This is a genomic window from Stenotrophomonas sp. YJH_SMC_8, assembly GCF_059371315.1.
Window position 1 is genome coordinate 1 of the sequence record NZ_JCAFUL010000011.1, and the last position, 56,891, is coordinate 56,891.

The 56,891-nt window shown below is 66.1% G+C and carries 50 protein-coding genes and 1 tRNA gene (1 of these 51 running past the window's edge); 28 read left to right on the plus strand and 23 right to left on the minus strand.

The features are described 5' to 3' along the window. Window positions 1-142 precede the first annotated feature (142 nt). The 4 genes from AC5P88_RS14525 to AC5P88_RS14540 all read right to left on the minus strand — a co-directional run bounded on the left by AC5P88_RS14525 (window position 143) and on the right by AC5P88_RS14540 (window position 3,321). Window positions 143-1,564, minus strand: coding sequence for a M28 family peptidase (locus tag AC5P88_RS14525; RefSeq protein ID WP_106551216.1), 1,422 nt, complete (start codon window positions 1,562-1,564; stop codon window positions 143-145). Between the two features lie 223 nt (window positions 1,565-1,787). Then, entirely contained in the window at window positions 1,788-2,192 is a 405-nt protein-coding gene (gene mscL, locus AC5P88_RS14530) for a large-conductance mechanosensitive channel protein MscL (RefSeq protein ID WP_014038282.1), read from the minus strand. A gap of 55 nt (window positions 2,193-2,247) precedes the next feature. After that, window positions 2,248-2,964 carry a fumarylacetoacetate hydrolase family protein gene (locus AC5P88_RS14535; protein WP_111110875.1) on the minus strand — a complete coding sequence of 239 codons (717 nt, stop codon included), beginning with the start codon at window positions 2,962-2,964 and terminating at the stop codon, window positions 2,248-2,250. Between the two features lie 75 nt (window positions 2,965-3,039). After that, entirely contained in the window at window positions 3,040-3,321 is a 282-nt protein-coding gene (locus tag AC5P88_RS14540) for a hypothetical protein (RefSeq protein WP_049466016.1), read from the minus strand. A gap of 178 nt (window positions 3,322-3,499) precedes the next feature. Between AC5P88_RS14540 and AC5P88_RS14545 the strand changes: the two genes are divergently transcribed. Next, entirely contained in the window at window positions 3,500-3,835 is a 336-nt protein-coding gene (locus AC5P88_RS14545) for a Rieske (2Fe-2S) protein (RefSeq protein ID WP_099553760.1), read from the plus strand. A gap of 336 nt (window positions 3,836-4,171) precedes the next feature. On the opposite strand, the gene AC5P88_RS14550 is transcribed toward AC5P88_RS14545, so the two are convergent. The 4 genes from AC5P88_RS14550 to thiS form a co-directional block, all read right to left on the minus strand. Further along, window positions 4,172-6,019 carry an SLC13 family permease gene (locus AC5P88_RS14550; protein ID WP_106549557.1) on the minus strand — a complete coding sequence of 616 codons (1,848 nt, stop codon included), beginning with the start codon at window positions 6,017-6,019 and terminating at the stop codon, window positions 4,172-4,174. Between the two features lie 27 nt (window positions 6,020-6,046). After that, window positions 6,047-6,781: a tRNA (guanosine(46)-N7)-methyltransferase TrmB gene (gene trmB / locus AC5P88_RS14555; RefSeq protein WP_049429900.1), complete on the minus strand. Its 735-nt coding sequence runs from the start codon at window positions 6,779-6,781 to the stop codon at window positions 6,047-6,049. Beyond that, a complete protein-coding gene (locus AC5P88_RS14560) occupies window positions 6,781-7,575 on the minus strand; it encodes a thiazole synthase (RefSeq protein WP_495225378.1) in 795 nt (264 codons plus the stop codon). Before AC5P88_RS14560 ends, trmB begins: the two co-directional genes overlap by 1 nt. A 129-nt stretch (window positions 7,576-7,704) precedes the next feature. Next, complete coding sequence (thiS, locus tag AC5P88_RS14565; RefSeq protein WP_106549558.1) at window positions 7,705-7,905, minus strand: sulfur carrier protein ThiS; 201 nt, start codon at window positions 7,903-7,905, stop codon at window positions 7,705-7,707. Window positions 7,906-8,112: 207 nt separating this feature from the next. Here thiS and AC5P88_RS14570 point away from each other — a divergent pair, with 207 nt between their 5' ends. The 7 genes from AC5P88_RS14570 (at window position 8,113) to AC5P88_RS14600 (ending at window position 17,134) form a co-directional block, all read left to right on the plus strand. Beyond that, entirely contained in the window at window positions 8,113-9,948 is a 1,836-nt protein-coding gene (locus tag AC5P88_RS14570) for an autotransporter outer membrane beta-barrel domain-containing protein (protein WP_106549559.1), read from the plus strand. Between the two features lie 114 nt (window positions 9,949-10,062). After that, a tRNA-Gly gene (locus AC5P88_RS14575) sits at window positions 10,063-10,136 on the plus strand. A gap of 1,019 nt (window positions 10,137-11,155) precedes the next feature. Further along, window positions 11,156-11,746, plus strand: a complete 591-nt coding sequence (locus AC5P88_RS14580; protein WP_258393924.1) for a CPBP family intramembrane glutamic endopeptidase — start codon at window positions 11,156-11,158, stop codon at window positions 11,744-11,746. A 182-nt stretch (window positions 11,747-11,928) separates the two neighbouring features. Further along, a complete protein-coding gene (locus AC5P88_RS14585; protein WP_286075943.1) occupies window positions 11,929-14,049 on the plus strand; it encodes a peptidase domain-containing ABC transporter in 2,121 nt (706 codons plus the stop codon). After that, window positions 14,046-15,290, plus strand: a complete 1,245-nt coding sequence (locus AC5P88_RS14590; RefSeq protein ID WP_495225379.1) for an HlyD family secretion protein — start codon at window positions 14,046-14,048, stop codon at window positions 15,288-15,290. The genes AC5P88_RS14585 and AC5P88_RS14590 overlap by 4 nt, the downstream gene beginning before the upstream one ends. 210 nt (window positions 15,291-15,500) lie before the next feature. Next, window positions 15,501-15,905 (plus strand): DUF805 domain-containing protein, encoded by a 405-nt coding sequence (locus AC5P88_RS14595; RefSeq protein ID WP_111110865.1) that lies wholly within the window; start codon window positions 15,501-15,503, stop codon window positions 15,903-15,905. Beyond that, complete coding sequence (locus AC5P88_RS14600; RefSeq protein ID WP_495225380.1) at window positions 15,902-17,134, plus strand: hypothetical protein; 1,233 nt, start codon at window positions 15,902-15,904, stop codon at window positions 17,132-17,134. Before AC5P88_RS14595 ends, AC5P88_RS14600 begins: the two co-directional genes overlap by 4 nt. On the opposite strand, the gene AC5P88_RS14605 is transcribed toward AC5P88_RS14600, so the two are convergent. Continuing rightward, on the minus strand, window positions 17,135-17,572 hold the full coding sequence (locus AC5P88_RS14605; protein WP_106549562.1) for an acyl-CoA thioesterase: 438 nt from the start codon (window positions 17,570-17,572) through the stop codon (window positions 17,135-17,137). It abuts the gene before it with no gap. Window positions 17,573-17,644: 72 nt separating this feature from the next. Then, window positions 17,645-18,010: a hypothetical protein gene (locus AC5P88_RS14610; RefSeq protein WP_258179499.1), complete on the minus strand. Its 366-nt coding sequence runs from the start codon at window positions 18,008-18,010 to the stop codon at window positions 17,645-17,647. A 165-nt stretch (window positions 18,011-18,175) separates the two neighbouring features. Here AC5P88_RS14610 and rimK point away from each other — a divergent pair, with 165 nt between their 5' ends. From rimK to AC5P88_RS14635, 5 genes are all read left to right on the plus strand, one after another. After that, on the plus strand, window positions 18,176-19,054 hold the full coding sequence (rimK, locus tag AC5P88_RS14615) for a 30S ribosomal protein S6--L-glutamate ligase (RefSeq protein ID WP_005410807.1): 879 nt from the start codon (window positions 18,176-18,178) through the stop codon (window positions 19,052-19,054). Between the two features lie 246 nt (window positions 19,055-19,300). After that, entirely contained in the window at window positions 19,301-19,777 is a 477-nt protein-coding gene (locus AC5P88_RS14620; protein WP_106549564.1) for a hypothetical protein, read from the plus strand. An 89-nt stretch (window positions 19,778-19,866) separates the two neighbouring features. Continuing rightward, window positions 19,867-20,337 (plus strand): hypothetical protein, encoded by a 471-nt coding sequence (locus AC5P88_RS14625; RefSeq protein WP_495225381.1) that lies wholly within the window; start codon window positions 19,867-19,869, stop codon window positions 20,335-20,337. A gap of 8 nt (window positions 20,338-20,345) precedes the next feature. Next, a complete protein-coding gene (locus AC5P88_RS14630; RefSeq protein WP_005410804.1) occupies window positions 20,346-21,023 on the plus strand; it encodes a response regulator transcription factor in 678 nt (225 codons plus the stop codon). Further along, window positions 20,986-22,353, plus strand: coding sequence for a sensor histidine kinase (locus AC5P88_RS14635; RefSeq protein WP_099553741.1), 1,368 nt, complete (start codon window positions 20,986-20,988; stop codon window positions 22,351-22,353). The genes AC5P88_RS14630 and AC5P88_RS14635 overlap by 38 nt, the downstream gene beginning before the upstream one ends. 170 nt (window positions 22,354-22,523) lie before the next feature. On the opposite strand, the gene coaE is transcribed toward AC5P88_RS14635, so the two are convergent. Genes coaE through AC5P88_RS14650 form a run of 3 tightly spaced genes read right to left on the minus strand, consistent with a single transcriptional unit; the run spans window position 22,524 to window position 25,277 of the window. After that, the gene (gene coaE / locus AC5P88_RS14640) at window positions 22,524-23,135 is read right to left on the minus strand and encodes a dephospho-CoA kinase (protein ID WP_495225382.1); all 612 of its coding nucleotides are present in this window, start codon (window positions 23,133-23,135) and stop codon (window positions 22,524-22,526) included. A gap of 11 nt (window positions 23,136-23,146) precedes the next feature. Then, window positions 23,147-24,010 carry a prepilin peptidase gene (locus AC5P88_RS14645; protein ID WP_495225383.1) on the minus strand — a complete coding sequence of 288 codons (864 nt, stop codon included), beginning with the start codon at window positions 24,008-24,010 and terminating at the stop codon, window positions 23,147-23,149. 7 nt (window positions 24,011-24,017) lie between these two features. Then, on the minus strand, window positions 24,018-25,277 hold the full coding sequence (locus AC5P88_RS14650) for a type II secretion system F family protein (RefSeq protein ID WP_106549567.1): 1,260 nt from the start codon (window positions 25,275-25,277) through the stop codon (window positions 24,018-24,020). Between the two features lie 353 nt (window positions 25,278-25,630). On the opposite strand from AC5P88_RS14650, the gene AC5P88_RS14655 reads away from it, so the two are divergent. The 3 genes from AC5P88_RS14655 to pilB all read left to right on the plus strand — a co-directional run bounded on the left by AC5P88_RS14655 (window position 25,631) and on the right by pilB (window position 28,587). After that, entirely contained in the window at window positions 25,631-26,074 is a 444-nt protein-coding gene (locus AC5P88_RS14655) for a pilin (RefSeq protein ID WP_111110853.1), read from the plus strand. 149 nt (window positions 26,075-26,223) lie between these two features. Beyond that, a complete protein-coding gene (locus AC5P88_RS14660; protein ID WP_111110851.1) occupies window positions 26,224-26,631 on the plus strand; it encodes a pilin in 408 nt (135 codons plus the stop codon). A 222-nt stretch (window positions 26,632-26,853) separates the two neighbouring features. Further along, window positions 26,854-28,587: a type IV-A pilus assembly ATPase PilB gene (gene pilB / locus AC5P88_RS14665; RefSeq protein ID WP_062605785.1), complete on the plus strand. Its 1,734-nt coding sequence runs from the start codon at window positions 26,854-26,856 to the stop codon at window positions 28,585-28,587. A gap of 145 nt (window positions 28,588-28,732) precedes the next feature. Here pilB and AC5P88_RS14670 read toward each other — a convergent pair whose 3' ends face one another. Further along, a complete protein-coding gene (locus AC5P88_RS14670; RefSeq protein ID WP_414497931.1) occupies window positions 28,733-30,106 on the minus strand; it encodes a sigma-54-dependent transcriptional regulator in 1,374 nt (457 codons plus the stop codon). A 60-nt stretch (window positions 30,107-30,166) separates the two neighbouring features. Continuing rightward, window positions 30,167-31,780 (minus strand): sensor histidine kinase, encoded by a 1,614-nt coding sequence (locus tag AC5P88_RS14675; protein ID WP_049427898.1) that lies wholly within the window; start codon window positions 31,778-31,780, stop codon window positions 30,167-30,169. 357 nt (window positions 31,781-32,137) lie between these two features. Between AC5P88_RS14675 and sucC the strand changes: the two genes are divergently transcribed. The 3 genes from sucC to AC5P88_RS14690 all read left to right on the plus strand — a co-directional run bounded on the left by sucC (window position 32,138) and on the right by AC5P88_RS14690 (window position 36,029). Continuing rightward, window positions 32,138-33,307 carry an ADP-forming succinate--CoA ligase subunit beta gene (gene sucC, locus AC5P88_RS14680; protein ID WP_004154430.1) on the plus strand — a complete coding sequence of 390 codons (1,170 nt, stop codon included), beginning with the start codon at window positions 32,138-32,140 and terminating at the stop codon, window positions 33,305-33,307. Window positions 33,308-33,328: 21 nt separating this feature from the next. Beyond that, on the plus strand, window positions 33,329-34,204 hold the full coding sequence (gene sucD / locus AC5P88_RS14685; protein WP_005410793.1) for a succinate--CoA ligase subunit alpha: 876 nt from the start codon (window positions 33,329-33,331) through the stop codon (window positions 34,202-34,204). A gap of 190 nt (window positions 34,205-34,394) precedes the next feature. Next, window positions 34,395-36,029, plus strand: a complete 1,635-nt coding sequence (locus AC5P88_RS14690; protein ID WP_286074070.1) for an NAD+ synthase — start codon at window positions 34,395-34,397, stop codon at window positions 36,027-36,029. Window positions 36,030-36,150: 121 nt separating this feature from the next. Here AC5P88_RS14690 and AC5P88_RS14695 read toward each other — a convergent pair whose 3' ends face one another. Continuing rightward, window positions 36,151-37,353, minus strand: coding sequence for a lipase family protein (locus tag AC5P88_RS14695; RefSeq protein ID WP_495225384.1), 1,203 nt, complete (start codon window positions 37,351-37,353; stop codon window positions 36,151-36,153). Between the two features lie 200 nt (window positions 37,354-37,553). Beyond that, on the minus strand, window positions 37,554-38,441 hold the full coding sequence (locus AC5P88_RS14700) for an outer membrane protein assembly factor BamD (RefSeq protein WP_024956778.1): 888 nt from the start codon (window positions 38,439-38,441) through the stop codon (window positions 37,554-37,556). 113 nt (window positions 38,442-38,554) lie between these two features. On the opposite strand from AC5P88_RS14700, the gene rluD reads away from it, so the two are divergent. The 4 genes from rluD to AC5P88_RS14720 are packed head-to-tail and all read left to right on the plus strand — an operon-like array spanning window position 38,555 to window position 41,253. Beyond that, the gene (gene rluD, locus AC5P88_RS14705; protein WP_019660164.1) at window positions 38,555-39,544 is read left to right on the plus strand and encodes a 23S rRNA pseudouridine(1911/1915/1917) synthase RluD; all 990 of its coding nucleotides are present in this window, start codon (window positions 38,555-38,557) and stop codon (window positions 39,542-39,544) included. After that, window positions 39,544-40,314 (plus strand): peptidoglycan editing factor PgeF, encoded by a 771-nt coding sequence (pgeF, locus tag AC5P88_RS14710; RefSeq protein WP_111112872.1) that lies wholly within the window; start codon window positions 39,544-39,546, stop codon window positions 40,312-40,314. The genes rluD and pgeF overlap by 1 nt, the downstream gene beginning before the upstream one ends. A 20-nt stretch (window positions 40,315-40,334) precedes the next feature. Further along, entirely contained in the window at window positions 40,335-40,841 is a 507-nt protein-coding gene (locus tag AC5P88_RS14715; RefSeq protein WP_495225385.1) for a DUF4166 domain-containing protein, read from the plus strand. Beyond that, window positions 40,816-41,253, plus strand: coding sequence for a thiol-disulfide oxidoreductase DCC family protein (locus AC5P88_RS14720; RefSeq protein WP_111112871.1), 438 nt, complete (start codon window positions 40,816-40,818; stop codon window positions 41,251-41,253). Before AC5P88_RS14715 ends, AC5P88_RS14720 begins: the two co-directional genes overlap by 26 nt. Window positions 41,254-41,374: 121 nt before the next feature. Here the strand turns inward: AC5P88_RS14720 and AC5P88_RS14725 are convergent, their stop codons facing one another. From AC5P88_RS14725 to AC5P88_RS14745, 5 genes are all read right to left on the minus strand, one after another. Next, on the minus strand, window positions 41,375-42,676 hold the full coding sequence (locus tag AC5P88_RS14725) for an OmpA family protein (RefSeq protein ID WP_495225386.1): 1,302 nt from the start codon (window positions 42,674-42,676) through the stop codon (window positions 41,375-41,377). Between the two features lie 357 nt (window positions 42,677-43,033). Continuing rightward, entirely contained in the window at window positions 43,034-44,398 is a 1,365-nt protein-coding gene (gene otsA, locus AC5P88_RS14730; RefSeq protein WP_111112869.1) for an alpha,alpha-trehalose-phosphate synthase (UDP-forming), read from the minus strand. Further along, window positions 44,395-46,176 (minus strand): glycoside hydrolase family 15 protein, encoded by a 1,782-nt coding sequence (locus tag AC5P88_RS14735; protein ID WP_286074066.1) that lies wholly within the window; start codon window positions 46,174-46,176, stop codon window positions 44,395-44,397. Before AC5P88_RS14735 ends, otsA begins: the two co-directional genes overlap by 4 nt. A 40-nt stretch (window positions 46,177-46,216) precedes the next feature. Further along, on the minus strand, window positions 46,217-46,975 hold the full coding sequence (gene otsB, locus AC5P88_RS14740; protein ID WP_005410783.1) for a trehalose-phosphatase: 759 nt from the start codon (window positions 46,973-46,975) through the stop codon (window positions 46,217-46,219). Window positions 46,976-47,208: 233 nt separating this feature from the next. Further along, entirely contained in the window at window positions 47,209-49,644 is a 2,436-nt protein-coding gene (locus AC5P88_RS14745) for a TonB-dependent receptor plug domain-containing protein (protein WP_495225387.1), read from the minus strand. 215 nt (window positions 49,645-49,859) lie between these two features. Here AC5P88_RS14745 and AC5P88_RS14750 point away from each other — a divergent pair, with 215 nt between their 5' ends. The 4 genes from AC5P88_RS14750 (at window position 49,860) to AC5P88_RS14765 (ending at window position 55,379) form a co-directional block, all read left to right on the plus strand. After that, on the plus strand, window positions 49,860-50,342 hold the full coding sequence (locus tag AC5P88_RS14750) for a DUF3574 domain-containing protein (RefSeq protein ID WP_111204588.1): 483 nt from the start codon (window positions 49,860-49,862) through the stop codon (window positions 50,340-50,342). Between the two features lie 36 nt (window positions 50,343-50,378). Continuing rightward, entirely contained in the window at window positions 50,379-51,236 is an 858-nt protein-coding gene (locus AC5P88_RS14755; protein WP_111204591.1) for an SH3 domain-containing protein, read from the plus strand. Window positions 51,237-51,345: 109 nt separating this feature from the next. Next, on the plus strand, window positions 51,346-53,064 hold the full coding sequence (locus AC5P88_RS14760; protein ID WP_495225388.1) for a thiamine pyrophosphate-dependent enzyme: 1,719 nt from the start codon (window positions 51,346-51,348) through the stop codon (window positions 53,062-53,064). A 710-nt stretch (window positions 53,065-53,774) separates the two neighbouring features. Next, window positions 53,775-55,379, plus strand: a complete 1,605-nt coding sequence (locus AC5P88_RS14765) for a SulP family inorganic anion transporter (protein ID WP_459048205.1) — start codon at window positions 53,775-53,777, stop codon at window positions 55,377-55,379. Between the two features lie 79 nt (window positions 55,380-55,458). Here AC5P88_RS14765 and AC5P88_RS14770 read toward each other — a convergent pair whose 3' ends face one another. Next, window positions 55,459-56,169: a glutathione S-transferase gene (locus AC5P88_RS14770; protein ID WP_459048206.1), complete on the minus strand. Its 711-nt coding sequence runs from the start codon at window positions 56,167-56,169 to the stop codon at window positions 55,459-55,461. A 170-nt stretch (window positions 56,170-56,339) separates the two neighbouring features. Between AC5P88_RS14770 and AC5P88_RS14775 the strand changes: the two genes are divergently transcribed. After that, window positions 56,340-56,891, plus strand: the 5' portion of a protein-coding gene (locus AC5P88_RS14775) for a DUF3014 domain-containing protein (RefSeq protein WP_459048207.1). It continues 270 nt past the right edge of the window; only the first 552 of its 822 coding nucleotides appear in the window; its start codon is at window positions 56,340-56,342; its stop codon lies off the right edge, out of view.

The window sequence follows — 56,891 nt, forward strand, 5'->3', positions numbered from 1 at the left end:
CCTTGGTTCGCACCGCTCCTGCCGCTGCGCTCGCCGGGCATGGCCCGGCGCTACCGATACGGGATCTGCCGTGGTGGGTGCGAACCTTGGTTCGCACCGCTCCTGCCGCTGCGCTCGCCGGGCATGGCCCGGCGCTACCGCATCACTCGTTCGGCGGCGTGGTCGCCTTGGCTTCGCTGCCGAAACTACCATCGGCTTCCGCGGCCAGATACGCGAATACCGCATAGGCAGCCACGTTCTGTGCCAGTGCCTTCGGGTCGATCTTGTCCAGCGTGTCGTCGGCGGTGTGGTGCAGGTGGAAGTAGTCCGAACCATCCTGTGCGAGCCACGCCCATGCGCCGCCCTTGGCGGCCAACGGGCCGACGTCCGGGCCCGGGCCACCCTTGTCGGCCTGGTACTCGATGCCCAGCGGCTTCATCACCTCGGCAATCTGCCGGGTCGCCTCGCGCGAGCCTTCCGGATTCGGCGAACCGGTATTGAAGGCATAGATGCGGCCCGCACCGAAGTCGCTCTCGGCGGCCAGCTGGTGCAGGGCCACGTCCTTGGCGTGTGCTTCGGCGTAGGCCTTGCCGCCGTACAGGCCCTGTTCTTCGTTGGCGAAGGCGATCACGCGGATGGTGCGCTTCGGTGCCTGCTTCAGCAGGCCGATCAGGTGGCCAGCGGCCATGGTGATGCCCACGCCCGCGCCGTCATCGACCGCACCGGTGCCCAGGTCCCACGAATCCAGGTGGCCGCCGATCACCACCACTTCCTTCGGCAGGCTGCGGCCGGTGATCTCGCCGATCACGTTGTACGAGGTGGCAGTGCCATCCCAGCCGCAGTCCAGCGCCACCTTCACCGTGGTGCTGCCACGGGCCAGCAGGCGGGCCAGCTGGTCGGCATCGGGCACCGACAGTGCGGCCGACGGCACCGGGGTCAGGCCATCGTCAAAACGGGTGATGCCGGTGTGTGGCACGCGGTGCGAATCGGTACCGGCCGAGCGCATCAGGAAACCAACCGCGCCCTTGCGGATCGCCTCGGACGGGCCCTTGCTGCGGATCGCGCCGCCACGGCCGTAGTCGCGGCCATCGCGGAACGGCAGCATCTGGTAATCGACGAAGGCGATCTTGCCCTTCAGCGAACCGGCCGGGGCGGCCTGCAGGGCGGCCAGGTCGGCGAAGCGCACCACCTCCGCTTCCACCGTGCCGCCCGGGCTGCCGCCCAGTGCAGTGATCTGCAGCGGCTGCGGGTTCTTGCCGGTCACGGCGGCGTGTTCACTGCGGCGCTCCCACTTCGGGAAGGTCACCGGCTCCTTCCACACCTTGTCGAAGCCCAGTGCCTTGAACTTGGCTTCGGCCCAGGCCACGGCACGGGCGTCGGCTTCGCCGCCGGCAATGCGCGGACCGATCTCGGTGGTCAGCGATTCGACCACCTTCCAGCCGGTGTCGTCGGCCAGTGCCTGGTCGCGCAGCTGCGCAGCGGTGGCCAGCGATGCCGGGGGCAGGGTAGTGGTGTGCGGCGCCGCAAAGGCCGGAGCGGCCAGCAGGGCGAGGGAGGATGCGATGGCAAGGACGCGGCGACGCATGGGCAACTCCGGAAGGGACCAAGCCTTGGAGCTTAACAGTCGTTCAGGCCCGCGCATGAGTGGGAGGTCATGGCTGGCGCGAACGCTGTTTTCCGCCACGTCCGGCAAAGCGAAAGCCCCGCCGGGGCGGGGCTTTCGCAGGCTTCTGCGGTAGCGCCGGGCCATGCCCGGCGAGCGCAGCGGCAAGATGGCGTCCCGCCGGGCATGGCCCGGCGCTACCACCTTATTTCTTCAGGCTGTCGCGGATCTCGCGCAGCAGCACCACTTCCTCGGCCGGTGCGGCCGGTGCGGCTTCCTGCTTGCGCGACAGGCGGTTGATCGCCTTGACCACGATGAAGATGGCGAAGGCCACGATCACGAACTGGATGATGGTGTTGATGAAGTCGCCATAGCCAACGACCACGGCCGGAATCTCCTTGCCATCCGGGCCCAGGTGAGCCGGCGACAACGTCCAGGCCAGGCTGGAGAAGTCCACGCGGCCGATCAGGTAGCCCAGCGGCGGCATGATGATCTTCTCCACCAGCGCCGTCACGATCTTGCCGAAGGCTGCGCCGATCACCACGCCGACGGCGAGGTCGATGACGTTGCCGCGCATCGCGAATTCCTTGAACTCGGTGAGCATTCCCATTGTTGTTTTTCTCCGGTGGGGGAAGTGGACAGCGCGCAGGGTAGCGCAGGTGATGTCAGCCGGCGATCACGCCGTGGCGCTCGGCCACGTTTTCAAGGCGCGCGCTGAAGCGGTCGCCGGGCTTCAGTGCAGCCACCCCGGACGGCGTGCCCATGAACACCAGATCGCCCGCGCGCAGCTGCCACAGCTTGGACAGCTCATGCAGGATCTCCGGCACGTTCCAGATCATCTGGTCGAGCAGCGCCTGCTGGCGCACTTCACCGTTGACCTCCAGCGACAGGTTCAGCGCGGCCAGGTCGCCGACTTCCTCGGCGTGGACGATTTCGCTGATCGGCGCGGAGGCATCGAAGCCCTTGGCGGCATCCCACGGGTGGCCCTTGTCCTTGGCCGCAGCCTGCAGGTCGCGGCGGGTCAGGTCCAGGCCGACGGCGTAGCCGTAGACCAGTGTTTCGGCATCGGCCACGGCCAGCTCACCGGCAGGCGCATCGCGGCCGATCGCCACCACCAGTTCCACTTCGTGGTGCAGGTTGGTGGTTGCCGGTGGATAGGGGATGGCATCGTCGTGGCCGACCACGATCGCATCGGCCGGCTTGCTGAAGAACATCGGGCGGCCACGGTCATCGGCGGCTGGCACTGCTGCGCCCATTTCGCGGGCATGGTCGGCGAAGTTGCGGCCGACGCAGTAGATGCGGTGCACGGGGAAACTGCCGCCGCCCGCCACCGGTACACGCGGCAGGGCTACGGCAGGGATCACATCGGAGACATCGGACATGCGGGCATCCAGGAAGGGCGTGCCCGCAGTCTAGAACGCATGGCGCCCGCCGTCAGCGGGCGCGGAAGATGCAGATCAGCGCGAGGCCGGCAGCACCGGCTTGCGCACTACGCGGTACTCGCCTTCGACCACGGTCGGGTCGACCGGACGCGCAGTGCCCGGCTTGCGCGAGGCCAGCAGCTTCCACGCCAGGCCGACCAGGATCATCGCTGCACCGACGAACACGCCGATGAACACCATCGCGGCCAGGATCGCCAGGCCAAGCAGGCCCACGGCAACGCGCACCAACGGATGGCGCGGCTTGCGCGGCGCGAACAGGGTGCGGAACTGGTTGAAGGCGGATGCGCGATTGAACATGGCGGCTCGATAGGCTGGGATCAGCGAAACCAGAGTATCGGGACGCGCCACTGTCATTGAGTGAAAAACTCGTTAAATATAGCCTGTGCTTATTACGGATCAATGACTTGTGTTCATGTCGCAGCCAGTCACCTGAGCAGGCATGCGACAATTCCGGTTTACCGTCCGAGCCTTCGCCATGACTACCGCCGCTGCCCTGATCGCCCTTGAAGCCATTGCCGATGGCGCGTTTGCCGAGGTCGAAGCGGTGGTCGATGGCGATGCCGAGTCGCTGGTGCTGTACCGCGACGGCGGGCAGGTCCGTGCCTTCCTGAACATCTGTCCGCACGCCGGCCGCCGCCTGGACTGGGCCCCTGGCCAGTTCCTGAAGAGCCGCGAGGGCCACCTGGTATGCGCCGCGCATGGCGCCTCGTTCGCACTGGACAGCGGCGACTGCATTGCCGGCCCGTGCAAGGGCGACCGCCTGCGCGCGGTGCCGGTGGACGTGCGTGACGGGCAGGTTTACCTGGCCTGATGTAACCGGTGTGCGAACCAAGGTTCGCACCCACAGGATCAATGGGTATCCCGAGATTCATCCACGCATGGCGTGGATCCACCGTGTCGACCAAGGTCGACACCCACCAGAGCAGACGCCGTTCCGACAGCACGCGGAAAACTGTCGAAGGCGGGGTGGGTCCGGTTGCGGGGGTGTCCGCGGCATGGATGCCGCGGCCAAGCCCCCATGGACGGGTTCACGGCGTCCCCCGCAACCGGACCCACCCCGCCATCCCACGGAATGCACGCTGTTGCTGTTGCTGTTGCTTCGGCTTCTGCGGGTGCAGGGCGCAGCCCTGCCAACAAACCCCAACCCTCAGAACATCAGGTTGATCATCAACACCACCACGCAGGTGTAGATCAGCGACAGCGGTCCGCCGACCCGCCACATCTCGCGCGGGGTGTAGTTGGCCGGGCCGGTGATCATCGAGATCACCGGATTGGAGGCCGTCATCAGGTTGTTGGACGCCGACAGCGCCACGATCAGCGCGAACGCGGTCGGGTTGCCACCCGCCGCCAGCGCCAGGTTCACCGCAATGGGCACCATCACGATGGTCGCGCCCACATGGCTGATCACCAGCGAAAACGCCGTGGTCAACAGCGCCAGCGCCACCTCCAGCACCCACACTGGAATGCCGGTAGGCAGCTTGTCGATCGTGTGCCCGGCTACCCACGCCGCCGCGCCGCTGGAATCCATCGCCCAGCCGAGCGGAATCAGCCCGGCCATCATGAACACCGTCTTCCAGTTGATCGAGGCATACGCCTCGTCCATGCGCAGCACGCCGGTCAGCAGCATGCCGGCCACGCCGGTCATCAGCGTCAGCGCCACCGGCAGCTTGCTGGTCAGCGCGATCAGGATGGTCAGCGCGAAGATCGCCATCGCGATCTTGAACTTGTGCGGGCGCTGCTCACCGGTGGGATAGTCGGTCACCACCACGAAGTCGCGGCTGCGCGCGGCCTGCGCCAGGTCGGTCCAGATGCTGTGGAAGACCAGCATGTCGCCGGCGCGCAGCTGCACATCGCGCACGTCCTCGCGGATCACCTGCTTGTCGCGGTTGATCGCCAGCAGGCTGATGCCGCGCTCCTTGCGCAGGCGCAGATCGGCCGCGCTCTTGCCGATCACGTTCGAGGTCGGCGGCACCACCGCTTCGGAAATACCGGCGCGGCTGGGGTTGAACAGGTCGCCCAGGTGCTTCAGGCGCGAGGACATGCGCAGGAACTGGTTCTGCGCGAAGTCGTTGATCTGGTCACGCGGCCCCATCGCACCGAGCACGCTGCCAACCCAGATGCGCATCTCCGCCGGCGGCGCCAGGCGAGTGTCGTTGCCGGTCTTCAGGGCGAGCAGCAGCGGCGCATCGTGCAGGTTCTCGGCCTCGCCCAGGGTCATGCCGACCAGCGGGCTTTCGGCACTGACCACCAGCTCGAACACATCGCCTTCAATGCCGTAGGTCTTGGCGAAGTAGCTCTCGGTGCGTGCCGGCGTGACGCCGTCGTTGACCAGGCTTTCTTCTTCAACCAGCTTGCGGTCGCCGTAGTAGCGGAAGTACAGCAGCGAGGCGATCAGCAGGGCCACGCCGATGGGCAGCGGCGCGAACATGCGCAGCGGCTCGATGGTGGCCAGGCCCGAGGGCAGGTTGTTGTTGGCCGAGGCCAGCAGGTCGTTCAGCAGGATCAGCGGCGAGTTGCCGACCATGGTCAGCGCGCCGCCCATCACGATCGCCGCCGAGATCGGCAGCAGCAGGCGCTGAAGGGTCAGGCCCGTGCGCGCTGCCAGTCGCGAGGCGACCGGCAGGTACAGCGCCATCACCGACGGGTTCTGCATGAAAGATGAGTTCAGGCCGGCAATGGCCGTGGTCATCATCAGCAGCCGCTGCTCCACGCCATGGCCGCGCCGCAGCAGCCACGCGGCCAGCCGGTTCAGCGCCCCGGTGCGGTCCAGGCCCGCACCGAGGATGGTGGTGGCGATGATGCTCATCACCGCGTTGCCGGAGAAGCCGCCGAAGATCTCCTCCGGCGCGATCAGGCCGGTGACGCCGAGCACCACCAGCACCACCAGCGCGACCACATCGGCGCGGATGCGCTCGAACAGGAACATCGCCATCGTGAAGCCGACCAGCCCGAGCACGAGCTTCATGTCGTTGGTCAGCGTCAGCGCGGTATCCATGTGGGGCGCGGTGTCCTCAGGCGTTGATCAGGTGCGGTCGTACAACAGGTCCCAGACGCCGTGGCCGAGCTTCTGGCCGCGGGTCTCGAAGTGGGTCTGCGGGCGCCAGTCCGGGCGCGGCACGCTGCCACGCGGGCCGGCACGGTTGACCAGGCCGGCAGTGGCATCGAGCACGTCCCACATCTGCTCAGCGTAGTCTTCCCAGTCGGTCGCGCAGTGCAGGCGGCCACCCGGGCGCAGCTTGCGCACCAGCAGGTCGGCGAACGCCGGCTGCAGCAGGCGGCGCTTGTTGTGGCGCTTCTTGTGCCACGGGTCCGGGAAGTAGATGCGCACTTCATCCAGCGCACCGTCTGCGATCTCGTTCTGCAGCACCTCCACGGCATCGTGGTGGTACAGGCGCACGTGGTCGGCGTTGTCCTCGGCCAGCGCGTTCAGCAGGCGGCCCACGCCCGGGGCGTGCACTTCAATGCCGATGTAGTCGCGCGACGGGTCGTGCTGGGCGGCGAAGCGCAGCGCGGCACCGTTGCCGAAGCCGATTTCCAGCACCTTGTGCGCCGGGCGGCCGAAGGTGGCGTCCAAGTCACGCGGCTGGCCGTTGTAGTCGATGCCGAAGCGCGGCCAGCGTTCGTCGAACGCGCGCTGCTGGGCAGGGGTGAAGCGGCCCTGGCGGAGCACGAAGCTGCGCACCTCGCGGCGGCCTTCGCTAACGGTGAAGGGCTTGGGCGGGGCCTTGGAACCGGCGCTGTCGAAAGGATTGGTCATCAGCCGATCAACCCATCAATCGGCGAGGACGCGCTGGCATAGCGCTTGCGCGGAATGCGCCCGGCCAGGAAGGCCTCGCGGCCGGCCTCGACTGCCTTGCGCATGGCACTGGCCATCAGCACCGGGTGGCGTGCACCGGCAATGGCGGTGTTCATCAGCACGCCATCGCAGCCCAGCTCCATCGCAATCGCCGCGTCGGAGGCGGTGCCCACGCCGGCGTCGACGATGATCGGCACCTTGGCGTCTTCGATGATCTGCAGCAGGTTGTACTTGTTCTGGATGCCCAGGCCCGAACCGATCGGCGCGGCCAGCGGCATCACCGCGGCGCAGCCGATCTCTTCCAGGCGCTTGGCCAGGATCGGGTCATCGGAGGTGTAGACCATCACCTCGAAACCGTCCTTGACCAGCTGTTCTGCGGCCTTGAGGGTCTGCACCACGTCCGGGTACAGCGACTTCTGGTCGCCCAGCACTTCCAGCTTGGTCAGGTTGTGGCCGTCCAGCAGCTCACGGGCCAGGCGGCAGGTGCGCACGGCATCTTCGGCGGTGTAGCAGCCGGCGGTGTTGGGCAGGATGGTGTAGCGCTCCGGCGGCAGCACGTCGAGCAGGTTGGGCTCGCCCGGGTTCTGCCCGATGTTGGTGCGGCGGATCGCCACGGTGACGATCTGGGCGCCTGCAGCCTCGGTGGCCAGGCGGGTTTCTTCCAGATCCTTGAACTTGCCGGTGCCGGTCAGCAGCCGCGAGCCATAGGTCTTGCCGGCGATCACCAGCGAATCGGGGGAGACATGAACGTTCATGGCGCGATTATCGCTTATCCGCCTGAAGATGGGGTCGTTGCTTCGACGCCGCCGGGCATGGCCCGGCGTTACCGGGAGGCCGGTGCAGGGTAGCGCCGGGCCATGCCCGGCGAGCGCGGAGGCTTTACCTCAGCCCCCGCCCAGCGCGTGCACGATCTCCACCACATCACCGTCGGCCAGCACGTGCTCGCCATGGCGGCTGCGGCTGACGATCTCGCCGTTGACCTCCACGGCCACCCGGCGCTGCAGCAACTGCTCGGCCTCGAGCAGGTCGTGGAGGGTCGCCGAAGCGGGCAGGGTGCGGGGTTCGCCATTGAGCTGGATGTTCATCCGCGCATTGTCGCCGATAGCCCGCCGGGATCGGAACGCTTGCAAATTGAACGGGGCGCCAGCTCCGGCACAGCAGGTTTCCCGGCGATCGGGCGACAATCCATGCGGCGGCGCAGCGTGAGCAAAACGCGGCGCAGTGAAACCATTCACCGTGCGCCGGCGTACGTCCGCCGGGTCCCCAACGATTTCCCCACAGGAGTTTCCTACATGCAGCTCAGCAAACACCCGATCCGCTCCCTGATGGCGGCCGCGATCGCGCTGGCCGCGCTTCCGGCCATGGCAGGCGAATCCCCGTATTCCAAGGCCGTGTTCTTCGGTGACAGCCTCACCGATGCCGGCTATTTCCGCCCGTTGCTCGATCCGGGCGTGCAGCCGGTCACCGGCCAGTTCACCACCAACCCGGGCTGGGTGTGGTCGCAGCAGGTCGCCAATTACTACGGCCTCAACGGCGGTGCCAACGGCAACGGCCAGAAGGGTGACAACTATGCTGTCGGTGGCGCCCGCGTATCGGTCGACGAGGCGGGTGGCCTGGGTGCCATTCCGTCGCTGAAGTCGCAGGCTGCCCGTTACCTTGCCGCAAATGGCGGCAAGGCTGACGCAAACGCCCTGTATACCGTCTGGGGCGGTGCCAACGACCTGTTCGCCGCCGCGGGCAATCCGGCGCAGGCGCAGGCCATCATTGGCGCGGCCGTCACCGACCAGATCGCTCTGGTCGGCGCGCTGAAGCAGGCCGGTGCGCAGTACGTGCTGGTGCCGAACCTGCCGAACGTCGGCCTGACCCCGGCCTTCCGTGGCCCGAATGCCGCCACCGCCACCGCGCTGTCGGCCGGTTACAACAAGGCCCTGTACGGTGGCCTGAAGCAGGCCGGCATCGAGTTCATCCCGCTTGATACCTTCACCGTGCTGGGCGAAGTGGCAGCCAACCCGGCGATGTACGGCTTCACCAACGTCACCAGCACCGCCTGCAAGATCGATCCGAACAACTCCACTGCAAGCATCATCGGCTGCAATCCGACCAGCTACGTCAGCCCGGATGCGGCCAACACCTATCTGTTCGCCGATGGCGTGCATCCGACCACGGCGGGCCACCAGCTGCTGGGCCAGTACGCGGTCTCGGTGCTGGAAGCCCCGCGCCTGCAGCAGGTGCTGAGCCACTCGGCGCAGACCATCGGTCGTTCGCGTGCCGATCAGGTCAGCATGCACCTGGGCGGTCGTCCGGCCGACGGCCTGTCCTGGTGGGGTGGCGTGCGCGGTGACCTGCAGCGCTACGACCATGCGGATCTGTACGACGGCCTGGCGCCGGCCGGCCTGTTCGGCATCGACTGGGCGCGCGACGGCATGGTGGTCGGCGGCTTCGCCGGCTTCGGCCGCCTCAACGCCGACTTCGGCAACAGCCGTGGCGACTTCACCCAGAAGGACACCACCGCCGGTCTGTTCGCCGGCTGGTACGGCGATCGCATCTGGGTGAACGGCCAGGTCAGCTACACCTGGCTGTCGTACGACGTGAACCGCAAGGTCCAGCTGGGCCCGGCCACCCGCGAGCACGGTGGTTCGCCGGACGGCAGCAACCTGACCGCCGCCCTGAACGCCGGTTACGAGTTCGGCACCGAAGGCGGCTTCCGCCACGGTCCGATCGCTTCGGTGATCTGGCAGAAGGTGAAGATCGATGGCTACACCGAAAGCGCTGCGGCCGGCACCCTGGCTACCGCGCTGGGTTACGACCGCCAGAACGTTGATTCGACCGTTGGCCGCATCGGCTGGCAGGCCCGCTTCGATGGCGGCACCCTCAAGCCGTACGCGCAGCTGACCTACGACCATGAGTTCGAAGACACCAAGCAGGGCAGCGCGTGGCTGCAGACCCTGCCGGAACTGGGCAGCTACCGTGTGCCGGGCCTGAAGTTCGACAAGGACTACGCGACCGTCGTGCTGGGTGCCCGCACCGAACTGTTCGGGCTGCAGAGCAACTTCGGCCTGAGCGCTTCGGCCGGGCAGAAGCGTGCCCAGGACGCAACGCTGTTCGCCAACTTCAGCGGCAGCTTCTAAGCAGAAACCAGGCGGGGTCGGCCCTCCCGGCAACGGGAGGGCTTTGGCTCCGGGCTGATGCGATGGGCACCATTGCGCAACACGGGGCCCAGCGCATAGACTTTCCACCGCAACGCGGGCGTAGCTCAATGGTAGAGCTGTAGCTTCCCAAGCTACTGACGTGGGTTCGATTCCCATCGCCCGCTCCATGTCGTCACCGGATCTGCGCCTGAGTTGTTGATGGCGCACGGGTGAACCGGCAGAGAAACGAGCACTCAAACGAGCACTCAAACGAGCTGGTCAGGTGTCGTTCGAGGTGTCGTTTTTTCCCATGCCACCGCGTCTTTCTCGTCCCAGCGGACTATAGGGTCGCGTTCTTGCGCCCATCGATTTGCGATGCCGTCATCGGCTCGCGCTTCCTCGTTCGTCTTCTCCATGAGCCTGCCGGCGGGCGGGCATGTACTGGTGGCGCAGGGATCTGATCATCAGAGGCATGAAGCTGCGCAGCGGAACGCACGTTGGGCATTGAGGCAACCGCATCTCATCGCATCCCGGGGCAAGCCCGAAAGAATGCTGTCGACCCGGCCGAAGGAGCGTGCCCCCAGAGCGCAGACAGGCCAGCCCTGCCACTTATGGCGCGATGTGAATGTAATGTGAACGTCACCAGTGGAACGGCTGGGGGAGATACTGCCTTCCCTCGTTTTGCCATGGGAGCCCTGCTTCAGTCCGACCGTCGCAACGAGACGAGTGACTGTCGCTGTGGCATGGCTCCAGCCCGACGCCCAGCGTGGGCTCGGAAAGATGGAAGTCCCGACAACCATGAAATGGAGGCTCTATGCGTGATCTCAGGCATTTTGAACTTGCAGAAGTTTCAGGTGGTACGCGTGGTATCAACTTCCAGGTTGGTTCCAGCGAAGGCACCCATATCAGCGGGACCCTCCACGACCTTGGAGAGGCTGCCTATATGTATGGAAGGGTTGCGCCATTCAGTGGGATCGGCGCTGCTGGCTTGATCTACCATTACCTCATGGCTCGATGATCCGGGCAGTCTGATCGCCCGTCTCCGCGGCGTCAGCTCAAGGCCAAGCCTTCGATGCACGGTTCATGATGATGTAGAGGCGGAAGCATCGACCCAGGCCCGGGTTCGGGCCTGGGTCCTTTGGAGAATATTTTGATTACAAAGGTCGCGCGCTGGAAGCCTCGTCCCATAGCAGAAAACAAAATATTCGTGGCTGCAATTGCAATTGTGGGCGTCGGTGCAGCGCAGGGGGTTCTGAGCCATTTTGACGTTTTCGGATCAAGGGCGATGGTTGAACTGATCGCCTTCATTGTCTGCGTCTGGCTACTTCCCAGTGAACCCCGGAGAGATTGGACGTTCCGGCTCGGAGCTGCCTTGGTGGCTGTTGGAATCGCCGGAGGGATGATCTGGGTTCTAGTCATCGGGGTTCCCGCAATACCCTATACAAAGTTCATCCCATTTGGCGAAATCCCAATCAGGTTCTATATTCTGGGATTGGTGTCGAGCTGCATCATAGGGCCTCTCTTCGAGGAGAAAGTTGTGAGGCACCTGCTCTTTGATGGCGTATCCCACTATTTCGGGCGCGTGTTGGGCGCCATCCTGGTCAGCATCGCTTTTGCTGCAGTCCACGTGGGCGCATTTGTTTCAACTTTCCTGTTTTCGATACTTCTCTGCGTATTGGCTTGTCAATTCAGGCTGAGCACGACCCAGCTGGCAACTGTGCACGGCACCATCAATCTTACGATAACGCAGTGGGTCATATTCTATCCAACGCTCAGGGACTACGGAATCCAGTCGTGAGCGGAGGCCTGGTGGGCCTGCTCCCGAGGCGCCTGGCATGCAGGGAGGTTTCTCCCGTGAGCGATTTCGACTGTTGATCGGGCAGCGGTGGTGGCTGAAGATGGCGGAACCCACCCGTTCTTCCGTTCTTCCGGGATTTTCGCTTCAAACGCAAAGGTACTGCCGCATGGAGGGGTCAGGCTATTGATACGATAATCCAGTCGGAGGCAGCCGAATGCGGGCTTGCCTGCGTGGCCATGGTTGCGTCATATCATGGGAACGGCGTCGGACTCCGGGAACTCCGTCGCCGATACGCCCTTTCACTCAAAGGGGCAACGCTTGCTCAGATCATCGAAATTGGTGGGGCACTCGGTTTTCGTTGCCGCCCCCTGCGCTTGGACCTGGAGCATCTGAACCAACTTCAGTTGCCGTGCATCGCGCATTGGGATCTCAACCATTTCGTCGTAATCAGCAAAGTGGGGCGCAGTGGCGTCACTGTTCTGGATCCAACCTTTGGCAAGCGCAAGCTCTCTCTGGAGGAGGTCTCGCGCCATTTCACCGGAATTGCACTGGAGTTGCATCCAACCACCAATTTCCGGGTCAGCCCTCGCCCGCCAGCCATCTCGCTTGCACAGCTGACCGGGAAGATCCAGGGCTTGTGGCAGGCTTTGGGGCTGCTGCTGCTTCTGTCCATTGCTCTTCAGTTGTTCGTCCTGATAGCGCCGTTCTTCATGCAATGGACCGTGGATCAAGTGCTCGTCGCCTACGACAGAGACCTGCTGACCGTGCTGGGCATTGGATTCGCGCTGGCACTGCTGCTGCAGGTCTGTATCGGGCAGATCCGAGGCCGAGCGGTCATCTATCTGTCAAACAGGCTCAACCTGCAATGGACCGGCAACGTCTTTCAACACCTGCTGCGTTTGCCCTTGGACTTCTTCGAAAAGCGCCATCTGGGCGATGTCACCTCACGGATGGGAAGCGTTCAAGCCATCCAGAAAACGTTGACGACCAGCTTCGTAGAGGCGCTCATTGATGGGCTCATGGCGGCGGTGACGCTGGGAATGATGCTGCTCTACAGCTGGAAGCTTGCGCTGGTCACGCTGCTTGCGGTTGTTCTGTATGCAATCACGCGTGCCTGTGCCTTTGCGTCCCTCCGGCGAGGCACGGAGAAGCAGTTGATCGCCGCGGCTCGGCAGGAGAGCCATCTCCTCGAGTCCATTCGCGGAGTCCAGTCGGTGAAGGTGGCGGGACGGGAATCGGCTCGACAAGCCGGCTACTTCAATCTCATGAACGAGACGGTCAACCATGACATCTGGCTGGCAAAGTTCGGGCTGAATTTCGGTGGTGCCAATCAGTTGCTGTTTGGCATGGAACGTATCGCGGTGGTCTGGCTCGGTGCGCTGCTGGCCATGAGCAACGTGTTCTCCGTGGGCATGCTGATTGCCTACCTCGCCTACAAGGATCAGTTCTCACAGCGGGTGGGGGCGTTGATCGACAAGTGGGTGGAGTTCCGCATGCTGCGCCTGCACGGCGAGCGGCTCTCCGACATTGTTCTCACCGAGCCGGAGGACCACTCTTCCAGCGCGGGCAACATGCTTCCGGATGGACTCCGCATTGAGGTTGAGGGGCTTGGTTTCCGCTACGCCCCCGGTGAGCCCTGGGTGCTGAAGAACTGCAGTTTCGTGGTGGATGCCGGGGAGTCGGTCGCCATCATTGGCCCTTCGGGCTGTGGGAAGTCCACGCTGATCAAGATACTCCTGGGGCTGCTGCAGCCGACCGAGGGCCAGATCCGCATTGGTGGCGTACCGTTGCCAAGGATAAGCGTGAGTGACTACCGTCGCATGATCGGAGCGGTGATGCAGGATGACCAGCTCTTCGCCGGAAGTGTCAGCGACAACATTGCCTTCGAGGACGATCATCATGATGAAGCCAGAGTGCGCGAGGCCGCACAGATGGCGGCTGTGCATGACGACATCGCAGCGATGCCGATGGGCTACAACAGCTTGATCGGCGACATGGGTACGACGCTTTCCGGAGGACAGAAACAGCGGGTGATCCTCGCTCGCGCACTGTATCGCAAGCCACAGTTGCTCTTCCTGGACGAGGCAACCAGCCATCTGGATGTTGAGCGGGAGAGGCTGGTGAATGAAGCCGTCCGACAGCTTGAGCTGACCCGGGTGATCATCGCCCATCGTCCAGAAACCATCGCCAGCGCTGACCGGGTGCTGGTCATGCATGCGGGAGCAGTGGCACAGGTGTTGACGCAGGATGCGCCAGGCTCCGTCAAAGCGGATCGGGATGGCGTCGAGGAGGTCCCTGCATGAGTGGCCTCTTCCGCAAGGAAGCCATCGACGCCCAGCGCCGGAGCTGGCTCGGTGGCGTGTCCCTGGCACAACCGCTCCGTTTCTGGTTTCTTGCGGTATTCGCCGTGATCGCGGCCTCGGCCATCGTCGGCTTTCTTTGCCTGGGCGAGTACTCACGCAGATCAAGGGTTTCGGGTGAGCTTGTGCCCGATCTCGGGCTTTCCACCGTGGTCGCTCCGTCGGCAGGCGTGGTTGCGAAACTGGATGTTGAGGAAGGGGATCACGTCCAGCGCCAGGATGGGCTGCTAACGATCAACGTGCCGCGGGTCACCTCCTCCGGACAGGATGCCGTATCAACGTTGCTTGAGGAGCAACGCTCCCGCATGACCAGCGTGGAGGCGATGAGCGAATTCCAGGACAGGCAGCTCGCAGCACAGCAGGAGGGTGCGAAAGCCCAGCGCGCTGCGATGCTGCGCGAGCTTTCGCAGATCGAGGTGGAGATCAGAACCCGCGGCGAGCAGGTGAGAATTGGTCGAGAGACGCTTGACCGATACCGGAGCGTTGAGGATGAGCACTACGTCAGCGTGGTTCAGATCAATCAGCAAGAGCAGTCGATGCTCGAGGCGGTCAACGCACAACAAGCCCTGCAACGCCAAGCGACCTCGATCCGGCGCAACCTGGCCGAACTGGAGCAGAGGCTGGCAGAAATTCCCCATCAACGGCACTCCGCCAAGGCGGCGTCCGAGCGTGATCTGGCTGAGCTGAGTCAGGAGACCGTCCGGATGGAGGCCGATGGAGAGCTGCTCCTTCGCGCGCCGGTAACCGGATTGGTGGCAAATCGACTCGTTGAGGCTGGCCAGGCAGTGCAGGCGGGACAGCCCATTCTCAGCCTGCTCCCCGAAGGCTCCGAGCTTCGAGCACAGCTGCTGGTGCCCAGTTCGGCCGTTGGTTTCGTCAAGCCGGGGGACCGGGTTCTCCTGCGCTACCAGGCCTATCCTTACCAGAAGTTTGGTGCCCACGAGGGAACGGTCATCCGCATCTCCCGCAGCGCGCTGACGGAATCCCAGAAGGACGGTGATGCAAAGCAGTCCCTGTATCGAGTCCTTGTTTCCCTGGATCGGCAAGGAGTGCTGGCATATGGAACGATGGAGCCGCTTCGTCCAGGCATGCAGCTCGAGGCCGATATCATGGGGGAGCGCCGCAAGCTCTACGAATGGCTGTTGGAGCCTCTCTATTCGGTGACCGGAAAGCTGGGAGGCTAGTAGCAGTTGCTGGCGATGCCGTTCCGAAGATCAGACTCATTTGTCGACCGCCCTTGCACGGAGCCTGCAGGACAGGAATTCCCCTGCTGCAGCCGCAGCTGCTATGGCCTTCCGGGCTTGGTCGAGCTGCAGGATTCAGTTGATGCTTGGCTTCGGAATGCTAAAAGATCGTTAGCTGTTGACGCCCATCATCCGTTGCCCGGAGCGTGAATGATCGCTGCACTTGTGCCCATCAGGCGATGCTTTGATTTTTCCGGACGATCCGACCGGAGGGAGTTCTGGTCGTATTCGCTGCTTGCCGGGTTCGTGATAGCGGTGAGCTACAGCGTGATGGATCGCGGCTACTGGCTGGTCGGCTACCTGTCGTTCGATTGGGAAACATCCGAGATCCTGTGGAAGCTGGGATGGGTCATGACCGTCTGCGCTGTCATCGTCTTCCTGCCTCCGATGCTGGCCCTGGCCGTGCGGAGATTGCACGATATCGACGAGTCAGGCTGGTACACCGTGATCGCGTTCATTCCGTTGGGGGTGTTCGTGCTCTTTCCGGTCATGCTGCTTCCCGGGAGCGAGGAAGAGAATCGATTCGGTGCAGTTCCTGGAGTGCAGGATGCTTGAACCCGCATCGGGCGCAATCGATCAGATCGGCATTGAAGACGTGGACGGTTCTCAACTGCGCCCCTGTCATCCGCATGTCGGTTGATCGAAGCGCCGTCAGGCGCTACACCCAGTGGTTGCCGTTCCTGGCCTGGGTCGCCGTCTGCGTGGCCTGGTGGTCACCTTGGGGCGTGATTGTCGGCCTTGCCGTGTGCCTTGCGCTGGGGGGCGCGCTGCAGCGAATCGATCTGGTCGGCGATGCCGTGGGCGGTTCACGCTTGCGCTCGCGAGCGATGAAGCCCTTTGCCGAGCGGCCGCCCGCACATGATGTGCTGTTGGATTGGGGCGAGCTGGGCATGGGCGGGCCGGCGTACAGCACGCAGATGCTGCGCGATGGCGCCATCGTTGAAGGCGTATCCACCGGGGGCAGTCGTGATGCCAGCGGTGAATGGCTGGACCTGCCGGGAAGCGCGCTGCGCCTGGCCAGCGGGTATGTTGATCGATGCGAAGCGGTGTTCGTCTACGACGAGCGCCGCAAGGCGATGCACGTGCATGCGGCTGCTCCCGGCCTGTTCCGGCAGCAGCTGAGCGAGCGCCAGCAGTCCGATGGGGATGCCGGAGCGGAGGCGTGGCTGCGCAGCCAGTCCGGCGGCGTGACCCAGCTGCATCCCTGCCGGGGCCTATGGCTGGAGCAGGGACATCCGGCGCTGGCCGCCGGGGTGCCGCGGGAGCTGAGGCACGTCCTGCCTGATGCCCGGGTGCTGCGCGCGGTCCCGCTGCTTCCCGATGATCTGCGCGTGACCGCGCATCCGGCCCTGTTCGCGTGCATCTGCCCGTATTCCCTCTACCTTGACGGGGCATCCAGTGGTCGCCACGTCTGTGATCTGGAGACGGTGATCGCGAGCCCGTCGGGACGCTGCCTGGTGGTGGCCGGCAGTGTGCTTGATGAGAACCTGCGGCCCATCGAGGGCGTATGGCTTGCCTGCTGGCAGGGGCGTTGGCAGGCCTTTGCCCGTCATGCGATGGGGGGCTTCGGCAAGGACCGGAGCGTGGCCTGGATCAATGTGATCGACGTTGACGACGACGGCACACTCCAGTGCGAAGCCTATGAGGAACGCTGGGAGTCCGATGCCGTCCATCGGTACCCCACGCCCCACACAGCCCTGGAGCTGCCTGTGGAATGGCGCGAAACCGGGTTGGCGCTGCGCGCCCGTGATGGGCGCTTCAGGCTGCGCCTTCCCTCGCGCTGATCAGGCCCCGGCGGCGCGCGCGCTCGTTTCCCGCAGCGACTGCGCATATTCCTCGGTGAACAGCCCCGACAACGCCTGGCGCTGCTCCGCATCGATCTCGCGCGAGGCGTTGGTCGTGTAGTCGAAGTGCACCATCACGCAGCGCCCGCTGGCCACCAGAGCCTCGAACTGGAACGCCTGCTGCACGATCGACAGCGAGGAGCGGCCGATGCTCTCGATCCGGGTCTCGATGCGCACTTCGTGTCCCGCCTGTATCTGCCGCAGGAAGTCGATCTCGTAGCGGCGCAGGATCAGCGCCAGGTCGCGCATGCTGGCCTCGCGGCTGAAATGCCGGAAGATCTCCTGGCGACCTTCCTCGAACCAGACGGGCAGGGCGGTGTTGGTGACGTGGCCGAGTACATCCACTTCGGAGAAGCGCGGAAGGATCGTCAGCGGCATGGCGTTTCCGGGGCATGGCGGGTGGAGTCTGCGGCGACGGCGCTGCCATCGCCGAAGACGGTACGGCGGCTGTCAGTCAGAGTAGAAACCGTTGCCGAGGGTGCCGGGCAGGCTGGGTTCCGGCCATGGCATCAGCGATGTGCAGGCGTCATACAGCGTGCAGAAATCCTGCCGCAGTTGAGCAGGCACCCAGCTGCCGTAGGAAACGTCGGTCGAGTCGCCCTGGCAGGCGTAGGAAACATCGATCCAGCGGGTATTGGCATGAGACGCAACGCCCTGGTGCTGGGTCCTGCCGGTGCAGTAGCGCAGGCCCTGGCCGATCAGGGTGTTGTTGGCATCGAAGTAGAGCCGGGAGACTGCATGGGTCGGCGCAGCCTGCACATCTGCGGCGCCTCCCACCAGGCCAAACAGCAACAACAGCGGAATTCCCATTCGCATCTGTGGTTCTCCTTGGTTTGCATGGGCCGGCCGTGTCCTGTCCTGTAGCCGGCAGGGCATCTTCGCACAGCCCTGCCAGCCATGCAGAAGCGCCCGTCCGCGCGGCATCATCCACCCGCCACACACCCGCGCTATGCTGCGCGCCTGCCGCCCGATCCTGCCGCGATGAAGCTCGCCATCCTGTCCCGCAACAGCTCCCTGTACTCCACCCGCCGGCTGGTCGAGGCGGCGCGCGCGCGCGGCCACACCGTTCGCATCCTGGACCCGCTGCGCTGCTACATGCGCATCGCCGCCGATGGCTTCTCGATGCACTACAAGGGCCGGCCGATGACCGGCGTGGACATGGTCATCCCGCGCATCGGTGCCTCGATCACCCGCTACGGCACCGCAGTACTGCGCCAGTTCGAACTGATGGGCGCACGCACCCCGAATCCGTCCGACGCGATCCTGCGTTCGCGCGACAAGCTGCGTGCGCACCAGCTGCTGGCGGCCAAGGGCATCGACATGCCGGTCACCGTGTTCGGCGACAACCCCGACGACACCGTCGACCTGTTGTCCATGCTGGGCCCGCCGCCGCATGTGGTGAAGCTCAACGAGGGTACCCAGGGGCGGGGCGTGATCCTGACCGAGAAGGCCAGCGCCTCGCGCGGCATTGTCGAGGCCCTGCGCGGGTTGTATGCCAATTTCCTGATGCAGGAGTTCATCGGCGAAGCCAAGGGGGCCGACCTGCGCTGCTTCGTGGTCGGCGACCAGGTGGTGGCCTCGATGCAGCGTCAGGCGCCGGAAGGTGACTTCCGCTCCAACCTGCATGCCGGGGGTACCGCGGTGGCTGCCAAGGCCAGCCGTGCCGAGCAGCAGGTGGCGGTGCGGTCGGCCAAGGCGCTGGGCCTGTCGGTGTGCGGGGTGGACCTGATCCGCTCCGCGCGCGGCCCGCTGGTGCTGGAGGTCAACTCCACGCCGGGGCTGGAAGGGATCGAGGCTGCCTGCGGGGTGGACGTGGCCACGCGCATCATCGAGCACGTCGAGAAGCTGAAAAAGCCTTGAAATTTCAGTTGCTTGAAATTCTCATGGGCGGATGAGGCCGGCTTTAACAAGCCTTTAATCGGCCCGCGCGTAGGCTTCAGCGAACCGCAGCTCTGCCTCTCAGCAGGATCGGTATCGGGATACAACTTCAGACCCAGGCGGGGGCACCGCCTGGGTCTTTTTTATGCCTGCCCGGTGTCCCTTGTGGAGGCAGCGTGACGGCCGTAGAGTGGCCCCCATCGTTCCTGGATGGATCGGAGGCTGGCGATGTACCGCATCACGATGATCGCGTTGTTGCTGGGCCTGGCCGGATCTGCTGCGGCCAAGCCGGAGAAATCCGTTGTGCAGATGGACCGGCAGTCGCCGGTGGCCGAGCAGGTGCGACAGGTCGAAAAGGCCCTGGATGATGGCGATTACAGCGAGATTTCCGCTGATGACCGCAGCGAGGTGCGCCAGGCACTGGCCCGGATCACCGCGCGGATGGGTGACCGCCAGAGCCTGCAGGACCTGCCGCCGCAGGTGCAGGGTGAGGTCTTCAACGACCAGGAGCGCATCAATACGCTGCTGACCCGCGCCCACGATGACAGCCGGCAGGTCTGCCAGTACACGCGCACCACCGGCAGCAACATGCCCAAAAGCCGCTGCCTGACGGTGGCCGAACGGCGCCGGATCGCGGAGAAGGGCAAGGCGCTGTTGAATGACCAGCGCACCTTCAACAACTTGAATCCGGAAACCTCGCGCTAGGGCCCCCTGCGGCCCGACCATTGGCACTTGCTGGCGTGAAGGCGGTGCGAATAGAGTCGGGATTCGCCACAGACAAGGATTTGTTTGCCATGAAACAGGCTTTGATGTCGGCCGTCCTGTTGTCAGGACTGGTCCTGGTCAGTACCGCATCGGCATCCAGGGGCAAGGATGTGTTCGTGCCCGGTCAGCCGCTGCAGCAACAGATCGCGCGTATCGAGGTGGAGCTCAAGGACGGCGAAACCTATTCGGAACTCAAGCAGGACGAGCGCACCCGCGTCAACGACGCCCTGGCGCGCATGCGGGCGGCGGTGGAGCAATACCCGGCACGCGATTCCATGCCTGAACCGGTGCAAACCCAGGTCTTCAACGATCAGCAGGTCGTGAACACGGTTTTGACACAGGCGCGTGAAGATAGTCGTCTAATATGCCAACGTGAAAAGCCCATCGGTTCCAATCGGACCACGACGCAGTGCATGACCGTTGCCGAGCGCGCTCGGCAGAAGGAACGGGCTCAGCAGGACATGAGGCAGGTCATGCGCGCCGGCAGTACAGTCAATTAGAGGTGACAGTGAGAATCCTGGTAATCGAAGACAACAGCGACATTGCGGCCAACCTGGGCGACTATCTGGAGGACCGGGGGCATACGGTGGACTTCGCGGCTGACGGGGTCACCGGCCTGCATCTGGCCGTGGTGCACGAGTTCGACGCGATCGTGCTGGATCTCAACCTGCCAGGCATGGATGGCATCGAAGTCTGCCGCAAGCTGCGCAACGAAGCGCGCAAGCAGACCCCGGTGCTGATGCTGACGGCCCGCGATTCGCTGGACAACAAGCTGGCCGGCTTCGATTCCGGTGCCGATGACTACCTGATCAAGCCGTTCGCGCTGCAGGAAGTGGAAGTGCGTCTGAACGCCCTGTCGCGCCGCGGCAAGGGCGTGCAGACCCGCGTGCTGGAAACCGGCGATCTGGAGTACAACCTGGACACGCTGGAAGTGCGCCGCCAGGGCAAGCTGCTGCAGCTCAACCCGACCGCGCTGAAGATCCTGCAGGCGCTGATGGAAGCGGCGCCGGCGGTGGTGACCCGCCAGGAGCTGGAAACCCGCGTGTGGGGCGAGGAACTGCCCGACTCGGATTCGCTGCGCGTGCATATCCATGGCCTGCGTGCGGTGGTCGACAAGCCGTTTGAAGTGCCGCTGATCCAGACCCGCCATGGCATCGGATACCGCATCGCCACCCCGGAAGCCTGATTCCGTGGCAGCCAAGGGGGAGCGCCGGCGCACGCCATACAGGCGGCGCCTGCGCAGCCGCATCATCGTCTCGTTCGTGTTGTTGGGCTTCTGCCTGACAACACTGTTCGCGTTCGCCACCAACTGGGCCCGCCTGCGCGTGGAAAACCAGCTGGTGGAAGAGCTGATGAACCGCAACATCGACGAGTACGCGCGGCGCTACTACGAACATCCGGGCCACAACCCGGACGCGCCGGTGCTGCAGATCCGTGCATATGCCTATTCCAAGGACAAGTTCGACCGGGTGCGCGAAGAGCGCGCGCAGTGGGCGGGCTTCTCCGATGGCATCCACAGCGTCAGCGGCGACGAACACGGCGAACCCTATTCCTACAAGCTGGCCGTGCGGAAGACGCCCGACGCCTGGTTCTTCCTCGCCTATGACATGACCGACAGCGTGCGCGGTGGCAAGCAGCTCAACCGCGCGCTGGTGTTGTCGGTGCTGGTGTTCAGCGTGCTGTCGCTGGTGCTGGGCTGGTGGTCGGCATCGAAGGTGATGAAGCCAGTGTCGGACCTGGCCGCGCGGCTGCGTGCGTACCGTGGCGGAACCAGTGATCCCGAGCCGTTGGCGCCGCGCTTTCCCGATGACGAGGTGGGGCAGCTGGCACAGGCGCTGGACGATTATTCCTCGCGGCTGACCGAAGTGGTGCAGCGCGACCGCGAGTTCAATGCAGACGTCAGCCATGAACTGCGCACGCCGCTGGCGGTGATCCGCGGGGCCACCGAGCTGCTGCTGACCCGGCCCGGCCTGGACGAGAAGGTGCTGCAGCGCCTGCAGCGCATCCAGCGTGCCGAACAGCAGTGCAGCGACCTGATTGGTGCGCTGCTGCTGCTGTCGCGCAACGAGCGCGGGCAGGGCACCAGCAACGTGGCGCGCGTGGCCGAGCAGCTGCTGGATGCGCACCGCGCGCAGCTGGGCGGCAAGCCGCTGGAGCTGCTGCTGGAAGGCGAGCGCAACCTGGTGATCGATGCACCCGAGGCGGCGCTGTCGGTGGCGCTGGGCAACCTGATCGGCAACGCGGTGAAGTACTCGCAGGATGGCGAAGTGCGCGTCTTCGTGGGCACCAATTCGGTATCGGTGACCGACAGCGGCCCGGGCCTGAGCGAGGAAGATGCAGCCAAGCTGTTCCAGCGCGGCTACCGCGGCACGCACGCCGGCCATTCGCAGGGCGGCGGCATCGGCCTGTCGATCGTCAGCCGTCTGTGCGACCTGTACGGCTGGCAGGTGAGCGTGCGCCCCGGTGGCGAGCGCGGCGTGATCGCCACCCTGACGTTCTCGCCGAAGCCCTTGTAAGCGCCTGCCTCGTGTAGAGCCGAGCCTGCGCTCGGCTGCCCTGGCTTTCCGGAGCCGAGCATGGGCTCGGCTCTACAGTAGATCCACGCCACGCGTGGATGCGCTCCGGTAGATCCACGCCATGCGTGGATGCGTTCCGGTAGTGCCGGCCGCTGGCCGGCAACCAGGGCTCACCCCCCGGCCAACCCCAGATACCGCGCATGCAGCTGTTCCACCTGCGCCTGCAGGTCCTCCGGCCGTCCATCATTGATCACCACGTCATTGGCCAGTGCCAATCGCTGCGCGCGGCTGGCCTGGGCGGCGATCATCCGGTCAGCCAGCGCGGCGTCGATGCCATCGCGCTGCATCAGGCGGGCGTGCTGCACGGCTTCCGGTGCATCCACCAGCAGTACCCGGTCCAGCCAGGGGTAGGCCTTTCGCCCACCGACCTCGGTCAGCAGCGGAATGGCGGCAATCGCATAAGGGCTTTCAGCCTGCTCGCACTGCTGTTGCATCAGCAGGCGGATGGCCGGGTGGGTGATGGCTTCCAGCGCCGTCCGCTCGGCCGGATCGGCGAAGACGTGGGCGCGCAGGCGGCCCCGGTCCAGGGCGCCATCGGCCAGCAGCATGCCGGCGCCGAAGCGCTCGGCGATACGGGCCAGGGCCGGGCTGCCGGCGGCGACCACGGCCCGGGCGGCCAGGTCGGCGTCGGCCACCACGATGCCCAGCGCCTCGAAGCGCCGGGTCACCTCACTCTTGCCGGCGGCGATGCCGCCGGTCAGGCCAACCACGTAGCGGCTCATGGGGACTCCCCTCAGCGCAGCCCGCTCATCACCATGTACTGCTCCACCAGCGGCGCACCCCACATGAAGTACAGCCAGCCAGCAATGGCCAGGTAAGGGCCGAACGGAATCGGCGTGGCGCGGTCACGGCCCCGGCTGTACAGCCAGATGGAGCCGATGATGGCGCCCAGCACCGAGGACAGCAGGATGATCGGCAGGATGCCCTTCAGGCCACACCAGGCGCCCAGGGCCGCCAGCAGCTTGAAATCGCCGTGGCCCATGCCTTCCTTGCCGGTCAGCTGCTTGAACAGCCACCAGACCGTCCACAGCGACAGGTAGCCCACCGCCGCGCCCACCAGGGCGGGCTTGGCCGGCATGTAGAGGTTGTCGATGCTGCCTATCAGCCCCAGCCACATCAGTGGCAGGGTGAGCTGGTCGGGCAGCAGCTGGGTGCGCAGGTCGATACCGGACAGCGCGATCAGGAAGCAGGTCAGCACGATGGCGCCGAAACCCTGCCAGCCGAAGCCGAACTGCCAGACGCAGGCCACCACCAGCAGCGAGGTCATCGCCTCCACCAGCGGGTACTGCAGCGAGATCGGCGCCTTGCAGTGGCGGCACTTGCCGCCCTGGATGATCCAGCTGAACAGCGGGATGTTCTCGTACCAGCTCAGCTTGTGCTTGCAGTGCGGGCAGTGCGACGGCTCGACCACGATCCCCGGGGGGGGCGGTTCATAGAAGTCCGGTTCCTCCAGGACTTCGCGCGCATCGCGCTTCCACTGCCATTCCAGCCGCTTGGGCAGGCGCAGGATGACGACGTTCAGGAAACTGCCCAGCAGCAGTCCGAAGGCGGCCGCGGCGGGGTAGCCGAGGCTAGGATGCTGGTCGAGAAAAGCCATGTATGTGTTATCCGACGACGGCGCCGAGTTTGAAGATGGGAAGGTACATGGCAATCACCATGCCGCCCACAATGGTACCAATGAACACCATGATCATCGGCTCCAGCAGGCTGCTCAGGGCATCCACCGAATTGTTGACCTCCTGCTCATAGTACTCGGCCACCTTGAACAGCATGGCGTCCAGCGCGCCGGCCTCTTCGCCGATGCCGGTCATCTGGATGACCATGTGCGGGAACAGGTTGGTCTGCTTCATCGACATGTTCACCGGGTAACCCACCGAGACGTCGTCGCGCATGCGCAGCACCGCCTCTTCGTACACGGTATTGCCGGTGGCGCCGGCCACGATGCCCAGCGCCTCCACCAGCGGCACGCCGGCCTTGAAGGTCACCGCGGTGGTGCGCGAGAAGCGGGCGATGGCGCTGTTGTGCATGATCTGCCCGATCACCGGCACCTTCAGCACGAACCGGTCCATCGCATGCTGCATCTTCGGCGAGCGCTTGTAGGCCATGATGGCACCGACAGCGGAGCCCACCACTATCAGGAATATCAGCCACCACCACGACACCATGAACCGCGACAGGTTCACCACCATCTGGGTGAAGGCGGGCAGCTCGGCGCCGAAGCTCTTGAACACGTCCTCGAACTGCGGCACCACGAACACCAGCATGATGCCGCTGACCAGCATGGCCACCACCACCACCATGATCGGGTAGAACAGCGCCTTCTTGATCTTGCCCTTCAGCGCTTCGATGTTTTCCTTGTAGGTGGCCACCGTGTCCAGCACGGTTTCCAGCACGCCGGCGCCTTCGCCGGCCCGCACCAGGTTGCGGTACAGCTCGTCGAACTGCACCGGGTGCTTGCTGACCGCCTCGTACATCGAGGAGCCGCCCTCGATGTCGGTGCGGATGGTGTCCACCAGCTTCTTCATCCGCGGGTTCTTGTGCCCGCTGGCGATGATGTCCAGCGCCGACACGATCGGCACGCCGGATTTCATCATCGTGGCCATCTGCCGGCTGAAGAAGGCGATGTCCTTCGGCTTGACCGGGCTGCCGGAGGCGCCGAACAGCGGCTTCGGCTTGGGCTTGACCTGGCCCGGGTTGATGCCCTGGCGGCGCAGCTCGGCGCGCAGCAGGTTGGCGTTCTTGGCCAGCTGCTCGCCCTTCATCTTCACGCCCCGCTTGTCGGTCCCCACCCAGACAAACGGCTGCAGCTCAATGGTGGCGCGCGCCACCGGCTCTTTCTTGATCGCACTGCGACTGACAGACATGTTGGCTCCCCAAGACCCGCCATCCCCAGGCGGGTAACTAGCCATCGATGGTAGCGGGTTCAAGGCCGGATGGGCAGTTGGCAGGGGCCCCAGCGTGCGATTTCGTGCCGGGTGCCGACCAAAGGTGACGTACTGCGTCACATTGCCGCGTCCATCGCAGATTCGGAAGCGGGGGGTTCCCATCCGCGAAATTGCTGCCATCATGGGCGCGGGGAAATCCAGGGGGAGGCGTGCCGGGGTTGGCACGCAACCTGCGTTGATCCACCCGCAGGGCATGGGGCCCGCTCAACCGGCACAGCCCGGTCCGATCCCGTGCACTGAACTCAACCACCACTATCTTGGGGATGTACCAAATGAAGAACCAGAAGGGCTTCACCCTTATCGAACTGATGATCGTCGTCGCGATCATCGCCATCCTGGCCGCCATCGCTCTGCCGGCTTACCAGGACTACACCGCCAAGTCGAAGGTCACCGCTGCGCTGGCCGACCTGGCTTCGCACAAGACCCAGTTCGAGATGGAAAAGAGCGCGGGCCGTGCACCGACTCTGGGCACTGCTGGCTTCCAGGCGGCCAACACGGGTTCCTGCGAGACCATCACCGTGGCCGACACCGGCATGATCTGCGCCATCCGTGAGCCGGGTAGCCGCATCGGCGAAGGTGCGACCTTGGCTCTGAACTACACCGATACCGTGACGAACGACTCCGGCGCAATCACCACCCCGGGTGGCTTTACTTGCGTTGTCACCGGCATGGACAAGAAGTTCATCCCGAAGGGTTGCGGCGCCGCCAAGCCCTGATCTAGTTGATGCGTAGGGTGCCTGGAGCTGCGGCTCCTTGCATTCCCGCGAGTTACACAAGGCCCGCTTCGGCGGGCCTTGTGCTGACCGGGCTATGGCATCCGGTCAGCAAGCAGCAATGGGGATTGCTGGACTAAACAGGGGGAGTCATGAACACGCAGAAGGGCTTCACGCTCATCGAGCTGATGATCGTGGTGGCCATCATCGCCATCCTGGCGGCGATCGCGACGGTGGCGTTCCAGCCTTACGTCGTACGCACCCAGCTGACCGCCGCACTGGCCGACATCACGCCGGGCAAGACCAACGTGGAAATCCTCGTCAATGAGGGCCGTTCGGCCAGCCTGGTCACGCCGAACTACATCGGTGTCGCCCAGAACGCCCATTGCTCGAACGTCGAAGCCGAACTCAGTGAATCCGGTGTCGGCCACATCAGCTGCACCTTGAAGGGCCACAGCGCGCTGGAAGGGAAGGACCTGATCCTGCGCCGCTCGGCCGAGGGCATCTGGAGCTGCGATGGCAGCGCGTTCGAAGCGCGCTATAGGCCGACCGGCTGCTGATCACACTTCAGCGCTTCAATGGGATGCTGGCTGCCCCTTGACGGGGCTATCATCCCCGGGGGAGTCAGGATCGTGCCTGCCGGGCCGGGAGTGCCGGGCAAGGCAGTGTTGCTCATGGATTGGCGATGCCGGTGGCCGTTGGGTCGCGGCGGGTTCTGCTGCCCCGTGCGGTGTCCGTGCAAGGCGTACGGCATGGCATGACCCCATGAGCCAAGGATTCATATGAACGCTGTCACCACCGCCAATCTTGTCGGCATCACCGGCCTGGCCCGTCGCCTGGTGCAGGACGGGGCCCTGGACGAGGCCACCGCCCGCGACGCCATGGCCAAGGCCGCGGCCGCCCGCCAGCCACTGCCAACGTGGTTCGCGCAGAACAAGCTGGTCAATGCCTCGCAGCTGGCCGCCGCCAACGCGGTCGAGTTCGGCATGCCGCTGTTCGACGTGTCCACCTTCGACGCCAGCCAGAACGCGATGAGCCTGGTCAGCGAGGAGCTGCTGCGCAAGCACAACGTGCTGCCGCTGTTCAAGCGCGGTGGCAGGCTGTTCGTCGGCACCAGCAACCCGACCCACTCGCTGGACGAGATCAAGTTCCACACCAACCTGGTGGTCGAGCCGATCCTGGTCGACGAGGACCAGATCCGCCGCACGCTGGAACAGTGGCACGCCAGCCATGACACCCTCGGCGACGCCCTGGGGGGCGATGACGATGGCATGGGCAACCTGGACGTGGCGGCCGGCGACGAGGATCTCGGCGCTACCGGCGGCGATTCCGGCATCGACGCCAAGGGCGACGACACCCCGGTGGTGAAGTTCGTCAACAAGGTGCTGGTCGATGCGATCCGCAAGGGCGCCTCGGACATCCACTTCGAGCCCTACGAAGATGATTACCGCGTGCGCCTGCGCATCGATGGCCTGCTGAAGATGGTCGCGCGCGCACCGGTGAAGTTGAACCAGCGCATCGCCGCCCGCCTGAAGGTGATGGCACAGCTGGACATCGCCGAGAAGCGCGTCCCGCAGGACGGCCGCATCAAGCTCAACCTGTCCAAGACCAAGCAGATCGACTTCCGTGTCAGCACGCTGCCGACCCTGTTCGGCGAGAAGGTGGTGCTGCGTATCCTCGATGGCAGCGCGGCCAAGCTGGGCATCGACAAGCTGGGCTACGAGCCGGACCAGCAGAAGCTGTTCCTGGATGCCATCCACAAGCCCTACGGCATGGTGCTGGTGACCGGCCCGACCGGTTCGGGCAAGACCGTGTCGCTGTATACCGCGCTGGGCATCCTCAACGACGAGACGCGCAACATCTCCACCGCCGAAGACCCGGTGGAAATCCGCCTGCCCGGCGTCAACCAGGTGCAGCAGAACAACAAGCGCGGCATGACCTTCGCCGCGGCGCTGCGCTCGTTCCTGCGACAGGACCCGGACATCATCATGGTCGGCGAAATCCGCGACCTGGAAACGGCGGAGATCGCGATCAAGGCCGCGCAGACCGGCCACATGGTGCTGTCCACGCTGCATACCAACGATGCGCCGCAGACCATCGCGCGCCTGATGAACATGGGCATCGCGCCCTACAACATCACCAGCTCGGTGACGCTGGTGATCGCCCAGCGCCTGGCGCGTCGCCTGTGCGGCAACTGCAAGCGACCGTCCAGCCTGCCCGAACATGCGCTGCTGGCCGAAGGCTTCACCCAGGCGCAGCTGGATGCGGGCATCGAGCTGTACGAGGCCGTGGGCTGCGACGAATGCACCGAGGGCTACAAGGGCCGGACCGGCGTCTACCAGGTCATGCCGATGACCGATGAGATCGCCACCATCGTGCTGGCCGGTGGCAATGCGCTGCAGATTGCCGAGGCGGCGCAGCAGATCGGGGTGAATGACCTGCGCCAGTCGGCGCTGAAGAAGGCCGCGGCGGGCATCACCAGCCTGGCCGAGATCAACCGCGTCACCAAGGATTGATGCGGTAGATCCACGCCATGCGTGGATGGCAGGCAGCGGTGCGGACCAAGGTCCGCACCCACCCGGGCATGGTCCTGCAGTAGATCCACGCCATGCGTGGATTACGCGGTCCCGACCACCGCGCAGCCGAGCGTGGGCTCGGCCCTTACTCCATCCCCAGCTTCTTCAGCTTGTAGCGCAGCGCACGGAAGGTGATACCCAGCTGCGCGGCGGTACGGGTCTTGTTCCAGCGGTTCTCTTCCAGCGCACGCTGGATGGCGCTGCGCTCGAGCTGCTCGATGTAGGAGGGCAGGGCGGCGCTGCCCGGCTGCAGGTCGGCCACCGCTTCGGCGGGCGCCGCGCTGCCGGGTGCACGCGGCGCGTGCTGCGGCAGGCGCAGGTCATCGGCGCCGATGCAGTCTTCCTCGGCCAGGGCCAGCGCACGTTCCAGGATGTTCTCCAGCTCGCGCACATTGCCCGGGAACGCGTACTGCGCCAGCGCTTCCAGCGCCGACGGCGCCAGCAGCGGGGTGGCACGGCCGTGGCTGCGGGCCAATCGGGCCAGCACGGCGGCGGCCAGCTCCGGCAGGTCCTGGCGGCGCTCGCGCAGCGGCGGCACCTTCAGTTCGATCACGTTGATGCGGTAGTACAGGTCGTGGCGGAAGCGCCCGTCCTCGACCAGCTCGGCCAGATCCTTGTGGGTGGCCGAGAGGATGCGGACATCCACCGGCTCCTCGTTGGCCGCCCCCACCGCGCGCACCGACTTTTCCTGGATCGCGCGCAGCAGCTTCACCTGCATCTGCAGTGGCAGTTCAGCCACTTCGTCCAGGAACAGGGTGCCGCCGTGCGCCGCCTGGAACAGGCCGGGCTTGTCGGCGTGCGCGCCGCTGAAACTGCCCTTGCGGTGGCCGAAGAATTCGCTCTCCATCAGCTCGCCGGGAATGGCGCCGCAGTTGACCGGCACGAACGGGCCGGCCGCGCGTGCACCTTGGGCATGGATGGTGCGTGCGACCAGCTCCTTGCCGACGCCCGACTCGCCGAGGATGTAGACCGGCGCCTGGCTGCGCGCGACCTTGCCGATGGTGGTGCGCAGCACATCCATGGCCTGTGAGTGGCCGAGCAGGCGACCGCCCTGTTCGGCGTTGGGGCCCGGTACCGGGCGCTCGGCGTTGTTGAGTTCCAGCGCGTGCTTGACCAGTCCGCGCAGCACCGAGATGTCCACCGGCTTGCTGACGAAATCGAACGCGCCGGCCTTCAGCGCCTCCACCGCCAGGTCCATGCTGCCGAAGGCGGTGATCATCGCGACCGGCGTGCGCGGGTAGTGCTGGGCGATCTCGCTGACCAGCTCGATGCCGTTGCCATCCGGCAGGCGCATGTCGGTGATGCACAGGTCGTACGGATTGCTGGCCAGCAGCTCACGTGCCTCGGCCAGGTTGGCGGCGGTACTGATGCGCAGCCCCATGCGGCCGAGGGTCAGCACCAGCAGTTCGCGGATGTCGCGTTCGTCGTCGACGACGAGGGCGCTGCGGGTTTCATTCATGGGCGTGAAAGATAAACGAGGGGGCTGGAAGCGACAAATGTTTGACGCACAGAATGGGAATCAGCTGGGCAGCAGCGTATGTGGACCGGGCAGCACCAGACGGAAGCAGGAGCCACCGGCCGGCACCGCGATGTAGTCCAGGCGGGCCTGGTTGGCCCGGCACAGCTCGCGCGCGATATACAGGCCCAGTCCGGTGCCATGCTCGGACGTGGTGAAGAAGGGTCGGAACAGCTGCGCGGCCACGCTCTCGGGGATACCTGGGCCACGGTCCATCACGTCGATCACCGCGCTGCGTTCGTGCTGGGCCACGCGCAGCCGCACCCGTGCCGGCTGCTGGCCGATGCGGCCGTACTTCAGCGCGTTGTGCACCAGCACGGTCAGCACCTGGTAGAGGTGCTTGGTGTCGACCTGGGCCATCACCGAGGTATCGCTGATGATCGGTTCGATGCTGTCGGTCTCCAGGGTCTGGCCCTGCTTGTACTCCAGCACGAAGCGGCGCACGAAAGCGACCAGGTCCACGTTCTCGGGCGTGGCACGCTCGCGCCGTGCCAGGCCCAGCACGCTTTCGACGATGCCGTTGGTGCGCTGGCATTGCTGGCGGATGATCTGCAGCAGGCGGCGGTCGCTCTCGTTGAAGCCGGTACCTTCCTCGAGCAGCTGCACGGCATAGTTGATCGCCGCCAGCGGGTTGCGGATCTCGTGGGCGAGGCTGGCCGAGAAGCGGCCCATGGCGGAAAGGGTGAGCGATTCGGCGCGGCGCGAGACCACGCTGGAATCATCCAGGAACACCAGCGCAAGGTCGCTGCCGGCCAGCAGGCGGGCGAAGCGCGGCTGCACTTCCGGCTGGTCGGGGTTGAGCTGCAGCGGCAGTTCGTCCTGTGCCCAGCCATTGCGCCAGCGCTGCAGCCTGCGCGCCAGTTCCGGTGCGGCGCTGGCCAGGTCCAGGCGCCCGCTTTCGCCGTTGCCGTCGTTGTCGCCCAGCAGCATCGAGGCGGCTTCGTTGGCCAGGGTGATGCGGTTGTCGGCGTCCACCACCAGCACGCCGGTGCGCATGCGGCGGATGATCAGTTCGTTGATCTGGAACAGGTTGGCTACTTCGTCGCCGCGCTGGTTGGCCAGTTGCTGGTTGCGGCGGGCGCGGTTGCCCACCTGGTAGCTGATGAAGGCCAGTGCCAGGTAGCTGGTGGCGAACATCGCCAGTTCGGCCAGGGTGCGGGTGGGGTCGCCGCCTTCCAGCAGCTTCCAGGTGTACTCGACGCCGGTGGCCAGGCTGGCGGCCAGCGCCAGGCCCAGTCCAAGGCTGAGCGGCAGCAGGGTGGCGGCGGCGGCGATGTTGAACAGCAGCGACATCGAGATGCCGGCACTGGCGCCGGGCAGGGCGTGCGACAGCAGGGTGGCGGCCACGATATCCACCAGCACGCCGCTGACCACGATCGGGCGCAGCCAGCGTTCGTTGCGGCCGAGTGCCAGGGCCAGCAGCGACAGGGCCAGGTAGATGACCGCAACGACGTCGGCCAGCCGCGGGTGATGGGCTTCGCCGACCATGGCCGACAACGGGCTGTAGAGCAGGGCGGCGATGACCGTAGCGATCAGCACCCGGTACAGCGCGAAGAAATACAGTTCACGCCGCGGAATCGATTCGATGCGGTCGATCAATGAAGCACTGGGTGACACGCCGGAACTCCCCTTCTGGCTGCCTGGGTCTGGATTCTGCGGCGGGCCTGGCCGGCGCCCCCTGAAGCCGGGCCGGCACGTCGCGTTTGCGAAGGGCAGTATAGGGCCCCCGGCCGGGCGCCGCCGAAGTGACCCGGATCGCGCATTTGGCCCGGTGCGGACACCGGTGGCCAGCCCCGGCCCGGGCGCAACTGCCTGAATGACGGTGGAAATCTGCCCGCGTCCGGCGTTTTGTACAGACTTCTTTGCGCCCCGGCGCTGGCTCGGCCACAATAGTGGGCCCGCCGCGGTCCATGCCGGCGCCCCGCCGGGGCCCTGAGGAATTGCGTGCGGTCGTTCCTATTCCCACGGTGACGCATGAATTTCCACGAATACCAGTCAAAACAACTGCTTGCCGAGTACGGCATCCCGGTCCCGGCCGGCAAGGTCGCTGCGACCCCGGACGAAGCGGTTGCCGCTGCCAACTCCCTGGGCCAGGGCCCCTGGATGGTCAAGGCGCAGATCCACGCTGGCGGCCGCGGCAAGGCTGGCGGCGTCAAGTTCTGCAAGACCACCGACGACGTGAAGGCCGCTGCGGCCAAGATGCTCGGCACCAAGATGGCCACCTACCAGACCGCCGGCGTTGAACTGCCGGTCAACCTGGTGCTGGTGACCACCGCAGGCGAGATCGTCAAGGAACTGTACCTGTCGGTGCTGGTCGACCGTGGCACCAAGACCATCACCTACATCGCCTCTTCGGAAGGCGGCGTGGAGATCGAGCAGGTCGCTGCTGAAACCCCGGAGCTGATCCACTCGCTGAACGTCGACTTCGTCGAAGGCGTGCAGGGTTACCACGGCCGTGATTTCGGCTTCAAGCTCGGCCTGACCGCCAAGCAGGCCGGCCAGTTCGCCAGCATCATGGTGAACCTGTACCGCCTGTTCAACGAAAAGGACCTGGCCCTGGTTGAAATCAACCCGCTGGCCATCCTGGACGACGGCAACCTGTACGCGCTGGACGGCAAGTTCGACAGCGACGACAACGCCGCGTTCCGCCAGAAGGCCCTGGTCGCCATGCGCGACAAGACCCAGGAAGATCCGACCGAAGTGATCGCTTCGGAGCTGGACATCAACTACGTCACCATGGACGGCAACATCGGCTGCATGGTGAACGGCGCCGGCCTGGCCATGGCCACCATGGACGTCATCAAGCTCAACGGCGGCGAGCCGGCGAACTTCCTGGACGTGGGCGGCGGTGCCAACAAGCAGCGCGTCATCGAAGCCTTCAAGCTGATCCTGTCCTCGGACAAGGTCGAAGGCATCTTCGTCAACATCTTCGGCGGCATCGTCCGCTGCGACATGATTGCCGAAGGCATCATCGCCGCCGTGAAGGAAGTGGGCGTCAAGGTTCCGGTCGTGGTGCGCCTGGAAGGCACCAACGTGGAAGAAGGCAAGCAGCTGCTGCGTGACAGCGGCATGGCCATCATCCCGGCTGACAACATCAACGATGGCGCCAAGAAGATCGTTGAAGCTGTCAAGAACGCCGCCTGATACCGACACCAAGGAATTCCAATGTCTGTTTTGATCAACAAGAACACCAAGGTGATCGTGCAGGGCTTCACCGGCCAGCAGGGCACCTTCCACGCCACTCAGATGATCGAGTACGGCACCCAGGTTGTCGGCGGCGTGACCCCGGGCAAGGGTGGCACCACCCATATCGACCTGCCGGTCTTCAACACCGTTGCCGACGCCGTGCAGAGCACCGGCGCCAATGCCTCGGTCATCTACGTGCCGCCGCCGTACGCGGCTGACGCGATCCTGGAAGCCGCTGCTGCCGGCATCAAGGTCATCGTCTGCATCACCGAAGGCATCCCGGTGCTGGACATGCTGCGCGTCAAGAACGTGCTGACCCGTTCGCATCCGGACACCGTGCTGATCGGGCCGAACTGCCCGGGCGTCATCACCCCGGGTGAGTGCAAGATCGGCATCATGCCGGGCCACATCCACCAGCCGGGCAAGATCGGCATCGTGTCGCGTTCGGGCACCCTGACCTATGAAGCGGTCAAGCAGACCACTGAAGTCGGCCTGGGCCAGTCCACCTGCATCGGCATCGGTGGTGACCCGATCAACGGCCTGAACTTCGTCGACTGCCTGAAGCTGTTCAACGAAGACCCGCAGACCGAAGGCATCATCATGGTTGGCGAAATCGGCGGCGACGCCGAGGAAGCCGGCGCCGAGTACATCAAGAACCACGTGAAGAAGCCGGTCGTCGGCTTCATCGCCGGTGCGTCGGCTCCGGCCGGCAAGCGCATGGGCCACGCCGGTGCGATCGCCTCGGGCGGCAAGGGCACTGCAGAAGGCAAGTTCGCTGCCATGGAAGCTGCCGGTGTTGTCACCGTCCGCTCGCCGGGCGACCTGGGCGCTGCCATCGCCAAGCTGGTCAAGTAAGACCGCTGGGCGGGGGAACTGTAGAGTCGACTGTTAGTCGACTGCTCTTCCCGCCGACTGCTGCAAAACACAAAGGCCGCCTCCGGGCGGCCTTTGTGCGTCTGGGGTGGGGTCAGATCCCTTTTGCGGCGCAAAAGGGATCTGACCCCGGCGTTACAATGGCGGCATTGCAACCACAGGCTGGATTCCCATGGCTTCGATCCGCATCGCGATGGCGCAGTTCGACTTCCCGGTCGGCGATGTCGCCGGCAACACCGAGCGCATCATCGAGATGATCGGCCAGGCGCGCGACGAGTACGGCGCCGAGCTGGTGATGTTCCCCGAGCTGGCGGTGAGCGGCTATCCGCCGGAAGACCTGCTGTTGCGCCCGGGCTTCCTGTACGAGTGCGAGCAGGCAATGACGCGCATCGCCGCGGCCTGCCGCGGCATCACCGCAGTGGTCGGCTGGCCGCAGGCGGTTGGCGCGGTGGTCTACAACGCCGCCAGCGTGCTGCGTGATGGGCTGGTCGAGCAGACCTACCGCAAGCGTGAGCTGCCCAATTACGCCGTGTTCGACGAACGCCGCTACTTCGATGTCGATCCGGACGGCGGCAGCTGCGTGTTCGAGGTCAACGGCATTCCGGTGGGTTTGCTGATCTGCGAGGACCTGTGGTTCGCCGAGCCGCTGGCCGATACCGTGCGCGCCGGCGCGCAGCTGGTGGTGGTACCCAATGCCTCGCCGTACGAGCGCGGCAAGCACGCCCAGCGCGATGCGGTGCTGGCCGCACGTACCCGCGAGAGTGGCGCGGCAATCGCCTATCTCAATGTGGTCGGTGGCCAGGATGCGCTGGTGTTCGATGGCGCCTCGGTGGTGGCCGATGGTGACGGTACCGTGCACCCGGCGGCGGCGGCCTTCGTCGACCAGTGGCTGGTGGTGGAGTACGACGGCGAAACCCGTCGCTTCATGCCGCACGTGTGGATGGACGATGGTGACGAGAGCATGGACGCGCTGGCCTGGCGCGCGGTGACCCGTGGCATCCAGGACTACTGCCGCAAGAACGGCTTCAGGAAGGTGTGGCTGGGCCTGTCCGGTGGCATCGATTCGGCGCTGGTGCTGGCCATGGCGGTAGACGCGATGGGGGCGGAGAACGTAACCGCCGTGCGCCTGCCGTCGCGCTACACCGCCGGCCTGTCCAACGACCTGGCCGCCGAGCAGTGCCTGGCATTGGGTGTGAAGCTGGAAGCGGTCTCGATCGAGCCGGCGTTCAAGGGCCTGATGGAATCGCTGGCGCCGATGTTCGAGGGCACCACGCCGGACGTGACCGAGGAAAACCTGCAGTCGCGTAGCCGTGGCGTGATCCTGATGGCGCTGGCCAACAAGTTCGGCGGGCTGCTGCTGACCACCGGCAACAAGAGCGAGTACGCGGTGGGCTACGCCACCATCTACGGCGACATGTGCGGTGGCTATGCGCCGTTGAAGGACCTGTACAAGACCGAAGTGTTCGGCCTGTCGAAGTGGCGCAATACCGTGGGCGGTGCACCGGTGATCCCGCCGGCGGTGATCAGCCGCCCGCCGTCGGCCGAACTGCGCGAGAACCAGCTGGACCAGGACTCGCTGCCGGCCTACGACGTGCTGGACGGCATCCTGTACCGCTACATCGACCAGGAGCAGTCGCGCACGGAGATCGTTGCCGCCGGTTACGACGCGGCCGTGGTCGACCGCGTGCTGCGCCTGGTGCGCATCAGCGAGTGGAAGCGGCACCAGGCCGCGCCAGGCCCGAAGGTGTCGCGTCGTGCTTTCGGTCGCGAACGTCGCTACCCGATCAGCAACGGCTACAAGGGCTGAGGTCCGGTCCAGCAGACGACAGGGAGTGCCGGCCGATGGCCGGCAACCCGTTGGCCCCTCTCCGGTGGGTGCGGACCTTGGTCCGCACGATGGTCGAAGATCATCCACGCATGGCGTGGATCTACCGGGCTTCGTCGAGCAACTGTTCGAGGCCGGCGGTTTCCGCAGCGTCGCTGAAGTGGCCGTCCTCAAGCCGTGCACGCACAAACGCCAGGCCATCCGCCGCCGCTGCATCCAGCGTGCCGCGGTGGTCGACCGGGTAGCGCCGGAACGCCACCGGCTCGCCGCGCAGCGCGAGGCCTGCGGCATACAGCAGGGTGGTCAGATAGGGCACGTCCTGATCCTGGCTGCCATGGCCCAGCATCAGCGGCTGGCTGAAGCCCTTGCGCGGCACGCCCGGATAGTCATGCAGCACGGACCAGATGCCCGGTACGGCGGTGAGTGGTGCGGTGAACATCGAGCCGGTATCGGCGCCTTCCAGGTTTGCGGCCAGTTCGCCCAGGCACTGCCCGCGGGCCAGCGCTACGCGGGCGCGGCCGGTGTCGCTCAGCACGCGGTCGATCTGCGGCGCGACCTGCAGCAGGCCGTCGAGCAGGTACGCGTGGTAGGCATTGAGTGCGCCGGGATTGGGCGTTCGGTTGTCCGGCTTCATCACCAGGGCAGTCAGCTCGACCGCGGTGGGCGTGCCGGTGGTGAAGCTGCCACGGTACTGCAACGACGGCCCACCGTAGGAGGCGGCAATGTGGCCTGCCGTGAGCGCTGCAGCGCCGCCCTGCGAGTGGCCGACCGAGACCCAGCGCGGCGACAGCGTTGCATTGCCCAGGTACTGGCGGCTGGCCCTGATCAGATCAATGGTGTTGCGTGCCGCCGTGCGGACATGCAGGTAGGCATGGTTGCCGGGGCTGCCGAGGCCCTGGTAGTCCGCAGCGACCACCGCATACCCCTGTGCCAGGAACTGATCGAGGAAGCGGCCGTCGCGTTCGGGCTGGTAAGGCCCGGAAACCGAGGGAGCGCACCGGTCGGCGATGCCCTGGGTGCCGTGTGCCCATGACACCAGCGGCCAGCCCCCGGCGGGGGGCGCACCGGCGGGCAGATACAGCAGGCCGGTGCCTTCGGCCAGCTGCCCGCGATGGTCGGGGGTGCGGTAGTGCAGCTTGTAGGCCTGGGTGGCCCTGGAGGGCACCCACGAGGCGCGGTAGGGGGCGGCAGAGAGCAGATCACCCGGTGCCTGCGGGGCGGCACCCAGCGGGCCGGCAGTCGGCATCAGAAGGGCCGCCATGATCAACACGGGCAGGGGCCGGAAACGGCGGTGGGGTCGGGACATCGAAGCGCTCCTTGCAGGCCGGAATGGCCACTGCAGGGCAGTCTGGCGGGCGATGTCCGCGCCGGTTGGGACCGAAGTCGCACTGGCCGGGGATTCGTAGAATTCCTAGTGCGCGGGGCCAGAGGCGCGCCTGCCATCCATCCACGCATGGCATGGATCCACCGGATGGAAAAAGGGCCCTTGCGGGGCCCTTCGTCTTCTTACTTCTTTTCCAGTCGCGCGTTGCGCTGGCCGGTGCTGGCGGACTTCTCGCCGGCGAACGGGTTCAGCTTGCGGATCATCCACGGGTACTTGGGCCACTTGCCTTCCAGCCACGGGTGGTCCGGCTGGTTCAGCTGCAGGACGCGGCGGGCGTCGTCGGCCAGGGTCTTGTTGCCCAGGTGGGTGTAGGAATCGGCCAGGACGGCGACGGCGTCGTACTGGAACGCGCTCTGCGGATAGGTTTCCAGCAGGTAGTTGGCGCGGCCGGCGGCCGAGACCCAGGCGCCGCGGCGCATGTAGTACAGGGCGTTGTCCAGCTCGTGCTGGGCGAACACGTCACGCAGCTCCAGCATGCGCTGGCGCGCATCGGCGGCGTAGCGGCTGTTCGGGTAGCGGTCGACCACGATGTTGAAGTCCGAATACGCCTGGTGCGGCGTGGACAGGTCGCGGCGGCTGGCGTCCAACGACCATACGCGGCGCAGGAAAACCGTACTGCGGTTGGAGTTGGCCAGACCGCGCAGGTAGTACAGGTACGCGATGTTGCGGTGGGTCGGGTAGGTACGGATGAAGCGGTCGATGCTGGACACCGCATCGTCGTGCTTGCCGGCCTTGTACTGCGCGTAGGCGGTTTCGATCATCGCCTGTTCGGTATACGGGCCGTACGGATACTGGGCCACGAGGCGGCGGAAGCTGGTTTCAGCCCCGCTCCAGTTGCCACCCTGCATCAGCTTGTGGCTCTTCTCGTACAACTGTTCGACCGGCGTCCCTTCATCGGGGCGATCGCCCTTCTTGGCGCCACGGTGGCAGCCGGTGGCGGCGATGACCAGCACCAGCAGCAGGGCGGTGAGGCGGACGGGCGCGGAGAGCATGGAGGAGCGTCGGATCATGAGGTCGAGGCGGGACGCGGCTGGAATACGAAGGGTCGATGATAGCCTAGTGTCCTGTCCAGCGACTGAAACCGGCCGCCGGGACCCCAAAATTTCAAAGAATGCCCCCTGCCATGTCTGAACAACCCTCTGAATCGGCCCGCCAGGCCATCGTCCCCGACACCGCTGCCGGCCGCCGTTTCGACGCCGTGGTGGCCGAACTGTTCCCCGAATACTCGCGGTCGCGCCTGACCGAGTGGATCAAGGCCGGTGAGGTCCTGCTGGACGGCGCCCAGGTGCGCCCGCGCGATCCGCTGCGCGGCGGCGAGGTGGTGACCCTCAACGTGGTGCTGGAAACCCAGACCGATGCCCAGCCGGAGGACATCCCGCTGGACGTGCTGTTCGAGGACGAGCACCTGCTGGTGATCAACAAGCCGGTCGGCCTGGTGGTTCACCCGGGCGCAGGCAACCACAGCGGCACCCTGGTCAATGCCCTGCTGTTCCGCGACCCGTCGGTGGCGGTGCTGCCGCGCGCGGGCATCGTGCACCGCCTGGACAAGGACACCAGTGGCGTGATGGTGGTGGCCAAGACCCTGGAAGCGCAGACCGCGCTGGTCGAGCAGCTGGCCGCACGCGACGTGCACCGCCAGTACCTGGCCATCGTGATGGGCGCGCTGGTAGCCGGCGGTACCGCCGATGCCCCGATCGACCGCCACCCGCGCGATCGCCTGAAGATGGCGGTGCGCGAGGACGGCAAGGAGGCGATCACCCATTACCGGCTGCGTGAGCGCTTCCGTGCGCACACCGCGCTGGAGTGCCGCCTGGAAACCGGGCGTACCCACCAGATCCGCGTGCACATGGCGCACGTTCGCCATCCGATCATCGGAGACCCGCTGTACGGCGGTGCGCTGAAGCTGCCCAAGGGTGCCAGCGATGAGCTGGTGGCCGCGCTGCGTGGCTTCAAGCGCCAGGCCCTGCATGCCGAGACCCTGGAGTTCACGCACCCGATCACCGGTGAGCCGGTGCGCAACACCGCGCCGGTGCCGGAGGACATGCTGCACCTGATGAAGGTGCTGCGCGAAGACAGCGAAGCCTTCGCCGCGCGCGAGCGGGACCGCTGGTAATGGACGCCGCGCTGCCGTTGCTGTGGGCCGATTGGCCGGCGCCTGCGGGCGTCCATGCGCTGACTACGCGCCGGCATGGCGCGGGCATCTCGCCGGCGCCGTTCGCGCAGTTCAACCTGGGCAACCGGCACGCGGCCGATGGTGATGCCCCGGCCAACGTCGAGCACAACCGCCAGCTGCTGCAGCAGGGGCTGGCATTGCCCTCCGCGCCGCACTGGCTGCGCCAGGTGCACAGCAGCACCGTGTTGCGCTTCAGCACGCCACCGGTGCCCGGCGCCAGCGAGCCGGTGGCCGATGCCGCAGTAACCTCGGTGCCGGGCGTGGTGCTGGCGATCCTGACCGCCGACTGCCTGCCGGTGGTGTTCGCCGCCGCCGACGGCAGCGAAGTGGGCGCGGCGCATGCCGGCTGGCGTGGCCTGGCCGACGGCATGCTGGAGGCCACCGTGGCCGCCATGCAGACGCCGCCCGGGCAGTTGCGCGCATGGCTGGGACCGGCTGCCGGGCCGGCCGATTACGAGATCGGAGAAGAGGTCTACCACGCTTTCGTCGGCCATGATCCGGCCGCCGAGGTGGCCTTCGTGGCCACCCGCGCAGGCCACTGGAAGGTGGACCTGTTCGCGCTGGCGCGGCAGCGCCTGCAGGCCGCGGGCATGGACCCGGCGCAGGTATACGGCGGCACGGTGTCGACCATGGCCGATCCGGACCTGTACTCGCACCGGCGCGATCGTCGTACCGGACGCATGGCGACGCTGGCCTGGATCGCACCCTGAGTACGCCCCTGTTCGCACGGGTGCTGGGGCCGGCCTTCGCCACCCTGGCCGCGCCGGTGCAGGCGCTGCATGCTGCGCCGTTGCCCTGCCGTTATGCAGGGCAGGCGCGGATCGTGCGGGGACGGCACTGGCTGGTGCCGTTGCTGGCCGCAGTGGCACGGTTGCCGAAGAATGGCGATGCGCTGCCGACCGAGGTAGCGTTCAGCGCGCACGGGCAGGGCGAGCAATGGGCGCGACGCTTCGGACGCTGGCCGATGGTGTCCCGGTTGTGGGAGCACGAAGGGCATCTGCACGAGCAGCTGGGTGCAGTGCGTTTCGCGTTCGGCCTGCAGGCCCGCGATGGCGGCATCGACTGGACGGTGCGGCGGGTCTGGGCATTGGGCCTGCTGCCGCTGCCAACACGCTGGTTCGGTGGCGTGCGCTGCCGTGAAGCGTGGCACGGCCAGCGCTACACTTTCCTGGTCGATGTGACCTTGCCCTGGGCCGGAGCCCTGATCCGCTATGAAGGCTGGCTCGAACCGCAGTGAGGTTGCCACCGAGACCGGCCGCGCGGTGATCGTGTTCGATGGTGTCTGCGCGCTGTGCAACCAATGGGTGCGCTTCCTGCTGCGCTTCGATCGCGCGGGGCGCTACCGCTTCGCCGCGATGCAGGGCATGCAGGGCAGCGCGCTGCTGCATGCGCACGGGCTGGATCCGCAGGACCCGGCGTCGTTCCTGCTGCTGGACGCACAGGGCGCGTGGACCGATACCGATGCGATCCTGCGCGTACTGGCGGGACTGGGCGGTGCCTGGCGCCTGAGCGGCGTGCTGCGCCTGCTGCCGCGCAGCTGGCGGGACGCGGCGTATCGCCTGCTGGCGCGTAATCGCTACCGCTGGTTCGGACGCCACGATGCGTGCCATCTGCCGGCGCCGGAACACCTCGCGCGGTTCCTGGATTGATCACCGGACGTCTGTAGAGCCGAGCCATGCTCGGCTGTTCCCGTCGAGGCTACGAAAAAGGCAGCCGAGCATGGCTCGGCTCTACAGGAGCAGGTGCTTCAACCCTGCAGCGTCGGCAGGCTCAGTCGAGCAGCCGGTAATCGATACGGCGGTTCTGCGCGCGGCCGCTGTCGCTGCGGTTGTCGGCCACGGGATGTTCCTGGCCGTAGCCCACGGCGACCAGCGTGTCAGGCTCCACCCCCAGCTCCCGCAGCCCCTGCGACACCGCTTCGGCACGTTGCTGGCTGAGATGCAGATTGGCTTCGGCCTGGCCGCGGCTATCGGTGTGCGCACCGATTTCCACGCGCGTGCCTGCTGGCGTATCACGCAGTGCGTTGGCGACGGCTTCCAGCGTCTGCCGCGAGTCGCCGGTCAGTTCGGAGGAACCTGCGCGGAATTTCAGCGTGGTCTGGTTCAACGCGGCCATCCGCTGTGCGGGGGCAGCGTCCGGCGGCAGCTGCGCCAGCGCGGCCAGGCCCGGGCCCCACAGCCCGCTCATCTCCAGCGCCGGGAAGTCCTGGCGCAACCGCCGCGAGATGGCCAGCCGCTCGGGCTCCTGCATGGAACGGGTATCGATCCGCAACCGGGTGCCGTCAAACACAAGGTGCAGGCCGTCGCCCCGCAGATGGGGAAGATCCACGATCAGGCGGTCCAGCCAGCGCGGTGCCTGCGTGTGCGGGTCCAGTGCAATGCCACCGCCGAGGTTGCGCGCGCCATGCACTGCGGAAAGCGCGTTCCAGACGCGGCGGCGGTCGCTCTCGCTGGGCAGGCGCCCGTGCACCTGTACCTGCGTGCCGTGCTGAAGGAGGGACAGGTGTGCTTCATGCTGCGCGGGCGTGTCCTGCACCGTCCACAGCGGTGTGCGCGCTTTCAGCAACAACCATGTGGTGAGGCCCAGCACCACGGCGATCGCCACTGTCCAAAGCAGGCTGCGCAGGGCCATGCCGTACATCGCACGCGAGGGCACCAGACTGCGCATGCGCCTGGGCGCGGCGTTCCTGCGTGCTGGAACGGCGGCAGTGGCCACTTCGTCGGCGGCGTGTGGTGCGGACATCAGGGTGACGACGCCGGGCAGCAGGTGGCAGATCACCACACGGAACGGCCCGGGCGACATGCCGCTGCGGTGGGCGATCATGGCCAGCGTGTGCGCCCCCAGGGCGCGCTCCATTTCGCTGGCAACGATGGGCAGGCGCAGGGTGGCCGGGTGCCGCCAGGAGTGGAAGCGGGCCGCCAGGCCGGCCTGTTCGAAGCGCTGCTGTACGCCGTCCAGACCGTGGGGATGCGAGGCCACCCAGGCGGTGATCACCTCGATCACCCAACGGGTGCGATGGCCCAGTTCAAGGCGCGTTGCTGCATCTTCGATGAAACGGTCGTAAGCGGACATGCGGTGACTCCCCAGGTGTGATGTGCGCGACGCCTCGCAAACGCGGTGGCGATGGCGTGCGGTCGTTCCGGGGGCGTCACTTTGGGGAGCGGGTGTCAATGCGGAATGAAAACCGGTGCGCGCTGCAGCTTTCGTTTTTGCGGACGCATGAGCGGCAGGCGTGATGAAGCCGGGAAAACCCCTGTGCGAAGTGGGCTTCACACAAGGTTCGGTGTTGCACGCGGCTGCCGGAAGGTCGCATTGCGGGTGCGACGATATGGTTTCATTCGCATCTACTTTCGTGCTGAAAGCGACAATTTGCGGGCCGTGCCGACACGTCGATGACGTGTCGAACCGGCCCGCAGCGACGGTGGTCGCTCAGCCTTCCAAGGCGTCCAGATAGCTGCGCCGCCAGTGGTTGATGTCGTAGGTGCGCAGGTGCTCCATCATCGCGTGCCAGCGTTCCTTGCGCCTGCGCAGCGACATCGTCGCGGCCGTGGCGATGGCGTCGGCCACGCCGTCCAGATCGTGCGGGTTCACCAGCAGTGCCTGCTTCAGTTCGTCGGCGGCCCCGGCCAGCAGCGACAACACCAGTACGCCGGGATCGTCCGGGTCCTGCGAGGCCACGTACTCCTTGGCCACCAGGTTCATGCCATCACGCAGCGGGGTCACCAGTCCCACTGCCGCCGCCCGGTAGAAGCCGGTAAGCGTGGCGTGGGTGAAGTTCTGGTTGACGTAGCGCAGCGGCGTCCAGTCCGGCTCGGCGTGGCCGCCGTTGATGTGGCCGGCGATCTGTTCCAGCTGGCTGCGCAGTTGCCGGTACTCGGTGACATCACCGCGCGAGACCGGGGCGATCTGCAGGTAGGTCAGCGAACCCCGCTGGTCGGGATGGCGCTCCAGGTAGCGCTCGAAGCCGAGGAAACGCTCGGGCAGGCCCTTGGAATAGTCCAGGCGATCCACGCCGATGGCCAGTTGGCGGTCGCGCAGGCTGGCGCGCAGGTTCTTCACAGCCGCCTTGGCCGCGGCGGTACCGGCCTGCCGCGCGATCAGCTCGGTGTCGATGCCGATCGGGAAGGCGGCCGCGCGGAAGCGGCGTCCACCGGGCGCTTCCAGTTCGCCATTGTCGAGTACGCGGCCGCCACCGAACAGGCGCAGGTAGGTCTGGAAGCGATCGGCGTCGCGCTGGGTCTGGAAGCCCACCAGATCGTAGGCGTACAGCGCGGAGAACAGCCGCAGGTGATCGGGCATGGCCTGCAGCAGGTCGGCCGAGGGCATCGGGATGTGCAGGAAGAAGCCGATGCGGCAGCCGATGCCACGCTCGCGCAGCAGCGCGCCGAGCGGGATCAGGTGGTAGTCGTGGATCCAGACGATGTCGTCCTCGCGCAGCAACGGCGCGAGCTTGTCGGCGAACAGCGCATTGACCTTGTGGTAGGTCTCGCGGGTGCCGCGGTCGTAGTCGACCAGATCGAGGCGGAAGTGCAGCAGCGGCCACAGGGTGCGGTTGGCGAAGCCGTTGTAGTAGCCATCCACCTCGCGCTTGCTCAGGTCCAGGGTGACGAATTCGATGTCGCCGTCTTTCTGCGTGTGCAGCGTGCCGCTGCCATCGCGCACGCTCTTGCCGCTCCAGCCGAACCACATCCCGCCGCGTTCCTTCAGCGCGGCCAGCAGGCCGACCGCCAGGCCGCCGGCACGGTTCTCGCCCGGCACGGCCACCCGGTTTGAAACCACCACCAGACGACTCACGAGGCCTCCTGCCAGGACCGCGACAGGCGCATCGCGGCAGTGATCAGGCCGACGTGCGAATAGGTCTGCGGGAAGTTGCCCCAGGCCTCGCCGCTGTCGAAGGCCAGATCCTCCGACAGCAGGCCCAGGTGGTTGCGCTGTTTCAGGAGCAGCTCGAACATCCCGCGTGCTTCGTCCATGCGCCCGATCGCCGCCAGTGCATCGATGTACCAGAAGGTGCAGATGGTGAAGCTGGTTTCCGGCTCGCCGAAGTCATCCGGTGCAACGTAGCGGTACAGCGAATTGCCATGCTTGAGGTCGCGGCCGATGGCCTCGACGGTGGCAATGAAGCGGGCGTCCAGCGCATCGATGAAGCCGATGTCGGCCAGCAGCAGCAACGAGGCATCCAGGCGGTGGCCGCCGAAGGTGTCGGTGAAGTGGCCGAGCTCCTCGCTCCAGGACTCGGCCATGATGCGTGCGTGGATGGTATCGGCGCGCTCGCGCCAATAGTGCGCCCGGTCGTCGCGCTTCAGGCGTACGGCGATCTTGCACAGGCGGTCGCAGGCCGCCCAGCACATCGCGCTGGTGTAGGTGTGCACCTCGGTACGGCCGCGGAACTCCCACAGACCGGCATCGGGCACGTCGTGCAGGGCGAATGCCTGTTCGCCCAATGGTTCCAGGCGGGCAAAGGTGTGCGCATCCCCCGGGTCCTGCAGGCGACGGTCGAAGAACAGCTGCGTGGAGGCCAGCACCACGCTGCCGTAGACATCGTGCTGGCGCTGCACCCAGGCCAGGTTGCCGCGACGCACCGGGCCCATCCCGCGATAGCCGGACAGGCTGGGGACTTCGTTCTCGTCCAGCTTGGCCTCGAAGCCGATGCCATACAGCGGCTGCAGCGTGCCATCGGTGGTGGCCAGGTTGAAGATGTAGCCGAGGAACTGTTCCATCGTGCGCGTGGCGCCAAGACGGTTCAGCGCACGCACGACGAAGGCGGCATCGCGCAGCCAGCAGTAGCGGTAGTCCCAGTTGCGCACGCTGCCGGGCGCTTCCGGAATGGAGGTGGTCATCGCCGCGATGATCGCGCCGCTGTCCTCGTACTGGCACAGCTTCAACGTGATTGCACTGCGGATGACCGCGTCCTGCCATTCCAGCGGAATGGACAGGTAGCGCACCCACTCGCGCCAGTAATCGCGGGTGCGCTGGAAGGCTTCCTGCACATAGCCGCTGATGGAGCGGTTGAGCGATTCGTCCACGCCGAGGATCAGGTGGATCGGATGGTTGAGCACGAACGGCAGGCCATCACGCACGAACCTTACCGGCACGTCGGTGGTCAGCCGCAGCACGTGCTCGGGCAGGATCCAGCGCACGTGGTTGCTGCCCCAGGTGGACTCGGGCACGCGCGCACCCCAGTCGGCCAGTGGGCGCGCACGCACGGTGATGCGTGGGCTGCCGGCCAGTGGGCGGACCTGGCGGATCAGGCTGACCGGGCGGTAGAAGCGGTCGTTCTGGCGCCAGCGCGGGGCGAAATCGAGGATTTCCAGTGCGCCGCCATGCGTGTCACGCAGCACGGTGCGCAGGATCGCGGTGTTGGTGAGGTATTCCTGCTCGCTGTCGGCAAAGTCCTCCAGCTCGATGGCGAAGTCGCCGCCGGTCTGCTGGTTGGGGCCGAGCAGGGCGCAGAAGGTGGGGTCGCCGTCGAAGGTGGGCAGGCAGCTCCAGACAACGCGGGCATGTTTGTCGACCAGGGCGCCGAAGCTGCCGTTGCCGACCACGCCCAGATCAAGATCGGGTTGGGTCATCACGCGGTACATCTCGGTTGCGGCCGTGGGGGTGGCCGGGTCAATAGGCATTCTCACGCAGCCAGGCGTGCACGCTGCGTATGTCGGGCAGCGCGAACACCGCCGCGCTGGGTTCACGTTCACCCACCAGCACGCTCCAGCCATGCTGGCCGTTGGCGGCATCGAAGCCGAATTCGTCGGTGAGGTCATCACCGAGGAACACCGGCAGGCGGCCGCGGAAGGGCAGGTACTGCATCATCCGGCGCACGGCACGGCCCTTGTCGGTGCCGACAGGCACGAACTCGACCACATGGTCGCCAGGCTGCAGGCGGTAGCTGGTGCGGCCACGCACGTGGCGGTCAGCGAACGCGCGGACATCGCTGGCGGCATGCGGCGCACCGCGCCAATGCAAGGCCAGGCCGACGCCCTTGTCTTCCACCAGCACGCCAGGATGCCCATGGGCGAAGCGCATCGCCTGCTGATGCAGCGCGTGCAGCCATTCGGCGGTGTCGTCGTCGTGTTCGTCGCGCAGCACACGACCGTCTTCGCCACGCAGCTCATGGCCGTGCAGGCCGGCGGCGGGTAGTTGCAGGGGGGCGAACAGTTGATCCAGCTGTTCAAGCGGGCGACCACTGACCAGTGCCACGGCACCTTCCAGGCGGTCGCTGATGCGGCCGATGGCTTCACGCACATCCGGCAGCAGCTGCACGGCATCCGGGCGCGCAGCGAATTCGATCAGGGTGCCATCGACATCGAGGAACAACGCACAGGCGTCATCCAGCAATGGCGGTGGCGGACGCAGGGGGAGCGGTTCAGCCATGCCCCCACCTTGCCAGCGTGGGCGTGTAGGGCAGGTCGAGGCAGGGCGACAGTTCACTGACCTGCCGGCCCTGGACCCGGCGACGGGGTAGAGTCGACTGGGTAGAGTCGACTGTTAGTCGACTGCTCTTCGCGCAGATCGCGAAAATCCCGCGCTGCGCGCGATAGTCGACTAACAGTCGACTCTACCCAGTCGAATCTACCCCGCCGGCTCTACCGGGTCGATTCTGCGAATCAGAACGTATAGCGGACGCGGCCGTAGTAGTACGCGCCGTTGCTGCCGATCGGCGACAGCACGTCATACGGCAGGTTGCCGAAGTAGTGGATGTCGCTGTTGGATCGATCCGGGTAGTTGTCGGTCAGGTTCTGGCCGCCGATGGCGACGCTCCACTGTGGGGTGATGCGGTACTCGATTTCCGCATCCAGCTGCCATTCGGCCTGGTAGGTCTGGCGCGGAATGTAGCCATCACCGAAGTTGAACACACGGGTGGCGCTGCCATAGCGGTTCACGCGCGTGCTCAGCGACCAGCGGTCGTTGCTCCATGCCGCCGAGAAACTGCCACGGGTGCGCGGCGTGGCATCGGTGAGCGTGTTGGTCTCTTCAATGCCGAACAGTACGTAGTCCGGATTCAGCGCACGCAGCTGGGTCGGCGTGGCGAGTACGTTCTTCAGCGTGGTCTTGGTGTAGGCGTAGGTGCCGGTCAGCAGCAGCTGGCCATCGCCCAGCGACTGGCGCCAGTTGCTCACCAGCTCGGCGCCGCGGGTGCGGGTGTCGGCGGCGTTGACGAAGAAGCTGGCGCTCTGCAGGCCGGTGACGCCGTAGTTGGCGGCCACGTAGTCGGTCAGCGCATCACCGGTGATGCTCTCGGACAGCGCGATGCGATCGTCGATGTCGATCTGGAAGAAGTCCAGCGACAGGTCGAAGTGCTCGCCGATGCGGCTGGTGAAGCCCAGCGAGGTGTTGAGCGACTTCTCCGGCTTCAGGTCACGCGCGCCGAGGCCGCGCGCGATCGGATTGTTGACCGAGAGCAGGCGGCCCTGCACCAGCTGGCCGCCAGCGTTGTAGCCGGTGGAGGTGGATTCGTAACCGATCTGTGCCAGCGACGGCGCACGGAAATTGTTGGAGATGGCGCCGCGCAGTGCGAACGCCGGGGTGAATTCATAGCGCAGGCCGAGCTTGCCGGTCAGTTCGCCGCCGAAGTCATCGTTGTGCTCGTAGCGCGCGGCCAGATCGGTGGAGAACTTTTCGCCGAACTGGCTGGACAGGCTGGCATAGGCGCTGGCCACATCGCGCGACAGGGTGGCTGCATCCTGCGGGGTCAGGCCGCCACCGGCCTGCGAACCGGTCGGGCGGTCGGTGAATGGGCCGGCCGCATAGCTGGCCGGGTCACCGGGGCGGGTCTGGTAGCGCTCGTGGCGCGCTTCCACGCCCAGGCCCAGGGTGTGGCTGATGCTCTCGCTCTGGGTGAACACGCGGCTCAGGTCGAGGTTGCCCACGGTCTGTGCGTACTCGTAATCGGCAGTCTTGAAACGGGTCGGGCTGGTCGGGCCCAGCGAGGCATTGAGCGAATCGCGCAGGCGGTAGGTGAAGTCGTTCTGGCCGTAATCCACGCTGCCGTCGTAGCTCCACTCGCCCCACTGGCCGCGCACGCCGGCCACGGCCTGCACGTCGCGGTTCTCGCCTTCGGACACCGGCCGGTAACCGTTCGGATAGACCTGCTTCCAGTTGGCATCGCCGTCGGGGTAGCGGAAGTAGTTCGCGCCCTCGGTGTCACGCTGGTTGAAGGTACCGAACGCGTAGAACGTCGAGGTCTGGCCGACCGGGATCTCGGTGTTCAGCCACAGGTTGATGTCCTTGCTCTTGCCATCGCCCAGCACGTAGTTGCGCTTGCCCTGCAGCGCCAGGTTGCCTGGAGTCTGGTCCCACGGCGGAATCTGGTCGAAGCCGGCGCGGTTGGTGCCGTTGCGGTGCTTGTATTCCAGGCCGACGCGCAGGAAACCACCATCCTCGCCTAGCGAGGTGCCGACCTTGGCGCTGATGTTGCCGGTCTGGCCATCGGTGAGGGTGCGCCCGATCGGCTTCAGGTCAGTGTGGTTGGCGCCGTAGCTGGCTTCGATCTCGCCACCGTCGCCGCCGTTGTCGAGGATCACGTTGATGACGCCGGCCACCGCATCGGAGCCGTACAGCGCACCGGCACCATCGCGCAGCACTTCGATGCGCTTGATCGCGCTGACCGGAATCGAATTGAAGTCGACCGGGGTGGTGCCCTTGCCGATCTTGCTGTCGGTGTTGACCAGCGCGGTGTGATGGCGGCGCTTGCCGTTGACCAGCACCAGCACCTGGTCCGGGGACAGGCCACGCAGCTGCGCGGCGCGCACATGGTCGGCACCGCCGGAGTTGGACTGGCGCGGGAAGTTGAACGACGGCAGCAGCGCCTGCAGTGCGCTGCCCAGCTCACCGTTGACCACGCCGGCCTTGCGGATGTCCTCGGCGGTGAGCACGTCCACCGGCGAGGTGGATTCAAGCACGGTGCGGTCGGCGGCGCGGGTGCCGGTGACGATCACCGTGTCCAGGTTGGTGGCGTCCTGAGCCAGGGCCGGGACGGCGGCGGAGGAAAGCGCAAGGGCGATGGCGAGGCCGAGCGGCGACGCGGGCAGGCGGGCGGGCATGGGGGGCTCCAGCAACAACGACGACGGGGAAGGGGGAGATAGTTTCACTTACATCCATCCGGATGAAGCGATATATTATCTTCGCGTGATGGCCGGTGCAGATGCAAGCCCCTGCCGGTCCGGCATGAGCTGATGCCCTGCTGGCATCAGCACGCCGGGCCGGTGGCGCTGTACGCTGCCGGCTCGCCCTGTCCCCCTTCCCCGGAGCTGTACCGATGAAACACCTTGGCCTCGTCTTTGCCGTGCTGCTGGCCACCAGCGGCTGTGCCAGCCTGTCCTCGCAGGCGCCCAGCGCCTATGCCACGGCCACCACCGCCGAACTGAAGGGCGATGCCGCACGCCCGTCCGACGGCCACGGCTGGGTGCGCAGCGAGCTGTACTTCGGCGTGGGCGAGGAGCAGGGCGCCGGCAACCGCCCGCAGGCCGATACCATCAGCGAGGCGCAGTGGCGCACCTTCCTGGACAAGGAAGTGACCCCGCGCTTCCCGGATGGCCTGACCGTGTTCGATGCCTATGGCCAATGGCTGTTCCGCGGTGATGCCTCGCCCAACCGCCTGCGCACCAAGGTGTTGGTGGTGCTGCACGAGGACACCCAGCAGCGCCGCGCCGACATCGAAGCGATCCGCCTGGCGTGGAAGCAGCAGACCAAGCATCAATCGGTGCTGTGGTCGCGGCAGCCGGTCGAGGTATCGTTCTGAGTTGAAGGTGCCGCCGCGGTGCCGCAGGGAGCAATGATGAATTGCAGGGAATGCGTGCTGGGCCTGGTGCTGGCGGGAGTGCTGGCACCGTCGGCGCAGGCAAGTAGCGACGACGGCGAAACGCTGCGGTTCCAGGTGGCCGCTCACGTGCAGGCGCACGCCGATCCCCAGCAGGATGGCAGCATCGCGGTACAGCTGTCGCCGTCAGGCAAGCGCCAGGTGCTGGCGGGCGCGGCGGATGCCGACGGCAATTCGCAGTGGGGTCTGGAGGACGTCGATTTCGATGGCTACCCGGAGCTGGTCGCGCGTGCATCGGTGGGCATGGTCAACGAAGCGGTGGCGGTGTACCGCTTCGATCCGGCCAGTGCAGGTTTCCGCGCGCTGCAGGCCGACACCCACGGCAAGGATAGTTGCGGTGACCTGATGGGGCTGAGCGTGGACATTGCCACCCACACCCTCACCAGCAGTTGTCGCAGCGGCCCGATGTGGTACACCGACCAGTACCGGTTTGCAGGCGCGAAGCTCCATCTGTACCGCTCTGAGAGCGTGCTGATGCTGGGCGATACGTTGAACGCCGCGCTGCAGTGGGAACAGACCGACGAGCAGGGCCCGCTGGCGGTCTGGCGCACCTACGATGCCGATGGCCGCGTGTTGGAGACGGCCATCGCCGATGGCCTGGGCGCACGCCCCGAGGGACCGCTGCGTGGCCAGCAGGCCAACGTAGCGCCAGCACGCCTGTTCCTGTTCGACCGACCTGGCGCGACCAGCACCAAGCGCTATCTGGTGCAGGGCGATCGGGTGGAAATGCTGGATGAACAGGACGGCTGGGTGAAGCTGCGCTACCGCAACCCGAAGCAGGGCGTGGTGGAGGGTTGGATCAACGTCAATGATTGACGAGATGTCTACCCGCAGTTTGCACATCGAGGCGATGCGCAACTTGCCCACGGAGGCATCACTTCACCGGGTCTAGCCTCGGACGTTCCCCCGTTCGAGGATGTATCCGATGAGCAAGCGCGTGGCCGAAATCGTGGTGGACGCCCTGCAGCAGGCCGGTGTCCGCCGTTGCTACGGCATCGTGGGCGATACGCTCAACCATGTGACCGATGCGATGCATGGCAGCGAGATCGCCTGGGTGCACGTGCGCCATGAAGAAGTAGCAGCCTTCGCTGCCGGCGCCGATTCGCTGGTGAGCGGCGAGTTGACCGCCTGTGCGGGCTCCTGTGGTCCCGGCGGCCTGCACTTCATCAACGGTGTGTTCGAGAGCAACCGCAACCGTGCACCGATGGTGCTGATCGCCAGCCAGGTGGTGACCAGTGAGCTGGGCATGGAATTCCCGCAGGAAGTGGACTTCAAGGCGGTGTATGCCAGTTGTTCGGTGTTCTGCGAACAGGTGCACAGCGCCGAACAGGCCCGCCGCGTGGTCACGTTGGCCTGCCAGGCGGCGATCAGCCGCCGCGGCGTGGCAGTGGTGATCCTGCCGGCCGATATCAGCCAGGCCGAGGTGAAGCACGATGTGCCGTTCTCGGTGCACTACACCCAGCCGGTGCTGCGCCCCTCCGACGCCGAACTGCAGCGCATCGCCGAGCTGCTGGGGCAGGGCAAGCGCATCGGCGTCTATGCCGGTGCCGGCTGCCAGGGTGCGCACGCGCAGCTGCTGGAACTGGCCCGGCGTCTGCAGGCGCCGGTCGCGCACACCTCGCGCGCCAAGGATTTCGTCGAGCCGGACAACCCGTACAACATGGGCATGACCGGCATCTTCGGCATCGAATCTGGCTTCCACACGCTGATGGAGTGCGACACGCTGCTGCTGCTCGGCGCCGACTTCGCCTGGGGCCAGTTCTACCCGGACAAGGCCACGATCATCCAGGTCGATCGCGATGGCAGCCACCTCGGCCGCCGCCACCCGGTGAACCTCGGCGTGGTCGGCGATATCGCACCGACGCTGGATGCGCTGCTGCCGATGCTGCCGCCGCGCGACGACAGCGCGTTCCTCGATGAGTGCGTCGAACGTCGCGACAAGGCGCTGAAGAAGCGCGAACAGGAAGAACAGCCGGGTGAGGGTGAGCTTATCCATCCGCAGCACCTGACCGCATTGCTGTCCAAGTATGCGACCGACGATGCACTGTTCACCGCCGACGGCGGCTCGCCGATGGTCTGGGTGCTGCGGCATATCCGGGTGAATGGTCGCCGCCGCACGCTGACCAGCCTGCTGCACGGCACGATGGCCAACGCGATGCCGCAGGCACTGGGCCTGCAGAAGGCGTTCCCGGGCCGGCAGGTGATCTCGCTGTCCGGCGATGGTGGCCTGGCGATGCTGCTCGGCGATCTGCTGACCGCAGTGCAGGAAAACCTGCCGATCAAGGTGGTGGTGTTCAACAACGGCTCGCTGAATTTCGTCGAGCTGGAACAGAAGGTCGAAGGGCTGCTGGACAATTACACCGACCTGAAGAACCCGGATTTTGGCCGCCTTGCGGAGGTGATTGGTTTCCACGGCCGCACGGTGACCCGCAGCGAGGATCTGGAGGAAGCGGTGCAGGACTTCCTGTCGCAGCGCGGCCCGGCGTTGCTGGACGTGCATACCAGTCGTGCCGAGCTGGTGATGCCGCCGCAGATCGAAGCCAAGCAGGTGGCCGGTACGGCGCTGTATGCCGCCAAGGCGGTGTTGAACGGCCGCTTCGACGATGTGAAGCATCTGCTGGTGGACAACTTCCTGAAGAAGTGAGGGTTGGGGTTTGATGCAGGGCTGCGCCCTGCACCCGCAGAGGCCAATGCAACAGCCGAAGCAACAGCAACAGCCGAAGCAACAGCAACAGCGGGCATTCCGTGGGATGGCAGGGCGGGTCCGGTTGCGGGGGACGCCGTAAACCCGTCCCTGGGGGCTTGGCCGCGGCATCCATGCCGCGGACACCCCCGCAACCGGACCCACCCCGCCTTCGACAGATTCCTGCGATCTGTCGGAATGGCATGGCCGGTGCCTGATGGGTGTCGACCTTGGTCGACACGGTAGATCCACGCCATGCGTGGATGAACGAAAGAATGATCGGAATGATCTTCTGTAGAGCCGAGCCATGCTCGGCTCAGAGGCTTCGCGTATGGCAGCCGAGCATGGTCTCGGCGCTACAACGAGAGCCTGCTTTTGCTTTTGATCTTTTGATTCTCTTCCGTGGCTGGCACACGCAGGAAACTGTCAGGGGCCGGGCGGGTGGGCGTCGCGGGGGTGTCCGCGGCATGGATGCCGCGGCCAAGCCCCCAAGGATGGGTTCACGGCGTCCCCCGCGACGCCCACCCGCCCGGGCCAGCCCAGGAATTTGCGATTTGCGCCCAGCCACGAGGGGCCCCGCCGTTGGCTGGAACCCATCATTCCACGACGGAATTGGCGCGCCGGCCCCGCTGGGCCTACCATCGGCGGTCCCCACCCCCACCCCCCCTTCCATGTCCGCTCCCGCTTCCGCCGCACCACGTCGCTGGTTCGTCGCCGGTGACTTCAACGGTTTCTTCGGCCTGGTCGTCGACAACCTCTCCATTCTCGGCTTCATCGCCATGGCGCTGGTCGGGATCTTCCAGTTCCCCGCCGATGTAGTGTTCGGCCGCATGTTCCCCGGCACCGCCTTCGGCGTGCTGGTCGGCAACCTGCTGTACACCCTGATGGCACGCCGGCTGGCCGCGCGTACCGGCCGCGATGATGTCACCGCCATGCCGCTCGGCCTGGATGCACCGACCAGCATCGGCATGGCGCTGCTGGTGCTCGGCCCGGCCTTCATCGCCTTCAAGCAGCAGGGCATGGACCCGCATGCGGCGGGAATCGCCACCTGGCAGCTGGGCATGGCCGCGCTGGTCATCATGGGCGTGCTCAAGTTCGTGCTGTCGTTCTTTGGCGAAGCGGTTACCCGCGCGCTGCCACGTGCGGCGCTGCTGGGCTCCATTGCCGGCATCGCGCTGGTGCTGATGGGCCTGCTGCCGCTGCTGGAAACGCTGCGCTCGCCGCTGGTCGGCTTCACCACGCTGGGCCTGCTGCTGTATGTATTGATCGCCAAGGGCAAGCTGCCGGTGCGTGGCCCGGGTGTGCTGCTGGCCTTCGTGTTCGGCACCGTGCTGTATTACGGCCTCGGCCTGGTCGGGTTGGGCGCGCCGGGCTTCCACGTGCCGGAGTGGGTGCCGCCGCAGGTGGTGCTGCCGCTGCCGACGCTGGGCTTCCTTGAGGGCCTGCCCACGGCGATGACCTACCTGCCGCTGTTGCTGCCGTTCGGCCTGCTGATGGTGGTCGGTGGCATCAACGTGTCAGAGAGCGCACGTGCGGCCGGCGATGACTACCGCACCCGCGACATCCTGCTGGTGGAAGCGGTGGCGACGCTGGTGGCCGGTGTCTGCGGCGGCGTTGCGCAGACCACGCCGTACATCGGCCAGCCGGCGTACAAGCACATGGGCGCGCGCAGCGGCTATACGCTGCTGACCGGCCTGTTCGTCGGCATCGGGGGCATGCTCGGCATCATCTCCGGGCTGGTGCAATGGCTGCCGTTGGCAGTGCTGGCACCGATCATCGTGTACGTGGCCATCGACATCACCACGCAGGCGTTTCAGGCCACGCCGCGTCACCATACCGGCGCGATGGTGTTCGGCTTCCTGCCGTCGGTGGCCTACCTGCTGGCGATCAAGGCACCCGGCTGGATTGCACCGGACCAACTGCCGCAGTTGCTGACCAAGCTCGACGGGCATGGCCTGCCGGAGCTGGCGGTGATCTTCACCCTCGGCAATGGCTTCATCATCACCTCGATGCTGTGGATCTCGGCGGTGGCGGCGATGGTCGACGGCCGCCTGCGTCGCGCCTGTGGCTTCCTGCTGGTGGCGGCGCTGCTGACCCTGTTCGGCCTGATCCACTCGGTGGACCCGCGCGGCGGCATCTACCTGCCGTGGGACCTGGACGGCCTGGCGCGCATCATCAGCTGGCAGTTCGCTGGTGCCTACGTGGCACTGGCGTTGCTGCTGGGGTTGTTGTCGCTGCAGAAGCAGCCGGTGCAGTCGCTGGGTGAAAGCAGCTGACCCCACGGTAGTGCCGGCCGCTGGCCGGCAACGCGGTGGGCTGCAGACGCATCGTGTGGTTGCCGGCCAGCGGCCGGCACTACCGCTCTCCATCCAGTTCCGGGTAATGCCGGAAGATGCCGTTGGTGTTGAACGCCAGCCGCCGTTCCGAGGCCAGGTAGGCGGCGATGTTCGGTCGCTTGGCCACCCGCTCCTGCAGTGCACGCAGCAGGGGCAGGGTGGGGCCGAGTGCCTGCATGCGGCGCGGGAACATGTAATCCAGCCCGCTCAGCAGCTGGAACAGCGACAGATCCACATACGAATGCTCGCGCAGTGCATGGCGGCCGCTATTGGCCGCCAGCACCTGCTCGAAGTAGCCGAGGTACTTCGGCAGCCGCTCGCCGCGCAGGGACGCAGCGCGCGCCTTGGCTTCGGTCTTCTGTTCTTCGTAATACTTCGAGGCCGCGATGGGGTGGTGGGTGTCGTGCACCTCGGCCACCAGATCAGCGATGGTGAGCTGCAGTTGCAGCGCCTGCATCCGCCGCGAGGCCGCCTGTGGCACCAGGTCCAGCGTCGGGCCGAGGAAATCCAGGATGGCCGCGACCTGCGCGATGACCTGGCGGCCGGCCTTCAGGAATGGGGGTGCGAAGGGCTGCGCACCTTCGCTGCCACCGTCGAGGAACGGCTGCATCACTGCATCGCCGTGCACCCGCGCCATGTCGATGTAGTCGGCGCCGGCATCTTCCAGTGCCAGCCGCACGAACTCGCCACGGCCCTGGATGCCGGTCCAGTAATACAGCGCGTACTGCATGGCAGTGCCTCCACAGGACAAGACCTACAGCCTCGCGCGGAGCGTGCAAAGCAGACGTGAGCGCGGTTTTGCTGCAGGCCCGAACCCGAACGGCAGCGGAACAGGTGGGGAACCCGTTGGAATCGGCGGGGTCACACCTTCTACATGCGTGTGAAACGAGGTGCTGCATCATGCAGAGTGGAAAGGCGGTTTGGCCGTGGGTGCTGGGTGTGGTGGTGATCGGTGGCGCGGGCGGTTGGCTGTTCCGCGATCAGCTGAAGAGCCTGGCAGACGGTGTTTCGGTGCCGGTGCAATCATCCCCCGCCAGTACCAGCGCGCCGCCACAACCGCAGGCGGCCGCAGAACCCGCGCCAGCACCGCCCGCGATCAAGCATCCGCTGGATACCGAGGCCGCAGCCGATCCGGCGCTGCCGAAGCTGGCTGACAGCGATACGGCCGCCTGGGGTGCATTGAGCCAGCTGTTCCAGGGCGAGGGGCCATTGACCCTGCTGCTGCGCGATCACCTGATCCAGCGCCTGGTCACCCAGGTCGACAACCTGGACAAGCCCAGCGTGCCGCCGACTGCGCTGGCCGCGCGGCCGCTGCCGGGCAACCTGCAGGTCGAGCCCGGTGAGGGTGGCGAACGCATCGCCGCCAGCAACGCGGCGCGTTATGCGCCCTACGTGCAGGCGTTCACTGCGCTGGACCCGGCGGCCACGGCTACCGCTTACAAGCGCTTCTAT

Bases quoted from the DNA above. Each gene is read 5' to 3' on its own strand.
- AC5P88_RS14525 (WP_106551216.1), bottom strand. From the start codon at position 1,564: ATGCGTCGCCGCGTCCTTGCCATCGCATCCTCCCTCGCCCTGCTGGCC.
- mscL (WP_014038282.1), bottom strand. From the start codon at position 2,192: ATGGGAATGCTCACCGAGTTCAAGGAATTCGCGATGCGCGGCAACGTC.
- AC5P88_RS14535 (WP_111110875.1), bottom strand. From the start codon at position 2,964: ATGTCCGATGTCTCCGATGTGATCCCTGCCGTAGCCCTGCCGCGTGTA.
- AC5P88_RS14540 (WP_049466016.1), bottom strand. From the start codon at position 3,321: ATGTTCAATCGCGCATCCGCCTTCAACCAGTTCCGCACCCTGTTCGCG.
- AC5P88_RS14545 (WP_099553760.1), top strand. From the start codon at position 3,500: ATGACTACCGCCGCTGCCCTGATCGCCCTTGAAGCCATTGCCGATGGC.
- AC5P88_RS14550 (WP_106549557.1), bottom strand. From the start codon at position 6,019: ATGGATACCGCGCTGACGCTGACCAACGACATGAAGCTCGTGCTCGGG.
- trmB (WP_049429900.1), bottom strand. From the start codon at position 6,781: ATGACCAATCCTTTCGACAGCGCCGGTTCCAAGGCCCCGCCCAAGCCC.
- AC5P88_RS14560 (WP_495225378.1), bottom strand. From the start codon at position 7,575: ATGAACGTTCATGTCTCCCCCGATTCGCTGGTGATCGCCGGCAAGACC.
- thiS (WP_106549558.1), bottom strand. From the start codon at position 7,905: ATGAACATCCAGCTCAATGGCGAACCCCGCACCCTGCCCGCTTCGGCG.
- AC5P88_RS14570 (WP_106549559.1), top strand. From the start codon at position 8,113: ATGCAGCTCAGCAAACACCCGATCCGCTCCCTGATGGCGGCCGCGATC.
- AC5P88_RS14590 (WP_495225379.1), top strand. From the start codon at position 14,046: ATGAGTGGCCTCTTCCGCAAGGAAGCCATCGACGCCCAGCGCCGGAGC.
- AC5P88_RS14595 (WP_111110865.1), top strand. From the start codon at position 15,501: ATGATCGCTGCACTTGTGCCCATCAGGCGATGCTTTGATTTTTCCGGA.
- AC5P88_RS14605 (WP_106549562.1), bottom strand. From the start codon at position 17,572: ATGCCGCTGACGATCCTTCCGCGCTTCTCCGAAGTGGATGTACTCGGC.
- AC5P88_RS14610 (WP_258179499.1), bottom strand. From the start codon at position 18,010: ATGCGAATGGGAATTCCGCTGTTGTTGCTGTTTGGCCTGGTGGGAGGC.
- rimK (WP_005410807.1), top strand. From the start codon at position 18,176: ATGAAGCTCGCCATCCTGTCCCGCAACAGCTCCCTGTACTCCACCCGC.
- AC5P88_RS14620 (WP_106549564.1), top strand. From the start codon at position 19,301: ATGTACCGCATCACGATGATCGCGTTGTTGCTGGGCCTGGCCGGATCT.
- AC5P88_RS14625 (WP_495225381.1), top strand. From the start codon at position 19,867: ATGAAACAGGCTTTGATGTCGGCCGTCCTGTTGTCAGGACTGGTCCTG.
- AC5P88_RS14635 (WP_099553741.1), top strand. From the start codon at position 20,986: ATGGCATCGGATACCGCATCGCCACCCCGGAAGCCTGATTCCGTGGCA.
- coaE (WP_495225382.1), bottom strand. From the start codon at position 23,135: ATGAGCCGCTACGTGGTTGGCCTGACCGGCGGCATCGCCGCCGGCAAG.
- AC5P88_RS14645 (WP_495225383.1), bottom strand. From the start codon at position 24,010: ATGGCTTTTCTCGACCAGCATCCTAGCCTCGGCTACCCCGCCGCGGCC.
- AC5P88_RS14650 (WP_106549567.1), bottom strand. From the start codon at position 25,277: ATGTCTGTCAGTCGCAGTGCGATCAAGAAAGAGCCGGTGGCGCGCGCC.
- AC5P88_RS14655 (WP_111110853.1), top strand. From the start codon at position 25,631: ATGAAGAACCAGAAGGGCTTCACCCTTATCGAACTGATGATCGTCGTC.
- AC5P88_RS14660 (WP_111110851.1), top strand. From the start codon at position 26,224: ATGAACACGCAGAAGGGCTTCACGCTCATCGAGCTGATGATCGTGGTG.
- pilB (WP_062605785.1), top strand. From the start codon at position 26,854: ATGAACGCTGTCACCACCGCCAATCTTGTCGGCATCACCGGCCTGGCC.
- AC5P88_RS14670 (WP_414497931.1), bottom strand. From the start codon at position 30,106: ATGAATGAAACCCGCAGCGCCCTCGTCGTCGACGACGAACGCGACATC.
- sucC (WP_004154430.1), top strand. From the start codon at position 32,138: ATGAATTTCCACGAATACCAGTCAAAACAACTGCTTGCCGAGTACGGC.
- sucD (WP_005410793.1), top strand. From the start codon at position 33,329: ATGTCTGTTTTGATCAACAAGAACACCAAGGTGATCGTGCAGGGCTTC.
- AC5P88_RS14690 (WP_286074070.1), top strand. From the start codon at position 34,395: ATGGCTTCGATCCGCATCGCGATGGCGCAGTTCGACTTCCCGGTCGGC.
- AC5P88_RS14695 (WP_495225384.1), bottom strand. From the start codon at position 37,353: ATGTCCCGACCCCACCGCCGTTTCCGGCCCCTGCCCGTGTTGATCATG.
- AC5P88_RS14700 (WP_024956778.1), bottom strand. From the start codon at position 38,441: ATGATCCGACGCTCCTCCATGCTCTCCGCGCCCGTCCGCCTCACCGCC.
- rluD (WP_019660164.1), top strand. From the start codon at position 38,555: ATGTCTGAACAACCCTCTGAATCGGCCCGCCAGGCCATCGTCCCCGAC.
- pgeF (WP_111112872.1), top strand. From the start codon at position 39,544: ATGGACGCCGCGCTGCCGTTGCTGTGGGCCGATTGGCCGGCGCCTGCG.
- AC5P88_RS14720 (WP_111112871.1), top strand. From the start codon at position 40,816: ATGAAGGCTGGCTCGAACCGCAGTGAGGTTGCCACCGAGACCGGCCGC.
- AC5P88_RS14725 (WP_495225386.1), bottom strand. From the start codon at position 42,676: ATGTCCGCTTACGACCGTTTCATCGAAGATGCAGCAACGCGCCTTGAA.
- AC5P88_RS14735 (WP_286074066.1), bottom strand. From the start codon at position 46,176: ATGACCCAACCCGATCTTGATCTGGGCGTGGTCGGCAACGGCAGCTTC.
- otsB (WP_005410783.1), bottom strand. From the start codon at position 46,975: ATGGCTGAACCGCTCCCCCTGCGTCCGCCACCGCCATTGCTGGATGAC.
- AC5P88_RS14745 (WP_495225387.1), bottom strand. From the start codon at position 49,644: ATGCCCGCCCGCCTGCCCGCGTCGCCGCTCGGCCTCGCCATCGCCCTT.
- AC5P88_RS14750 (WP_111204588.1), top strand. From the start codon at position 49,860: ATGAAACACCTTGGCCTCGTCTTTGCCGTGCTGCTGGCCACCAGCGGC.
- AC5P88_RS14755 (WP_111204591.1), top strand. From the start codon at position 50,379: ATGAATTGCAGGGAATGCGTGCTGGGCCTGGTGCTGGCGGGAGTGCTG.
- AC5P88_RS14760 (WP_495225388.1), top strand. From the start codon at position 51,346: ATGAGCAAGCGCGTGGCCGAAATCGTGGTGGACGCCCTGCAGCAGGCC.
- AC5P88_RS14765 (WP_459048205.1), top strand. From the start codon at position 53,775: ATGTCCGCTCCCGCTTCCGCCGCACCACGTCGCTGGTTCGTCGCCGGT.
- AC5P88_RS14770 (WP_459048206.1), bottom strand. From the start codon at position 56,169: ATGCAGTACGCGCTGTATTACTGGACCGGCATCCAGGGCCGTGGCGAG.